The sequence below is a fragment of the Arthrobacter sp. M4 genome (assembly GCF_020251205.1).
Taxonomy (GTDB): Bacteria; Actinomycetota; Actinomycetes; order Actinomycetales; family Micrococcaceae; genus Arthrobacter.
The window spans coordinates 1-56,699 of the sequence record NZ_JAIWYX010000004.1; the positions used below are offsets into that span (position 1 = coordinate 1).

Annotated in this window: 58 protein-coding genes, 1 tRNA gene and 1 pseudogene (1 of these 60 running past the window's edge); 18 read left to right on the forward strand and 42 right to left on the reverse strand. The window is 63.3% G+C overall.

Annotated elements, in window-relative coordinates; genetic code table 11:
* Window positions 1–183: 183 nt before the first annotated feature.
* From rpsQ to rpsJ, 11 genes are read right to left on the reverse strand one after another with little or no spacing between them, the layout of a single operon-like run.
* Window positions 184–492, reverse strand: coding sequence for a 30S ribosomal protein S17 (rpsQ, locus tag LD110_RS08415; protein WP_225498166.1), 309 nt, complete (start codon window positions 490–492; stop codon window positions 184–186).
* Complete coding sequence (rpmC, locus tag LD110_RS08420) at window positions 489–812, reverse strand: 50S ribosomal protein L29 (protein ID WP_308012420.1); 324 nt, start codon at window positions 810–812, stop codon at window positions 489–491. Before rpmC ends, rpsQ begins: the two co-directional genes overlap by 4 nt.
* Window positions 813–814: 2 nt before the next feature.
* Complete coding sequence (rplP, locus tag LD110_RS08425; protein ID WP_021472412.1) at window positions 815–1,231, reverse strand: 50S ribosomal protein L16; 417 nt, start codon at window positions 1,229–1,231, stop codon at window positions 815–817.
* Window positions 1,232–2,053 carry a 30S ribosomal protein S3 gene (gene rpsC / locus LD110_RS08430; protein ID WP_225498168.1) on the reverse strand — a complete coding sequence of 274 codons (822 nt, stop codon included), beginning with the start codon at window positions 2,051–2,053 and terminating at the stop codon, window positions 1,232–1,234.
* The gene (gene rplV, locus LD110_RS08435; protein WP_225498176.1) at window positions 2,054–2,419 is read right to left on the reverse strand and encodes a 50S ribosomal protein L22; all 366 of its coding nucleotides are present in this window, start codon (window positions 2,417–2,419) and stop codon (window positions 2,054–2,056) included.
* Between the two features lie 38 nt (window positions 2,420–2,457).
* On the reverse strand, window positions 2,458–2,739 hold the full coding sequence (rpsS, locus tag LD110_RS08440) for a 30S ribosomal protein S19 (protein ID WP_003803803.1): 282 nt from the start codon (window positions 2,737–2,739) through the stop codon (window positions 2,458–2,460).
* Window positions 2,740–2,751: 12 nt separating this feature from the next.
* Window positions 2,752–3,591, reverse strand: coding sequence for a 50S ribosomal protein L2 (gene rplB, locus LD110_RS08445; protein ID WP_225498178.1), 840 nt, complete (start codon window positions 3,589–3,591; stop codon window positions 2,752–2,754).
* A 28-nt stretch (window positions 3,592–3,619) separates the two neighbouring features.
* Window positions 3,620–3,925: a 50S ribosomal protein L23 gene (gene rplW / locus LD110_RS08450; protein WP_225498179.1), complete on the reverse strand. Its 306-nt coding sequence runs from the start codon at window positions 3,923–3,925 to the stop codon at window positions 3,620–3,622.
* Complete coding sequence (rplD, locus tag LD110_RS08455; RefSeq protein WP_225498181.1) at window positions 3,922–4,539, reverse strand: 50S ribosomal protein L4; 618 nt, start codon at window positions 4,537–4,539, stop codon at window positions 3,922–3,924. The genes rplW and rplD overlap by 4 nt, the downstream gene beginning before the upstream one ends.
* A 4-nt stretch (window positions 4,540–4,543) precedes the next feature.
* Window positions 4,544–5,194: a 50S ribosomal protein L3 gene (rplC, locus tag LD110_RS08460; RefSeq protein WP_225498188.1), complete on the reverse strand. Its 651-nt coding sequence runs from the start codon at window positions 5,192–5,194 to the stop codon at window positions 4,544–4,546.
* A 17-nt stretch (window positions 5,195–5,211) separates the two neighbouring features.
* Entirely contained in the window at window positions 5,212–5,520 is a 309-nt protein-coding gene (gene rpsJ, locus LD110_RS08465) for a 30S ribosomal protein S10 (RefSeq protein WP_003803825.1), read from the reverse strand.
* A gap of 396 nt (window positions 5,521–5,916) precedes the next feature.
* Here rpsJ and LD110_RS08470 point away from each other — a divergent pair, with 396 nt between their 5' ends.
* Window positions 5,917–7,344 carry a GH1 family beta-glucosidase gene (locus tag LD110_RS08470; RefSeq protein ID WP_225498189.1) on the forward strand — a complete coding sequence of 476 codons (1,428 nt, stop codon included), beginning with the start codon at window positions 5,917–5,919 and terminating at the stop codon, window positions 7,342–7,344.
* Window positions 7,345–7,353: 9 nt separating this feature from the next.
* On the opposite strand, the gene LD110_RS23595 is transcribed toward LD110_RS08470, so the two are convergent.
* From LD110_RS23595 to rpoB, 7 genes are all read right to left on the reverse strand, one after another.
* Entirely contained in the window at window positions 7,354–7,479 is a 126-nt protein-coding gene (locus tag LD110_RS23595; RefSeq protein ID WP_263855064.1) for a hypothetical protein, read from the reverse strand.
* Window positions 7,480–7,602: 123 nt separating this feature from the next.
* Entirely contained in the window at window positions 7,603–8,793 is a 1,191-nt protein-coding gene (gene tuf, locus LD110_RS08475; protein ID WP_225498190.1) for an elongation factor Tu, read from the reverse strand.
* A gap of 235 nt (window positions 8,794–9,028) precedes the next feature.
* Complete coding sequence (gene fusA, locus LD110_RS08480) at window positions 9,029–11,143, reverse strand: elongation factor G (RefSeq protein WP_225498196.1); 2,115 nt, start codon at window positions 11,141–11,143, stop codon at window positions 9,029–9,031.
* A gap of 68 nt (window positions 11,144–11,211) precedes the next feature.
* Window positions 11,212–11,682, reverse strand: coding sequence for a 30S ribosomal protein S7 (gene rpsG / locus LD110_RS08485; protein WP_214863269.1), 471 nt, complete (start codon window positions 11,680–11,682; stop codon window positions 11,212–11,214).
* A 1-nt stretch (window position 11,683) separates the two neighbouring features.
* Window positions 11,684–12,058, reverse strand: coding sequence for a 30S ribosomal protein S12 (gene rpsL, locus LD110_RS08490; RefSeq protein WP_225498197.1), 375 nt, complete (start codon window positions 12,056–12,058; stop codon window positions 11,684–11,686).
* 459 nt (window positions 12,059–12,517) lie between these two features.
* Window positions 12,518–16,417, reverse strand: coding sequence for a DNA-directed RNA polymerase subunit beta' (locus LD110_RS08495; protein WP_225498201.1), 3,900 nt, complete (start codon window positions 16,415–16,417; stop codon window positions 12,518–12,520).
* A 108-nt stretch (window positions 16,418–16,525) separates the two neighbouring features.
* Window positions 16,526–20,044, reverse strand: coding sequence for a DNA-directed RNA polymerase subunit beta (gene rpoB / locus LD110_RS08500; protein WP_225498203.1), 3,519 nt, complete (start codon window positions 20,042–20,044; stop codon window positions 16,526–16,528).
* A gap of 436 nt (window positions 20,045–20,480) precedes the next feature.
* On the opposite strand from rpoB, the gene LD110_RS08505 reads away from it, so the two are divergent.
* Complete coding sequence (locus tag LD110_RS08505) at window positions 20,481–21,680, forward strand: acetyl-CoA C-acetyltransferase (protein WP_225498205.1); 1,200 nt, start codon at window positions 20,481–20,483, stop codon at window positions 21,678–21,680.
* Between the two features lie 30 nt (window positions 21,681–21,710).
* On the forward strand, window positions 21,711–22,202 hold the full coding sequence (locus LD110_RS08510; protein ID WP_225498207.1) for an aminoacyl-tRNA deacylase: 492 nt from the start codon (window positions 21,711–21,713) through the stop codon (window positions 22,200–22,202).
* An 83-nt stretch (window positions 22,203–22,285) separates the two neighbouring features.
* Here LD110_RS08510 and rplL read toward each other — a convergent pair whose 3' ends face one another.
* From rplL to LD110_RS08555, 9 genes are all read right to left on the reverse strand, one after another.
* Window positions 22,286–22,666 (reverse strand): 50S ribosomal protein L7/L12, encoded by a 381-nt coding sequence (gene rplL, locus LD110_RS08515; protein ID WP_225498208.1) that lies wholly within the window; start codon window positions 22,664–22,666, stop codon window positions 22,286–22,288.
* Window positions 22,667–22,738: 72 nt separating this feature from the next.
* Entirely contained in the window at window positions 22,739–23,326 is a 588-nt protein-coding gene (gene rplJ / locus LD110_RS08520; RefSeq protein ID WP_225498210.1) for a 50S ribosomal protein L10, read from the reverse strand.
* Window positions 23,327–23,643: 317 nt separating this feature from the next.
* A complete protein-coding gene (locus tag LD110_RS08525; RefSeq protein ID WP_374200317.1) occupies window positions 23,644–24,795 on the reverse strand; it encodes a GNAT family N-acetyltransferase in 1,152 nt (383 codons plus the stop codon).
* Window positions 24,774–25,862, reverse strand: coding sequence for a GNAT family N-acetyltransferase (locus tag LD110_RS08530; protein ID WP_225498211.1), 1,089 nt, complete (start codon window positions 25,860–25,862; stop codon window positions 24,774–24,776). The genes LD110_RS08525 and LD110_RS08530 overlap by 22 nt, the downstream gene beginning before the upstream one ends.
* Window positions 25,863–25,967: 105 nt before the next feature.
* Window positions 25,968–26,675, reverse strand: a complete 708-nt coding sequence (gene rplA / locus LD110_RS08535) for a 50S ribosomal protein L1 (protein ID WP_225498213.1) — start codon at window positions 26,673–26,675, stop codon at window positions 25,968–25,970.
* 331 nt (window positions 26,676–27,006) lie between these two features.
* Complete coding sequence (gene rplK / locus LD110_RS08540; RefSeq protein WP_225498215.1) at window positions 27,007–27,435, reverse strand: 50S ribosomal protein L11; 429 nt, start codon at window positions 27,433–27,435, stop codon at window positions 27,007–27,009.
* A 130-nt stretch (window positions 27,436–27,565) separates the two neighbouring features.
* Window positions 27,566–28,372: a transcription termination/antitermination protein NusG gene (nusG, locus tag LD110_RS08545; protein WP_225498229.1), complete on the reverse strand. Its 807-nt coding sequence runs from the start codon at window positions 28,370–28,372 to the stop codon at window positions 27,566–27,568.
* Between the two features lie 116 nt (window positions 28,373–28,488).
* Window positions 28,489–28,770, reverse strand: coding sequence for a preprotein translocase subunit SecE (gene secE, locus LD110_RS08550; protein ID WP_225498231.1), 282 nt, complete (start codon window positions 28,768–28,770; stop codon window positions 28,489–28,491).
* Between the two features lie 81 nt (window positions 28,771–28,851).
* A tRNA-Trp gene (locus tag LD110_RS08555) sits at window positions 28,852–28,924 on the reverse strand.
* A 307-nt stretch (window positions 28,925–29,231) separates the two neighbouring features.
* On the opposite strand from LD110_RS08555, the gene LD110_RS08560 reads away from it, so the two are divergent.
* Window positions 29,232–30,461 carry a pyridoxal phosphate-dependent aminotransferase gene (locus LD110_RS08560; protein WP_225498232.1) on the forward strand — a complete coding sequence of 410 codons (1,230 nt, stop codon included), beginning with the start codon at window positions 29,232–29,234 and terminating at the stop codon, window positions 30,459–30,461.
* A 126-nt stretch (window positions 30,462–30,587) separates the two neighbouring features.
* Here LD110_RS08560 and LD110_RS08565 read toward each other — a convergent pair whose 3' ends face one another.
* From LD110_RS08565 to LD110_RS08575, 3 genes and pseudogenes are all read right to left on the reverse strand, one after another.
* Window positions 30,588–31,220: a response regulator transcription factor gene (locus LD110_RS08565; protein ID WP_225498659.1), complete on the reverse strand. Its 633-nt coding sequence runs from the start codon at window positions 31,218–31,220 to the stop codon at window positions 30,588–30,590.
* 110 nt (window positions 31,221–31,330) lie between these two features.
* Window positions 31,331–32,611, reverse strand: a complete 1,281-nt coding sequence (locus LD110_RS08570) for a sensor histidine kinase (RefSeq protein ID WP_225498660.1) — start codon at window positions 32,609–32,611, stop codon at window positions 31,331–31,333.
* Between the two features lie 459 nt (window positions 32,612–33,070).
* Window positions 33,071–33,247 (reverse strand): annotated as a pseudogene (locus LD110_RS08575) (PspC domain-containing protein); the annotation flags it as partial.
* Between the two features lie 125 nt (window positions 33,248–33,372).
* Between LD110_RS08575 and LD110_RS08580 the strand changes: the two are divergent.
* The 5 genes from LD110_RS08580 (at window position 33,373) to LD110_RS08600 (ending at window position 37,643) form a co-directional block, all read left to right on the forward strand.
* On the forward strand, window positions 33,373–34,968 hold the full coding sequence (locus LD110_RS08580; RefSeq protein WP_225498234.1) for a PspC domain-containing protein: 1,596 nt from the start codon (window positions 33,373–33,375) through the stop codon (window positions 34,966–34,968).
* A 1-nt stretch (window position 34,969) separates the two neighbouring features.
* Entirely contained in the window at window positions 34,970–35,269 is a 300-nt protein-coding gene (locus LD110_RS23860) for a hypothetical protein (protein ID WP_225498240.1), read from the forward strand.
* A gap of 169 nt (window positions 35,270–35,438) precedes the next feature.
* On the forward strand, window positions 35,439–35,696 hold the full coding sequence (locus LD110_RS08590) for a PspC domain-containing protein (RefSeq protein WP_225498242.1): 258 nt from the start codon (window positions 35,439–35,441) through the stop codon (window positions 35,694–35,696).
* A 142-nt stretch (window positions 35,697–35,838) separates the two neighbouring features.
* Window positions 35,839–36,864, forward strand: coding sequence for an ATP-dependent 6-phosphofructokinase (locus LD110_RS08595; protein WP_225498244.1), 1,026 nt, complete (start codon window positions 35,839–35,841; stop codon window positions 36,862–36,864).
* A gap of 29 nt (window positions 36,865–36,893) precedes the next feature.
* Window positions 36,894–37,643: a GNAT family N-acetyltransferase gene (locus LD110_RS08600; RefSeq protein ID WP_225498245.1), complete on the forward strand. Its 750-nt coding sequence runs from the start codon at window positions 36,894–36,896 to the stop codon at window positions 37,641–37,643.
* On the opposite strand, the gene LD110_RS08605 is transcribed toward LD110_RS08600, so the two are convergent.
* The 5 genes from LD110_RS08605 to LD110_RS08625 form a co-directional block, all read right to left on the reverse strand.
* A complete protein-coding gene (locus tag LD110_RS08605) occupies window positions 37,630–39,138 on the reverse strand; it encodes a DHA2 family efflux MFS transporter permease subunit (RefSeq protein ID WP_225498247.1) in 1,509 nt (502 codons plus the stop codon). The genes LD110_RS08600 and LD110_RS08605 overlap by 14 nt on opposite strands.
* 54 nt (window positions 39,139–39,192) lie before the next feature.
* Window positions 39,193–39,606 (reverse strand): ankyrin repeat domain-containing protein, encoded by a 414-nt coding sequence (locus LD110_RS08610; protein ID WP_225498249.1) that lies wholly within the window; start codon window positions 39,604–39,606, stop codon window positions 39,193–39,195.
* Window positions 39,603–40,688, reverse strand: coding sequence for a folate-binding protein YgfZ (locus LD110_RS08615; RefSeq protein WP_225498251.1), 1,086 nt, complete (start codon window positions 40,686–40,688; stop codon window positions 39,603–39,605). Before LD110_RS08615 ends, LD110_RS08610 begins: the two co-directional genes overlap by 4 nt.
* 126 nt (window positions 40,689–40,814) lie before the next feature.
* The gene (locus LD110_RS08620; RefSeq protein WP_225498253.1) at window positions 40,815–41,414 is read right to left on the reverse strand and encodes an FABP family protein; all 600 of its coding nucleotides are present in this window, start codon (window positions 41,412–41,414) and stop codon (window positions 40,815–40,817) included.
* 167 nt (window positions 41,415–41,581) lie between these two features.
* A complete protein-coding gene (locus tag LD110_RS08625) occupies window positions 41,582–42,316 on the reverse strand; it encodes a permease (protein ID WP_225498255.1) in 735 nt (244 codons plus the stop codon).
* A 297-nt stretch (window positions 42,317–42,613) separates the two neighbouring features.
* On the opposite strand from LD110_RS08625, the gene LD110_RS08630 reads away from it, so the two are divergent.
* From LD110_RS08630 to asd, 8 genes are all read left to right on the forward strand, one after another.
* Window positions 42,614–43,312: a response regulator transcription factor gene (locus tag LD110_RS08630; RefSeq protein ID WP_225498260.1), complete on the forward strand. Its 699-nt coding sequence runs from the start codon at window positions 42,614–42,616 to the stop codon at window positions 43,310–43,312.
* Between the two features lie 251 nt (window positions 43,313–43,563).
* Window positions 43,564–44,532: a mycothiol synthase gene (gene mshD / locus LD110_RS08635; protein WP_225498266.1), complete on the forward strand. Its 969-nt coding sequence runs from the start codon at window positions 43,564–43,566 to the stop codon at window positions 44,530–44,532.
* 81 nt (window positions 44,533–44,613) lie between these two features.
* Entirely contained in the window at window positions 44,614–46,860 is a 2,247-nt protein-coding gene (locus tag LD110_RS08640; protein ID WP_225498268.1) for an RNA degradosome polyphosphate kinase, read from the forward strand.
* Window positions 46,861–46,869: 9 nt separating this feature from the next.
* Window positions 46,870–47,841, forward strand: coding sequence for an NUDIX hydrolase (locus LD110_RS08645; RefSeq protein ID WP_225498270.1), 972 nt, complete (start codon window positions 46,870–46,872; stop codon window positions 47,839–47,841).
* A gap of 102 nt (window positions 47,842–47,943) precedes the next feature.
* A complete protein-coding gene (locus LD110_RS08650; protein WP_225498272.1) occupies window positions 47,944–48,747 on the forward strand; it encodes a thymidylate synthase in 804 nt (267 codons plus the stop codon).
* Window positions 48,744–49,343, forward strand: coding sequence for a dihydrofolate reductase (locus LD110_RS08655; protein WP_225498273.1), 600 nt, complete (start codon window positions 48,744–48,746; stop codon window positions 49,341–49,343). Before LD110_RS08650 ends, LD110_RS08655 begins: the two co-directional genes overlap by 4 nt.
* Window positions 49,343–49,567, forward strand: coding sequence for an NF038396 family protein (locus LD110_RS08660; RefSeq protein WP_225498275.1), 225 nt, complete (start codon window positions 49,343–49,345; stop codon window positions 49,565–49,567). Before LD110_RS08655 ends, LD110_RS08660 begins: the two co-directional genes overlap by 1 nt.
* A gap of 134 nt (window positions 49,568–49,701) precedes the next feature.
* Window positions 49,702–50,832, forward strand: coding sequence for an aspartate-semialdehyde dehydrogenase (gene asd, locus LD110_RS08665; protein ID WP_225498277.1), 1,131 nt, complete (start codon window positions 49,702–49,704; stop codon window positions 50,830–50,832).
* Between the two features lie 90 nt (window positions 50,833–50,922).
* On the opposite strand, the gene LD110_RS08670 is transcribed toward asd, so the two are convergent.
* Window positions 50,923–52,059: a winged helix DNA-binding domain-containing protein gene (locus tag LD110_RS08670; RefSeq protein ID WP_225498279.1), complete on the reverse strand. Its 1,137-nt coding sequence runs from the start codon at window positions 52,057–52,059 to the stop codon at window positions 50,923–50,925.
* 69 nt (window positions 52,060–52,128) lie between these two features.
* On the opposite strand from LD110_RS08670, the gene LD110_RS08675 reads away from it, so the two are divergent.
* The gene (locus tag LD110_RS08675; protein ID WP_225498289.1) at window positions 52,129–52,647 is read left to right on the forward strand and encodes a hypothetical protein; all 519 of its coding nucleotides are present in this window, start codon (window positions 52,129–52,131) and stop codon (window positions 52,645–52,647) included.
* A gap of 129 nt (window positions 52,648–52,776) precedes the next feature.
* Here LD110_RS08675 and LD110_RS08680 read toward each other — a convergent pair whose 3' ends face one another.
* The 6 genes from LD110_RS08680 to LD110_RS08705 form a co-directional block, all read right to left on the reverse strand.
* A complete protein-coding gene (locus LD110_RS08680; protein WP_308012421.1) occupies window positions 52,777–53,844 on the reverse strand; it encodes a UDP-N-acetylmuramate dehydrogenase in 1,068 nt (355 codons plus the stop codon).
* A 62-nt stretch (window positions 53,845–53,906) separates the two neighbouring features.
* Window positions 53,907–55,202, reverse strand: coding sequence for a sugar MFS transporter (locus tag LD110_RS08685; RefSeq protein WP_225498291.1), 1,296 nt, complete (start codon window positions 55,200–55,202; stop codon window positions 53,907–53,909).
* The gene (locus tag LD110_RS08690) at window positions 55,199–55,636 is read right to left on the reverse strand and encodes a MaoC family dehydratase (RefSeq protein ID WP_225498293.1); all 438 of its coding nucleotides are present in this window, start codon (window positions 55,634–55,636) and stop codon (window positions 55,199–55,201) included. Before LD110_RS08690 ends, LD110_RS08685 begins: the two co-directional genes overlap by 4 nt.
* Window positions 55,637–55,640: 4 nt before the next feature.
* A complete protein-coding gene (locus LD110_RS08695) occupies window positions 55,641–56,102 on the reverse strand; it encodes a MaoC family dehydratase N-terminal domain-containing protein (RefSeq protein WP_225498295.1) in 462 nt (153 codons plus the stop codon).
* 73 nt (window positions 56,103–56,175) lie between these two features.
* The gene (locus tag LD110_RS08700) at window positions 56,176–56,400 is read right to left on the reverse strand and encodes a DUF3188 domain-containing protein (RefSeq protein ID WP_225498302.1); all 225 of its coding nucleotides are present in this window, start codon (window positions 56,398–56,400) and stop codon (window positions 56,176–56,178) included.
* Between the two features lie 95 nt (window positions 56,401–56,495).
* Window positions 56,496–56,699 carry the end of a DUF2797 domain-containing protein gene (locus LD110_RS08705; protein ID WP_374200323.1) on the reverse strand. 750 nt of this gene lie beyond the right edge of the window, so the window shows 204 of its 954 coding nt (coding positions 751–954); the start codon falls outside the window, past its right edge; its stop codon occupies window positions 56,496–56,498.

A 56,699-nucleotide genomic window follows, 5' to 3' on the forward strand; every position in this document is an offset into this window, starting at 1 on the left:
AAAACGCCGACGGCGTCACCAGGGGCAAACTTTGGGCCCGCCTTCGGTGACACAACCCTCGGAAAACCGGACCGCCGTCGTCGGGCGCTGCCCAAAACCTGCTTTGCATGACAGCACAATGTCCGCCACAAAACGGAAGCCCCCGTTCCGGAGGGAACAGGGGCTTCCGAACAGCAATCCTGTTTACTTGGCCTTTTCGAGGATCTCAACCAGGCGCCACCGCTTGGTAGCGGACAGCGGGCGGGTCTCAGAGATCAGAACCAGGTCGCCGATGCCGGCGGTGTTCTGCTCGTCGTGAGCCTTGATCTTCGAGGTGCGGCGAATGACCTTGCCGTACAGCGAGTGCTTAACACGGTCCTCGACCTGGACAACGATGGTCTTCTCCATCTTGTCCGACACGACGTAACCACGGCGCGTCTTGCGGTAACCGCGCTGCTTGACGGCGCCAGCGGTCTCGGTGTTCTCAGCCACCTTGTTCTCCTGCTCGCTCACTTGGCGTCCTCTCCAGCCTCAGCCTCGGCCGTTTCAGCCTTGGCCTCTGCCTTCTTGGACTTCTTGTCTTCCTTGGCTTCCACAACCGGTGCGGCAACCTCGGCACGAATGCCCAGCTCGCGCTCACGGAGCACGGTGTAGATGCGAGCGATGTCACGCTTGACCGCACGCAGACGACCGTGGTTCTCCAGCTGACCGGTGGCGGACTGGAAACGCAGGTTGAACAGCTCTTCCTTGGACTTGCGGAGTTCCTCAACGAGACGCTCGTTGTCGAAACCGTCCAGCTGTGCGGGTGCGAGATCCTTCGACCCTACTGCCATTTCTATTCACCACCTTCGCGACGCACAATGCGTGCCTTCAACGGCAGCTTGTGGATTGCAAGGCGCAGGGCCTCGCGAGCTACCTCTTCATTGACACCGGAGAGTTCGAACAGAACCCGGCCCGGCTTGACGTTTGCGACCCACCATTCCGGCGAACCCTTACCGGAACCCATACGGGTTTCGGCAGGCTTCTTGGTCAGGGGACGGTCCGGGTAGATGTTGATCCAGACCTTACCGCCACGCTTGATGTGGCGGGTCATGGCAATACGGGCGGATTCGATCTGACGGTTAGTGACGTATGCCGGGCTCAGGGCCTGGATACCGTACTCACCGAACGTGACCTTGGTGCCGCCCGTAGCAGCGCCGGAACGACCCGGGTGGTGCTGCTTACGGTGCTTGACTCGGCGTGGGATAAGCATTTAAGCCTCTCCTCCTTCTGCTGCGGGAGCAGCAGCTTCAGCGGCCGGCGCTTCAGCGGCAGCAGGAGCTGCCTCAGCGGCCGGACGGTCAGTACGACGGCGGCGCTCGCCACCGGGACGGCCGGGGCGGTCCCCGCCACGGCCGCGGGACGGAGCAGCAGCAGCCTGCTGAGCCAGTTCCTTGGCGGTGACGTCGCCCTTGTAGATCCAAACCTTCACGCCGATGCGGCCGAAGGTGGTCTTGGCCTCGTAGAACCCGTAGTCGATGTTCGCGCGCAGGGTGTGCAGCGGCACACGGCCTTCACGGTAGAACTCGGAGCGGGACATTTCGGCGCCACCCAGGCGGCCGGAGCAAGCAACACGGATACCCTTGGCACCGGCGCGCTGTGCGGACTGCATGGCCTTCTTCATGGCGCGGCGGAAGGCCACACGGGAAGTCAGCTGCTCAGCGATGCCTTGGGCAACCAGTTGGGCTTCGATCTCCGGGTTCTTGACCTCGAGGATGTTCAGCTGGACCTGCTTGCCGGTGAGCTTCTCGAGCTCGCCGCGGATGCGGTCGGCTTCGGCGCCGCGGCGGCCGATTACGATGCCTGGACGTGCCGTGTGGATGTCCACGCGGACACGGTCACGGGTGCGCTCGATCTCGACGCGGGCGATGCCTGCGCGCTCCATACCGGTGGACATGAGCTGACGGATCTTGACGTCCTCGCGAACGAAGTCCTTGTAGCGCTGTCCGGCCTTGTTGCTGTCAGCGAACCAGTGCGAAACGTGGTCGGTTGTGATGCCGAGACGGAACCCGTGCGGGTTTACTTTCTGTCCCACTTAGCGAGCCTCCTCTTTCTCCGGGGTAGCGACTACCACGGTGATGTGGCTGGTCCGCTTCTTGATGCGGTATGCGCGGCCCTGGGCACGCGGCTGGAACCGCTTCATGGTCGGGCCTTCATCAACGAATGCTTCGCTGATGATGAGGTCTCCTTCGTCAAAGGCAACGCCGTCGCGGTCTGCGAGAACGCGGGCGTTGGCCACTGCCGACTGAACTACCTTGAATACCGGCTCGGAAGCTGCCTGCTGGGCAAACTTCAGAATTGCCAGAGCCTCATTCGCTTGCTTCCCACGAACAAGGTTGACGACGCGCCGGGCCTTCATAGGCGTTACGCGGATGTGGCGCGCAATTGCCTTGGCTTCCATTGCTTTCCTTCTCTCGTCTATTTCCGTAGAACGAGCGCCTAGCGGCGCTTGCCCTTACGGTCGTCCTTGACATGGCCGCGGAAAGTCCGCGTGGGAGCGAATTCGCCGAGCTTGTGCCCGACCATCGACTCGGTGACAAACACCGGGATGTGCTTGCGTCCGTCGTGAACGGCGATCGTGTGACCCAGCATGTCCGGGATGATCATCGAACGGCGGGACCAGGTCTTGATGACGTTCTTGGTGCCCTTTTCGTTTTCCCTGGCGACCTTCACAAAGAGGTGCTGGTCAACGAAAGGACCTTTTTTCAGGCTGCGTGGCATGTTTCCAGGCTCCTATCGCTTGTTCTTGCCAGTACGACGGCGACGAACAATAAGCTTGTCGCTCTCTTTGTTGGGACGACGGGTGCGGCCCTCGGGCTTGCCGTTGGGGTTGACCGGGTGACGACCACCGGAGGTCTTACCCTCACCACCACCGTGCGGGTGGTCAACCGGGTTCATGGCGACACCGCGAACGGTCGGGCGAACACCCTTCCAACGCATACGGCCGGCCTTGCCCCAGTTGATGTTCGACTGCTCGGCGTTGCCGACCTCGCCGACGGTTGCACGGCAGCGCACGTCAACGTTGCGAACTTCACCGGAAGGCAGGCGAAGCTGGGCCATGCGGCCTTCCTTGGCGACGAGCTGAACGGAAGCACCAGCGGAACGGGCCATCTTGGCACCGCCACCCGGGCGCAGTTCAACAGCGTGGATCACGGTACCAACCGGGATGTTGCGCAGCGGCAGGTTGTTGCCCGGCTTGATGTCAGCGTCGGGGCCAGCCTCGACGAAGTCACCCTGGTTCAGCTTGTTAGGGGCAATGATGTAACGCTTGGTGCCATCAACGTAGTGCAGGAGGGCGATGCGAGCCGTACGGTTCGGATCGTACTCGATTTCAGCAACGCGGGCGTTGACGCCGTCCTTGTCGTGGCGACGGAAGTCGATCAGACGGTACTGGCGCTTGTGGCCACCACCCTTGTGGCGGGTGGTGATCTTACCGGTGTTGTTGCGGCCGCCAGTCTTGGTCAGCGGGCGAAGCAGCGACTTTTCCGGGGTCGATCGCGTGATTTCGGAGAAGTCGGCCACGCTGGAGCCGCGACGGCCCGGCGTAGTCGGCTTGTAATTACGGATTCCCATTATTTATTCCTCGTTAAAGTGGTCTCCGCTACGCGAGCGGACCGCCGAAGATGTCGATTGTGCCTTCCTTCAGGGTGACAATCGCACGCTTGGTGCTCTTGCGCTGTCCCCATCCGAACTTGGTGCGCTTACGCTTACCGGCACGGTTGATGGTGTTGATCGAAGCGACCTTGACGGAGAAGATCTTCTCCACGGCCAGCTTGATCTCGGTCTTGTTCGAGCGGGGGTCCACCAGGAAGGTGTACTTGCCCTCGTCGATCAGGCCGTAGCTCTTTTCCGAGACGACGGGTGCAAGCACTACGTCGCGCGGGTCTTTGATGGTGGCTGCGCTCACTTGGCATCCTCCTCGTTCTTTGCCTTGTTGGCGACGAACGCCTCATAGGCTGCCTTGGTAAAGACCACGTCGTCGGAGATGAGCACGTCGTAGGTGTTCAGCTGGTCTACGTAGAGAACGTGAACTTCCTCGAGGTTGCGCACGGACAGTGCGGCAACGTCGTTGGCGCGCTCGATCACAACGAGCAGGTTCTTGCGCTCGGAAACGGTGCGCAGAGCGGCCAGAGCTTCCTTGGTGGACGGCTTGGTGCCGGCGACCAGTTCGTCAATGACGTGGATGCGGCCGTTGCGGGCGCGGTCGGACAGGGCGCCGCGGAGAGCAGCAGCCTTCATCTTCTTGGGGGTGCGCTGGCTGTAGTCGCGCGGCGTCGGGCCGTGGACGATGCCACCACCGGTCATGTGCGGTGCACGGATGGAACCCTGGCGGGCGCGGCCGGTGCCCTTCTGCTTGAACGGCTTGCGGCCAGCACCGGAAACCTCAGCGCGGGTCTTGGTCTTGTGGGTACCCTGGCGCGCAGCAGCGAGCTGTGCGACGACGACCTGGTGCAGCAGCGGCACGTTGGTCTGGACGTCGAAGATCTCTGCGGGCAGGTCAACCTTCACAGTGTTTGCCATTGGATTAGGCTCCCTTCACAGCGGAACGGACGAGCACGACCGAGCCGCGGGCACCGGGGACGGCACCCTTGATCAGGAGCAGCGACTTCTCCGCGTCAATTGCGTGAACGGTGAGGTTCAGCGTGGTGTGACGCACAGCGCCCATGCGGCCGGCCATTTTCAGGCCCTTGAAGACGCGGCTCGGGGTGGATGCGCCACCGATGGAACCGGGCTTGCGGTGGTTCTTGTGCGCACCGTGGGAGGCACCGACACCGGCGAAGCCGTGACGCTTCATAACACCGGCGAAGCCTTTACCCTTGGTGGTACCGACGACGTCGATCTTCTGGCCGGCCTCGAAGAGCTCAACAGAAAGCTCCTGGCCCAGCTCGTAGGACGCGGCGTCAGCGGTGCGCAGTTCGACGACGTGGCGGCGCGGGGTAACGCCGGCCTTCTCAAAGTGGCCAGCCAGCGGCTTGGTCACCTTGCGGGGGTCGATCTGGCCAAAGCCGATCTGGATGGCGGCGTAGCCGTCGTTGTCAGCGTTGCGCAGCTGGGTGATGACGTTGGAGTCAGCCTGGACGACGGTCACGGGGATGAGCTTGTTGTTCTCGTCCCAAACCTGGGTCATGCCGAGCTTCGTGCCCAGCAGGCCCTTAACGTTGCGGGTTGCGGTCATAGTCTCTCAGCACCTCCCTAAAGCTTGATTTCGATGTTCACGTCGGCGGGCAGGTCGAGACGCATGAGCGAGTCGACGGCCTTCGGCGTGGGGTCGATGATGTCGATCAGACGCTTGTGAGTACGCATTTCAAAGTGCTCACGGCTGTCCTTGTACTTGTGGGGAGAGCGGATAACGCAGTACACGTTCTTCTCCGTCGGCAGCGGCACCGGGCCGACTACCGTTGCGCCTGCGCGCGTGACCGTCTCAACGATCTTCCGGGCTGAAACATCAATGACCTCGTGGTCATATGACTTCAGCCGGATGCGGATTTTTTGTCCCGCCATGTCGCCTGACTCTCTTTCGATAAGTGCTGCACTGTTTACTTGCCTATTGCATGTGGCTGCCGAAGCATTTGAAGTAGTACTACCACCAGCCGCACAAGCTGAATCCGGACAATTCCGGGTTCCTCAACCTGCCGGCCCGCCGACCCCCGCGGTCGGGCGTGTCGCGGTCAAAATGACACACGCGCGCCCTTATTCCTTTGAGGGACTGGGTTATGTTTGGGCTTCAGCTTGGACCCTGACACCCGGCATTATCCGGATCGGGACGCGAAGAAGCGCTTGAACAACTCATCTAGTATGCCGGAGATCGAGCCAAGAAGCCAATCGGAGCGGGACGGCACGGTGAGGCCACCGGGGCTGGCATTGCGAATTGCCAGACGGCGACATGAAGATAGGGGCATGACTGCCCGGGACACGCCTGCGGTGGAGGACCTGGCGCAACGCCTCAGGCCCGGCTTCGTGCTTGGTGTGGCCGCGGCGGCCTTCCAAATCGAAGGGGCTGTGGCAGCCGACGGCAAAGGTCCGTCCACCTGGGACGCCTTCGCCGAGCAGCCAGGCAGCATTGTGGGTGGTGACTCCCCCGCAATAGCGTGCGACCACTATAACCGTTCAGATGAGGACGTCGCCCTCCTGCGCGAACTCGGCGTGGACTCCTACCGCTTCTCCCTGTCTTGGCCGCGTATCCAGCCAGATGGCCGGGGTAGCATCAACCAGCGCGGCCTGGACTTCTACGACCGCCTCATCGACAAACTGCTGGCTGCTGGCATATCACCCATGGTGACGCTGTTCCATTGGGACACTCCCCTGCCGTTGGAGCGCGACGGCGGCTGGCTGGCACGTTCGACGGCGGAACGTTTCGCCTCGTACGTGGCCGCAGTGGCGGCTCGCTTCGGTGACCGCGTGGCACAGTGGGTGACCCTTAACGAACCGGTGTCGGTTGCCCTCCAGGGATACGGCCTTGGCGTCCATGCCCCTGGCCGGAAACTCTTGTTCGGCGCACTGCCTGCCGCCCACCACCAGCTGCTTGGCCACGGACTGGCCGTACAGGCACTCCGGGCTGCCGGCGTCGTAGGGAAGGTTGGAGTGTCCAATATGCACTCCCCCGTTCGCCCTGCGAGCAACACGCTCCTCGACCGGATCATGGCTAGGGCCTTCGATGTGCTCATCAACAGGATCTACGCCGATCCCATCCTGCTTGGCAGATACCCCAATCCGCCCATACAGGTCCGCCCCTGGTTCAGGGCATTGCGCAGGGTGCCGGCTGCCGATCTCAGGACGATCAACCAGCCCCTGGATTTCTATGGCGTCAACTACTATTACCCGGTCCGGGTAGCTGCCGGCGTTGGACCGGGCGGGACGCCAGAGGGCAACGCAGCAGCGCAGGCTCGCTTGCCCTTCCATCTCAAGGACTTTCCCGAGTACGAGACAACGGGCTTCGGCTGGCCCGTTGCGCCCGAACACCTCGGCATCCTCTTGCGTGAAATCAAGGACCGCTACGGCAAGGCGCTCCCGCCCGTGTACATCACGGAAAGTGGTGCAAGCTTTCCCGAACCCGGGCATGTCTCCGGGCCCGTGCGCGACGTCCGGCGGATCCGTTATCTGGCAGAGCATCTGGGGCACGCGCTCAAGGCCACCGGCCCGGGCGGGCTGGCACACGACGTCGAACTTCTGGGTTATTACGTCTGGACGCTGCTGGACAACTTTGAGTGGGCCGCCGGTTACTCCCAGCGTTTCGGGCTGGTGCACGTGGATTTCGACACACTCAAGCGGACGCCCAAGGATTCCTACTACTGGTACCGTTCGCTGAGCAAGGCCCGCCTGGCCTGACGGTCCCGCTCATTGATTGCGGTTGGCCCGCCTAATCTTCTTGGCGCGCTCGATTTCGTGCTTGAAGTACTTACGCCCCCAAAGCACGCCGGCGCCTACGGCCACCACAATGACCAGGAAAATGAGCCATTCCATGGCTGCTCCTTTCTCTCATCAGCAACGCTACAAAAGAAAACCCCGCCGCACGAAGCGACGGGGTTTTCTAAGGTCACGGCTGGCTGCGGGGCAGCCCTCCGATCACCGATCTACAAGCAATGACTACTTGAGGATCTTGGTGACACGACCCGAACCAACGGTGCGGCCACCCTCACGGATAGCGAAGCCGAGGCCCTCTTCCATAGCGATCGGCTGGATGAGCTCAACGGTCATCTCAGTGTTGTCGCCCGGCATGACCATTTCGGTGCCCTCGGGGAGGGTGATAACGCCGGTCACGTCCGTGGTACGGAAGTAGAACTGCGGGCGGTAGTTCGAGTAGAACGGGTTGTGGCGGCCGCCTTCGTCCTTGGAAAGGATGTAGACGTTAGCCTCGAAGTCGGTGTGCGGGGTGATGGAGCCCGGCTTGACAACAACCTGGCCACGCTCGACGTCGTCGCGCTTCAGACCACGAAGCAGCAGACCACAGTTCTCGCCAGCCCAAGCTTCGTCGAGCTGCTTGTGGAACATCTCGATACCGGTGACGGTGGTCTTCTGGATCGGGCGGATACCAACGATCTCAACTTCGGAGTTGATGGCGAGGGTGCCACGCTCGGCGCGGCCCGTCACCACGGTGCCACGACCGGTGATGGTGAAGACGTCTTCGATCGGCATCAGGAACGGCTTGTCACGGTCACGAACCGGGTCCGGAACAGACTCGTCAACAGCAGCCATCAGGTCCTCAACGGACTTGACCCAAACCGGGTCGCCTTCGAGTGCCTTGAGGCCGGAAACGCGGATAACCGGAGCGTCGTCACCGTCGAAGCCCTGGGAGCTCAGGAGCTCACGAACTTCCATCTCAACGAGGTCGAGCAGTTCCTCGTCCTCAACCATGTCAGCCTTGTTCAGGGCGACCAGCAGGTAGGGAACGCCAACCTGGCGGGCGAGCAGAACGTGCTCGCGGGTCTGGGCCATGGGACCGTCGGTTGCGGCAACCACCAGGATAGCGCCGTCCATCTGGGCAGCACCGGTGATCATGTTCTTGATGTAGTCAGCGTGACCCGGAGCGTCCACGTGGGCGTAGTGGCGCTTCTCGGTCTGGTACTCAACGTGGGAGATGTTGATGGTAATACCGCGCTGGCGCTCTTCCGGAGCAGAGTCGATCGACGCGAAGTCGCGCTGCTCGTTGAGAGTCGGGTACTTGTCGTACAGCACCTTGGAAATGGCGGCAGTCAGCGTCGTCTTACCGTGGTCAACGTGACCGATGGTGCCGATGTTGACGTGCGGCTTAGTCCGCTCGAACTTTGCCTTTGCCACAGGTTCCTCCTAGAACGATTTCAAGTGACTTGCTTCTCGGCCACGCTTTTCGCGGCAGAAACTCCAGCAAGTCTACTTGGGGGCTTTGTTTTGATGAAATTGCAGATTCAGGAACCACTGGTAGTTCCCAGACCCTGTTCGTACGGGGGACGGGGCCGCGGCGTCATCCGCCGCCCCGCCGCCCGTACCGGATGCTTTTCCCCTAGAGGAAGCGCACCCAGGTTGCACCGGGTGATTACTCGCCGCGGGTCTTCTGGATGATCTCGTCGGCAACAGCCTTCGGGACCTCGGCGTAGCTGTCGAAAGTCATCGAGTACACAGCGCGGCCCTGCGTCTTGGAACGCAGGTCGCCGATGTAGCCGAACATCTCGGACAGCGGAACGTTGGCCCGAACGACCTTCACGCCTGCTGCATCTTCCATGGACTGGATCATGCCGCGACGGGAGTTCAGGTCACCGATCACGTCACCCATGTATTCCTCAGGGGTACGGACCTCGACGGCCATCAGCGGCTCGAGGAGAACAGGGTTGGCCTTGCGGGCACCTTCCTTGAACACCTGGGAGCCGGCGATCTTGAACGCCATTTCAGAAGAGTCAACATCGTGGTAGGCGCCATCGAGCAGGATTGCCTTGACGCCGACCATCGGGTAGCCGGCCAGGATACCGAACTGCATGGCGTCTTGGATACCGGCGTCAACGGAGGGGATGTATTCACGAGGAATACGGCCACCGGTGACCTTGTTTTCGAATTCGTAGAACGTGCCGTCCGTAGTTTCCAGCGGCTCGAAGGAGACCTGGACCTTTGCGAACTGGCCGGAACCACCGGTCTGCTTCTTGTGGGTGAAGTCGACCTTCTCCACGGCGCGCTTGATGGTTTCGCGGTACGCAACCTGCGGCTTGCCGACGTTTGCCTCGACCTTGAATTCACGGCGCATGCGGTCAACCAGGATGTCCAGGTGGAGTTCACCCATACCTGCGATAACCGTCTGGCCGGTCTCCTCGTTGAGGGACACCTGGAAGGTGGGGTCCTCAGCGGAGAGCTTCTGGATGGCGGTGGAGAGCTTCTCCTGGTCACCCTTGGTCTTCGGCTCGATCGCCACGGAGATCACGGGCTCCGGGAAGCTCATGGATTCCAGGACGATCTGGTTGGAGGGATCGCACAGGGTGTCGCCCGTGGTGGTGTCCTTCAAACCGATGGCTGCGTAGATGTGGCCAGCGGTGGCTGCGTCGACCGGCATTTCCTTGTTGGCGTGCATCTGGAACAGCTTGCCGATGCGCTCCTTCTTGCCCTTGGTGGAGTTGACCACCTGGGCACCGGACTCGACGTGGCCGGAGTACACGCGGATGAAGGTCAGCGTGCCGAAGAACGGGTGGGCGGCGATCTTGAAGGCCAGGGCGGAGAACGGCTCCTCAGCGCTCGGCTTACGGGTCAGCTCGGTCTCTGCGTCGCGGGGGTCGTGGCCGATCATGGCCGGGACGTCCAGCGGGTTCGGCAGGTAGTCGACGACGGCGTCCAGCATCGGCTGCACACCGCGGTTCTTGAACGCGGAACCACAGAAGACCGGGTACAACTCGGAGTTGATGGTCATCTTGCGGATGCCGGCCTTGAGCTCGTCAATGGTGAGCTCTTCGCCTTCGAGGTACTTCTCCATGAGTTCCTCGGAAGCTTCGGCAACCGTCTCCACCAGCTGGGCACGGTATTCCTCGGCCTTGGCCTGCAGGTCGGCCGGGATCTCCTGGACCTCGTAGGAGGCACCCATGGTCACGTCACCCTTGGCATCGCCAGGCCAGACAAAGGCCTTCATGCTCAGCAGGTCGACAACGCCAACGAAGTCGTTCTCGGCACCGATCGGCAGCTGCATGACCAGCGGCTTGGCACCGAGGCGGCTGATGATGGTGTCGACGGTGAAGTAGAAGTCGGCACCGAGCTTGTCCATCTTGTTGACGAAACAGATGCGGGGGACGTTGTACTTGTCAGCCTGGCGCCACACAGTCTCGGACTGCGGCTCCACACCTTCCTTGCCGTCGAATACGGCTACAGCGCCGTCGAGGACGCGCAGGGAGCGCTCAACCTCAACGGTGAAGTCCACGTGGCCAGGGGTGTCGATGATGTTGATCTGGTTCTTGTTCCAGAAACAGGTCACGGCCGCGGACGTGATGGTGATGCCGCGTTCCTTTTCCTGCTCCATCCAGTCCGTCGTCGAAGCACCATCGTGCGTTTCGCCGATCTTGTGGTTCACACCTGTGTAGAACAGGATGCGCTCGGTGGTAGTGGTCTTTCCGGCATCAATGTGTGCCATGATGCCGATGTTGCGGACCTTGTTGAGGTCTGTAAGCACGTCCTGTGCCACGGGGTCTCCCTTTCGGATGAACTACACGTTCGCCGCCGGCCCGGCGGGCCGGCGGCGACCGGGAAGTATTACCAGCGGTAGTGGGCGAAGGCCTTGTTGGACTCGGCCATCTTGTGGGTGTCTTCGCGGCGCTTCACAGCGGCACCGAGACCGTTGGAGGCGTCCAGAATCTCGTTCTGGAGACGCTCGGTCATGGTCTTCTCACGGCGGGCCTTGGAGTAGCCCACCAGCCAGCGCAGAGCCAAGGCCGTGGAGCGGCCCGGCTTGACCTCGACCGGAACCTGGTAGGTGGCGCCACCAACGCGGCGGGAGCGGACCTCAAGGGAAGGCTTGACATTGTCCATGGCCTTCTTGAGGGCTGCAACGGGGTCGCCGCCGGTCTTGGCACGGGCACCTTCGAGGGCACCGTAGACGATGCGCTCAGCGGTGGACTTCTTGCCGTCGACCAGGACCTTGTTGATCAGCTGGGTGACCAACGGGGAACCGTAGACGGGATCGGAAACGAGCGGCCGCTTGGGGGCCGGACCCTTGCGAGGCATATTACTTCTTCTCCATCTTTGCGCCGTAACGGCTGCGGGCCTGCTTGCGGTTCTTGACACCCTGCGTGTCCAGGGCGCCACGGACGATCTTGTAGCGGACACCCGGGAGGTCCTTCACACGACCGCCACGGACGAGCACAATCGAGTGCTCCTGCAGGTTGTGGCCAACACCCGGGATGTACGCGGTGACCTCGATGCCACCGGTGAGGCGGACACGGGCAACCTTGCGGAGGGCCGAGTTCGGCTTCTTCGGGGTGGTCGTGTATACACGCGTGCAAACACCGCGGCGCATGGGGTTGCTCTTGAGGGCGGGTGCCTTGGTCTTGGAGACCTTCGGCGTGCGGCCCTTGCGGACCAGCTGGTTAATCGTAGGCACTTTCGTGTTCTCCGTTATATCTGGAGCAGGCGTTTCCGACCGCTCACTTATTGCCATGCCTCGCCGCCCGAGCTTTGAAGTTGTCTCCAGAGCAGCCGAGGCGAAGCCTTCAATAGTCGCATTGCACGCTCATGGCCGTCCCGCTGTCGGAACGTCTCCTAGGCATGCAAAAATGTGGCATCCGTTGCACAGGAACCCTGCAACCCGGAAACGTCGCTCGGACCCTGCCTCTCGGCTGAATCGGCGCACTCATCCACTGCCACAAATAACAATCGCAGACCAGTCTAGCACGGCGGGGAGCCGCCCCCTAAACGGCGGCGGCCGCCGTCATACATGGCACCACCGAAGCCGCCGGACGGTGCTCAAGAGGCGTGCTGAAGAGGCGTGCTGCGGAGCCGCAGTCCCAGTGAAAGCGGAAGGGCCCCGCACTTGCCAGTGCGGGGCCCTTCGCGGTCAATCTCAGCGGAAGTCGTTGCCGAGGTCGTAGTCGTCCAGCGGGATGGCGTGGAACTCGGGAGTTCCGTCGCCGCCCAGGGAGTCGTAGGAGAAGTCGGTGAAAGCGCTGGGGCCTGTGAACAGGCTTGCCTTGGCTTCCTCCGTCGGCTCCACGGTGACCTGGGTGTACCGCGGCAGACCCGTACCAGCCGGGATGAGCTTACCGATGATGACGTTCTCCTTGAGGCCGAGCAGCGGGTCGCTCTTGCCTTCCATGGCCGCCTGCGTGAGGACGCGGGTGGTCTCCTGGAAGGAAGCAGCGGACAGCCAGGACTCGGTGGCGAGGGACGCCTTGGTGATACCCATGAGCTCCGGACGGCCGGATGCCGGCGTCTTGCCCTCGGACACCACGCGGCGGTTCTCGTCCTCGAAGCGGCTGCGCTCGGCCAGTTCACCCGGGAGCAGCTCGGAGTCGCCGGACTCGATCACGGTGACGCGGCGCAGCATCTGGCGGACGATGACTTCCACGTGCTTGTCGTGGATGCCAATACCCTGGCTGCGGTACACGCCCTGGACTTCGTCCACCAGGAACTTCTGCGCGGCACGCGGCCCCATGATGCGCAGAACCTGCTTCGGGTCCACCGGACCGTTGATCAGTTTCTGGCCGACGCTGACGTGGTCGCCGTCCTCGATGAGGAGGCGCGAACGGCGCAGCACCGGGTAGGCGATCTCTTCCGAACCGTCGTCCGGAGTGATCACCAGGCGCATCTGGCGTTCGTTCTCCTCGATGGAGATGCGGCCCGCAGCCTCTGCAATCGGGGCAACACCCTTCGGGGTACGCGCCTCGAAGAGCTCCTGGATACGAGGCAGACCCTGGGTGATGTCGTCGCCACCGCTGGCGGAGACAGCACCACCCGTGTGGAAGGTACGCATGGTCAGCTGCGTGCCCGGCTCACCAATCGACTGCGCGGCGATGATGCCGACCGCCTCACCGATGTCCACGGTCTTGCCTGTAGCCAGGGAACGGCCGTAGCAGAGCGCACACGTGCCAACCTTGGACTCACAGGTGAGGACCGAACGAACTTTGACGTTGGTGATGCCTGCGGACAGCAGCTTCTCGATGACGACGTCACCAAGGTCGGTGCCGGCCGGAGCCAGGACGTTGCCCTCAGAGTCGACGGCGTCCACCGCGAGGGTGCGTGCGTAGGCGCTGTTCTCGACGTTCTCGTCCAGGATCAGCTCACCATTGGAGTCCGGTACGGCGATCGCGACGTTCAGGCCGCGCTCAGTGCCACAGTCCTGCTCGCGGACGATGACGTCCTGCGAGACGTCCACCAGACGACGGGTCAAGTAACCCGAGTTGGCGGTACGCAGAGCCGTGTCAGCCAGACCCTTACGGGCACCGTGCGTGGCGATGAAGTACTCCAGGACCGAGAGGCCTTCACGGTAGGAGGACTTGATCGGACGCGGGATGATCTCACCCTTCGGGTTGGCCACCAGGCCACGGATACCCGCGATCTGGCGAACCTGCATCCAGTTACCACGTGCACCGGAGGACACCATGCGGTTGATGGTGTTCATCGGCGACAGGCTGTCGCGCATGGCCTGTGCGATCTCGTTGGTTGCCTTGTTCCAGATTTCGATCAGTTCCTGTCGACGCTCGTCGTCGTCGATCAGACCCTTGTCGTACTGTCCCTGGATCTTGGACGCCATGGTCTCGTAGCCGGCAAGGATGCCAGGCTTGGAGTCAGGCACCTCGATGTCGGAGATAGCCACGGTGACACCGGAACGGGTTGCCCAGTAGAAGCCCGCGTCCTTCAGGTTGTCCAGCGTTGCCGCGGTGACAACCTTCGGGTAGCGCTCCGCGAGGTCGTTGACGATGCGGGACAGCTGGCCCTTGTCGGCAACAGCCTCAACCCACGGGTAGTCCTCCGGCAGGGTTTCGTTGAAGATAACCTGGCCGAGGGAGGTCTCCACGAGGGCCGGCTGACCCGGCTCCCAGCCTTCCGGTGCTTCCCAGCCCGCGTAAGGCACGAAGTTGTCCAGGCGGATCTTGACCTGCGAGTTCAGGTGCAGTTCCCGAGCATCGAACGCCATGATGGCCTCAGCCACGGAGGAGAACACCCGTCCCTCGCCGGCGGAGCCGACGCGCTTGGTGGTCAGGTGGTACAGACCGATGATCATGTCCTGGGAAGGCAGGGTCACCGGACGTCCGTCGGACGGCTTCAGGATGTTGTTGGAAGACAGCATCAGGATGCGGGCTTCGGCCTGGGCCTCCGGGCTCAGCGGCAGGTGGACAGCCATCTGGTCGCCATCGAAGTCGGCGTTGAAGGCGCCACAAACCAGCGGGTGAAGCTGGATGGCCTTACCTTCAACAAGCTGCGGCTCGAACGCCTGGATACCGAGGCGGTGCAGGGTAGGTGCACGGTTGAGCAGCACCGGGTGTTCGGTGATGATCTCTTCCAGCACGTCCCAAACCTGCGGACGGTAGCGCTCAACCATACGCTTGGCCGACTTGATGTTCTGGGCGTGGTTGAGGTCAACCAGGCGCTTCATCACGAACGGCTTGAAGAGCTCCAGCGCCATCTGCTTGGGCAGACCGCACTGGTGCAGCTTCAGCTGCGGGCCAACCACGATGACCGAACGGCCGGAGTAGTCAACGCGCTTACCGAGCAGGTTCTGGCGGAAACGGCCCTGCTTACCCTTGAGCATGTCGCTCAGGGACTTCAGCGGACGGTTGCCGGGGCCCGTGACCGGACGGCCGCGGCGGCCATTGTCGAACAGGCTGTCAACAGCTTCCTGAAGCATGCGCTTCTCGTTGTTGACGATGATTTCCGGCGCGCCAAGGTCCAGCAGTCGCTTCAGGCGGTTGTTGCGGTTGATCACGCGGCGGTACAGGTCGTTCAGGTCGGAGGTCGCGAAGCGGCCACCGTCCAGCTGGACCATCGGGCGCAGTTCCGGCGGGATCACCGGGACGGCGTCGAGCACCATGCCGAGCGGGCTGTTGTTGGTGGTGAGGAATGCGTTGACCACCTTGAGGCGCTTCAGCGCACGGGTCTTGCGCTGGCCCTTGCCGTTCTGGATCACGTCACGCAGGGCCTCGGCCTCAGCCTGCAGGTCGAAGTTCTCCAGGCGCTTCTTGATAGCTTCGGCGCCCATTGACCCTTCGAAGTACATGCCGTAGCGGTCACGCAGCTCGCGGTAAAGGCCTTCGTCACCTTCGAGGTCTGCGACCTTGAGGTTCTTGAAGCGGTCCCAGACCTGCTCCAGGCGCTCGATGTCGGCGTCCGCGCGCTTGCGGACGTTTGCCATCTGGCGGTCCGCGGAATCGCGGGCCTTCTTCTTGTCAGCGGCCTTGGCGCCTTCACCTTCGAGGCGGGCAAGCTCGTCCTCGAGGTCGCGGGCAATCGCGGCGATGTCGCTGTCGCGGTTGTCAACCATCTGCTTCTTCTCGAGGTCGTGCTCGACCTGGAGGTTGGGCAGTTCGGCGTGGCGGTTCTCGGTGTCCACGCTGGTGATCATGTAGGCGGCGAAGTAGATGACCTTTTCGAGGTCTTTCGGAGCCAGGTCAAGGAGGTAGCCCAGGCGGGAGGGAACGCCCTTGAAGTACCAGATGTGGGTAACCGGTGCGGCCAGCTCGATGTGGCCCATGCGCTCGCGACGCACCTTGGCGCGCGTGACTTCAACGCCACAACGCTCACAAACGATGCCCTTGAAGCGCACGCGCTTGTACTTGCCGCAGTAGCATTCCCAGTCACGGGAAGGACCGAAGATCTTCTCGCAGAAGAGGCCGTCCTTCTCGGGCTTGAGGGTGCGGTAGTTGATGGTTTCCGGCTTCTTGACCTCGCCGTAGGACCAGTTGCGGATGTCATCCGCGGTGGCCAGGCCGATCTGCATGAGGCCGAAGGAGGATTCGCTGGACATAGGGTCCCTGTTCTCTCTTATCTCTAAATTCTCAAGTCTTGGTTGCGGGATGAGGCGGAATCCCGGGGAAGGCCTTGGTGCGCCAAGGAACCTTCCCCGCGGGAACCCTTAGACCTCTTCTACGGAGCTGGGCTCTGCGCGAGACAGATCGATACCCAGTTCCTCCGCAGCCGTGAAGACTGCGTCATCAGAGTCACGCATTTCGATGGCGGTGCCGTCCGTGGAGAGGACCTCCACGTTCAGGCAGAGCGACTGCATTTCCTTGATCAAGACCTTGAAGGACTCGGGAACACCCGGCTCAGGGATGTTCTCGCCCTTGACGATGGCCTCGTACACCTTGACGCGTCCGTGGATGTCGTCAGACTTGATGGTCAGCAGTTCCTGCAGCGTGTACGCCGCGCCGTAGGCCTCGAGGGCCCACACTTCCATTTCACCGAAGCGCTGGCCACCGAACTGTGCCTTACCACCCAGCGGCTGCTGCGTGATCATGGAGTACGGACCGGTGGAGCGGGCGTGGATCTTGTCGTCCACCAGGTGGTGGAGCTTCAGGATGTACATATAGCCGACGGAGATCGGGTCCGGGAACGGCTCGCCGGAGCGGCCATCGAACAGACGGGTCTTGCCGGAGGAGTCGATCAGGCGGTCGCCGTCACGGGTCACGTTGGTGGAATCCAGCAGGCCGGAGATTTCCTCTTCGCGGGCACCGTCGAACACCGGGGTGGCAACCGTCGTCTGGCCGGTTTCACGCGGCAGGTTCGGCAGGTTCTTGACCCACTCGGGCTCGCCTTCGATCTTCCAACCAGTCTTGGCGACCCAACCGAGGTGGGTTTCCAAAACCTGGCCGACGTTCATACGTCCCGGAACACCAAGCGGGTTCAGGACGATGTCCACCGGAGTACCGTCGGCGAGGAACGGCATGTCCTCCACCGGCAGGATCTTTGAAATAACACCCTTGTTGCCGTGGCGGCCTGCGAGCTTGTCACCGTCGGTGATCTTGCGCTTGGCGGCGACGTAGACGCGGACCAACTGGTTCACGCCCGGGGGAAGTTCGTCGTCGTTGTCGCGGTCGAAGACGCGGACGCCGATGACGGTACCGGACTCACCGTGCGGCACCTTCAGGGACGTGTCACGAACCTCACGGGACTTCTCGCCGAAGATGGCGCGCAGCAGGCGCTCTTCCGGAGTCAGTTCGGTTTCACCCTTCGGGGTGACCTTACCGACCAGGATGTCGCCGGCCTCAACTTCGGCACCGATGTGGATGATGCCGCGCTCGTCCAGGCCAGCCAGGACCTCTTCGGACACGTTGGGGATGTCACGCGTGATTTCCTCGGCACCGAGCTTGGTGTCGCGGGCGTCAATCTCGTGCTCCTCGATGTGGATAGAGGACAGAACGTCCTCCGACACCAGGCGCTGGGACAGGATGATGGCGTCCTCGAAGTTGTGGCCTTCCCACGACATGAATGCCACCAGGAGGTTCTTGCCGAGGGCGAGCTCACCCTGGTCCGTTGCCGGACCGTCGGCGATGATGCCGCCAACTTCCAGGCGCTGGCCTTCGTTGACCAGGACGCGGTGGTTGTAGCAGTTGCCCTGGTTGGAGCGGGCGAACTTGCTGATGCGGTAGCTCGTCTCCGTGCCGTCGTCGTTCAGCATGACCACGAGGTCAGCGGAAACTTCGGTGACAACACCGGCCTTCTTCGCGATGACAACGTCACCGGCGTCGACGGCGGCAGCGCGCTCCATGCCGGTACCCACCAGCGGGGCTTCGGACTGGACCAGCGGCACAGCCTGGCGCTGCATGTTGGCACCCATGAGGGCTCGGTTGGCGTCGTCGTGTTCGAGGAACGGGATCAGGGCCGTAGCCACGGACACCATCTGGCGCGGGGAAACGTCCATGAACTGGACGTCATCTGCCGGAACCAGAACGGGCTCGCCGCCGCCACCACGCTGACGGACCAGGACGGTCTCCTCAGCGAAACGGTTGTCGGCATCCAGCGGTGCGTTGGCCTGGGCGATCAGCACCTCGGCCTCGTCGTCGGCCGTCAGGTACTCGACGTCGTCGGACACAACGCCGCCCTTGACCTTGCGGTAAGGGGTCTCAATGAAACCAAACGGGTTGATGCGTCCGTAGGACGCCAGCGAACCGATCAGACCAATGTTCGGGCCTTCAGGGGTTTCGATGGGACACATACGGCCGTAGTGCGACGGGTGGACGTCACGGACTTCCATGCCCGCGCGGTCACGGGACAGACCACCGGGGCCAAGGGCCGACAGGCGGCGCTTGTGGGTCAGGCCGGACAGCGGGTTGTTCTGGTCCATGAACTGCGACAGCTGCGAAGTTCCGAAGAACTCCTTGATGGCTGCCACAACCGGACGGATGTTAATCAGGGTCTGCGGCGTAATGGCCTCGACGTCCTGCGTGGTCATACGCTCGCGCACGACGCGCTCCATGCGGGACAGACCGGTACGGACCTGGTTTTCGATCAGCTCGCCGACGGCGCGGATGCGGCGGTTGCCGAAGTGGTCGATGTCGTCGATCTCGACGCGCAGCTCCACTTCCTGGCCGTCGCGGACACCCGGGATGGTCTTTTCGCCGGCGTGCAGCGCAACCAGGAACTTGATCATCGCAACGATGTCTTCAACGTGCAGGACCGAGGCATCCTTGTCGCCCAGCGAACGGTCGATGCCCAGCTTGCGGTTGATCTTGTAGCGGCCAACCTTGGCCAGGTCGTAGCGCTTCGGCTCGAAGTAGAGGTTCTTCAGCAGGGCCTCTGCAGCCTCAACCGTGGGCGGCTCGCCCGGACGCAGCTTGCGGTAGATGTCCAGGAGCGCGTCTTCGCGGGTTTCCGTGGCGTCCTTCTCCAGGGTGGCGCGCATGGAGTCGTACTGGCCGAACTCTTCGAGGATCTGGCCCTCGGTCCAGCCGAGCGCCTTCAGCAGTACCGTGACGGACTGCTTGCGCTTGCGGTCGAGCCGCACGCCAACCTGGTCGCGCTTGTCGATTTCAAGCTCGAACCAGGCACCGCGGGACGGGATGATCTTGGCAGTGAAGATGTCCTTGTCACTGGTCTTGTCCGCGGCGCGCTCGAAGTAGGCACCGGGGGAACGGACCAGCTGGGAGACGACAACACGCTCGGTGCCGTTGACGACGAAGGTACCTTTCTCCGTCATCAGCGGGAAGTCACCCATGAACACGGTCTGCTGCTTGATTTCGCCCGTGTTGTTGTTCATGAACTCGGCCTTGACATACAGCGGAGCCGAGTACGTGGCGTCACGGTCCTTGCATTCGGCCATGGTGTACTTCGGGTCGGCGAACTCCGGCTCGGAGAAGCTCAAGGACATGGTGCCCTGGAAGTCCTCGATCGGGGAGATCTCTTCGAAGATGTCGGCCAAGCCGGAGGTGGTGGCGACGCTCAGGTCACCTTCCTCGACAGCCTTTGCTACCCTGGCCTGCCAGCGCTCATTGCCGACGAGCCAGTCGAAGCTGTCCGTCTGCAGGGCAAGGAGATTCGGAACATCCAGGGGTTCGTGAATCTTGGCGAAAGAGAGCCGGCGGGTTGCACCATCGGTGCTGGCGGCGTTGATAGCGGTTCCTGCGTTATTTACATTAGAGGTGCTCGAGGCGACCAAGAGGGATCCTTCCACAGACCTTCAGGCGTTTTCCGATCTCCCCCGTCTGCTTCCCACGAGGTGAATCGCAAGAAACACGTCCGGTTCCGCTATATGACCCGGGTCCCATCTGTCCCTCCCCATGGACCGGTGAAACGGCATGGAAATGGAGCAGCTGAGAGGCAAAGCCCACCGCTATATGAAGGCTGAAGGTTAACAGGGAAGACGCAAATATCCACAATACGGCAAGTCAGCCTATCTGTCTACCCCACTTCGTTCCCGATTGCAAGCACTGTTGCCACAGGCACCTAACACCTGATCTGGAATTAAATGGAATTCCGCGCTCTGCCACTGCGTTGGAATGGATAGGGCTGCCGCTGTGGCCCTGGCGTTTGAATGGCTGGGCCGAGGTGCAGCCTGTACCCTAGGCCCACAATCCCCGGATGGAAGAAGGATCATGAGCAACTCCCCCGGCAACAACGATGTTGTCATCCTTTCCGCGGCCCGCACCCCGCAGGGCAGGCTGAACGGACAGCTCGCCGGCTTCACCGCCGTCGAACTTGGTGCCCATGCAATCCGTGCCGCTTTGGTGGCCAGCGGCGTCTCTGCCGACAAGGTGGACGCCGTCATCATGGGTCAGGTCCTCCAGGCTGGCGCTGGCCAGAATCCCGCGCGGCAGAGCGCGATCGGCGCGGGGATCGGCTGGAACATCCCAGCCGTAACGATCAACAAGGTCTGCCTCTCAGGGCTGACGGCCGTCATCGACGCAGCACGGCTGATCCGGACCGGCGAGGCCACCGTAGTGGTGGCCGGAGGCCAGGAGTCCATGACCCGGGCGCCGCACCTGCTGCCCGGTTCGCGGCAGGGATGGACCTACGGTGCTGTCCAGGCATTGGATGTTGCGGCACACGATGGCCTGACCGACGCCTTCGACGGACATTCCATGGGCTTGTCCACGGAGAGCAAGAACCTCACGCTTGGTATCGACCGGCTGTCCCAGGACGAGGTGGCCGTCGCGTCGCACCGACGGGCGGCAGCCGCCGTCGAGTCCGGCGTGTTCGACGGCGAGATCGCACCAATCACTGTCAAGCAGCGGAAGGGCGAACCCCTGGTTCTCAGCAACGATGAGGGCATTCGGCCGCAGACCACGCTGGACACCCTGGCCCCGCTTCGCCCGGCGTTCGCAACGGACGGCACCATCACGGCGGGGAACTCCTCTCCCCTGTCCGACGGTGCCTCCGCGCTGGTCCTGACGTCCCGCGCCTACGCGGAGGAACACGGCCTGGATTACCTCGCCCTGGTAGGCACGCCAGGCCAGGTGGCGGGGCCGGACAACTCCCTGCACTCCCAGCCTGCCAATGCCATCAAGCGTGCCGTCGAACGGGCCGGATGGCGCATGACTGACTTGGACTTCATCGAAATCAACGAGGCCTTCGGCTCAGTTGCCGTCCAGTCGCTCAAGGAACTCGGCTACCCGCTGGAGCAGTGCAACATCCACGGCGGTGCCATCGCCCTGGGCCATCCCATCGGGGCCTCCGGCGCTCGGCTCGCCGGGCACGCTGCCCACGAACTCAAGCGCCGCGGCACGGGCAAAGCAGCCGTTTCGCTCTGTGGCGGCGGTGGACAGGGCGAAGCCCTGCTGCTCTACCGGGACTAGCTATAACCACCAGATGCACAGGATTGGCGCATGACACAAGACGCAAATAGGTCCGGGCGCGAACGTTTCCTCGCAGACGCCGAGGCACGTGGGCTGGCCGTCGACGTCGTCGAACGGGCGGCGGCAAAGTCGCTCGAAGAGGCGGCGGCAATCCTGGGCATCCGGCCCGCCGACATCGTCAAGTCGCTTGTGGTGAAACACAAGGACGGCAGCTTCTTTTTTGCACTGGTCCCCGGCGACCGGCAAATCTCGTGGCCAAAGCTTCGGGCCCTGTTGGGAGTCAACAAGCTCTCCCTACCCACAGCGGAAACCGCCTTCGAAGCGACGGGCTATGAGCGCGGAACCATTACGCCCCTGGGCAGTTTGACTCCGTGGCCTGTCTACGCCGACCAGTCGATCGCGGGACGCAGGATTTCCATGGGCGCAGGCGAGCACGGCTATAGCGCGTTTGTGGAAGCGGACGACCTTGCCCACGCACTCAATGCGGTTTTGGCCGACATCAGTGACCCATTGCAGCAGTAGCTCCCCGCACGGGGTTAATGGGGTTTAAACGCAGGATCCCCGCCCGGATGAACCGGACGGGGATCCCGTCGAAACAGCAAGAGTTACTTGAGGGTAACCGTTGCGCCAGCTTCTTCGAGCTGAGCCTTGGCCTTCTCGGCAGCTTCCTTGGTGGCGCCTTCGAGAACAGCCTTCGGAGCACCGTCAACCAGGTCCTTGGCTTCCTTCAGGCCGAGGGAGGTGATAGCGCGGACTTCCTTGATCACTGCGATCTTCTTGTCGCCAGCAGCCTCGAGGATGACGTCGAATTCGGTCTTCTCTTCAGCTTCTTCAGCAGCAGCGCCGCCGCCAGCCGGACCAGCAACTGCAACAGCAGCAGCGGTAACTTCGAAGGTCTCTTCGAAGAGCTTGACGAACTCGGAGAGCTCGATGATGGTCAGTTCCTTGAAAGCTTCGATGAGCTCTTCGTTGCTGAGCTTCGCCATGGTTGGCGTCCTTCCTTTATGGGTGCCGCCGCAGTTCTAGCCGCGCGCACCTGAGTTTGTTAGTGGGAGAACCTAGTTCTCTTCAGTTGCGGCTTCGGCAGCAGCTTCAGCGGCCGGGGCCTCTTCTGCAGCGGGAGCTTCGGCAGCAGGAGCTTCAGCAGCAGCCGGGGCGCCGCCTTCTTCCTCCAGCTTGATACGCAGGGCGTCGATGATACGTGCAGCAGCGGCGGCAGGTGCCTTGAGGACACCGGCGACCTTGGCCAGCTGCAGTTCACGCGACTCGAGAGCTGCCAGGGCAGCAACCTCGCTGGCGTTCAGAGCCTTGCCCTCGAAGTAGCCGGTCTTGATGATCAGCTGCTTGTTGGCCTTGGCAAAGTCCGTCAGGCTCTTTGCGGCTGCAACTGCGTCGCCCTTGATGAAGGCGATCGCGGTGGGGCCAGAGAGCTGGCCCTCGAATGCGTCAACGCCTGCTTCCTTGGCGGCAATTGCCGTCAGGGTGTTCTTGACGACGGAGAACTTGGTCTCCTGGCCGAGAGAAACACGAAGCGCCTTAAGCTGTGCAACAGAGAGCCCGCGGTATTCGGTCAGGACAGCGGCGGTCGATTCCTTGAAATCGGTGGTGATCTCAGCTACTGCAGAGATCTTGTTGGGCGTTGCCATAACCCTCCTTCCGGGGAATAGTGCCGGTCTTCCGGGTCCCCGCTCACAAGAGAGCTGCAACTAAAAACGCCCCGCGCAGATGCACGGGGCCATGCTCAACACAGCTATGCTGCGGAACCTTGCTTCGTTCACCTGCGTTGGCCGCCCTAATATCAGGGTCCTTCGTCTGGAACTCCCCTTTGCCTTCCGTGCACCACTGCAGTGTTGAGCAGCGCCCGGGAGAGAGGATTTCCATCAACCGACGGTCTTTGGTGGTTCAAGCTTACGCGAGACGCCTATCGGCTTACAAATCGGGCATGGGCCGGCCAGCCGGTGCCCTACTCCGACGTCTGCGCCTTGGGTCCCCTGTCCGGAAGTTCCTTCTGCCAAATCCCGGTGACGCCCGCCGTCGTAAAGCCCAGCTTCCGGTTGACCGTCAGGAGGTAACGGTTCTCCGGGGCGTTCCAGGTATAGATCACCCTGGCATCGGGGAACTGCTCGCTCAGCCGCTGCATATTGGCCACCTTGATGAGCAGTCCGAGCTTGTTGCCGCGGTGGTGCTGGAGGACCAGTGTGTCGTCCTGGAAGACGACGTCCTGCCGTTGGGCCAGCACGCTGATGGTGGTCAGGCCCACCAACCGCCCGCTAGCAACATGTTCGACGGCGGTGACCACCGTCCGCCGGCCCTGGGCTATGGCGACCTCCTCCGCTTCGCGGAGGATACCGGCGTCGAACACCATGTCACGGTCTGCCGGAACGGCGAGTCCCTCGTCGTCGTCGGATGTCTCGCCGGCTGCGTTCTCCAAAGCTGCAACTGCCTCCAACCACTGCGCCGGGCAGCGGTCCGTCCAGTGGTGCAGGCGGTAGCGGCCGCCGTTCGCTTCCTCCGCTTCCGCCTGCAGGTCGGCAACGAGTTTCGAGTCCAGCGGCAGGGCGCAGGAACTGAATTGCTCGATGTGCTGGAGCGTGTAGCCGGTGCGACGGGCAAAGTCGACCTCACGGCTGGCCAAAGGGACAAAGCCCTGGCCACTGTCCGGGACCAACTGGTTCGCTTCGGTGCCACTGAGTGACGACGCCGGATGGTTCGTATCAATCAGGATCATGGTGCGTCGTTCGCTGCGGGCCAGTTGCTCCGCGGCCTCCAGCAACTGCCGGCCGACGCCCTGGCGCTGATATTCCGGAAGTATGTCCAGCGTGAACTCGGCGATGTCTGTGTTGTCCACGAGCGGCAGCGCGATGTCCACAGTGCCGACGATATTGCCTTCCACCCGGGCAACCAGGATGACCTGGCGCTCATAAGGATCGGAGAGCTCAAGGAATTTCTCCAATGGCGTGTAGGCAAGGTCGTCACTGCCCCACACCTGCATACGGACCTTCCGGCTCACTTCCACGGCGTCCAGGAAGTCCTTGGCATCAGGGGCGTCCAACGAATCGGGAATCCAGAGCTGGCCGATCTCCACGGGAGTCGTCATATGGTCCTCTTCTGCCATTCACCGTCATATCCTGCCGGGCGGAATCCCAGCGTCACGTTGATCGCCAGCATATGTTCGTTTTCCTCGGCGTTGAAAGTCATGACACGCTCCACTGCCGGAAACCTTTCACGAAGCCTGCGAAGGTTAGCGATTTTGATGAGCATGCCGAGTCGATGACCGCGGTGGCGACGCATCACCAGGGTGTCATCCTGGTCTGCAACCCAGGGCTTTTCCGGGTCCACATAGATCGTGGTGTAGGCGGCCAATTCCCCGCTTCGCCGGTGCCGGGCAACTGCCGTCAGCCCTATCTGGCCTTGCTCCCGGGCCGTAGCTTCAACTTCCCTAACCCGTGCTGCGTCCCAACGCTCGGCCTCTATTTCCAAACCCCCGGCCGGGGAATCGGTGCTCATGCGTCCCATGATCGCCGCCATTTGGTCCAGGAGCTCCGCGGGACACTGGTCGGTCCAAGTGAGTACCTCATAATCCGAACCAGCTATTCGCTGTGCTTCCGCCTCCGCATCCGACCAGTCCTGGTTCTCCTTGAGGTCCAGCACGCTGAACCGCGTGGTCTGCTCCAACCGGTAGCCATGCCGCAGCGCGAATGCCGCGCCGGGAGCACTTTCCGGAACTCCACCGGCACCAGTGACCGGGAACAGCAGTTTGGAACTCGCGAAGCCCTCCGGGTGCTCAGTGGACGACTGAAAAATGTGGCGGCCATAGCCGGCGGCGCACTCCTCCACCCGAGCCAGGAGCGCACTGCCGATACCCCGTCGCCTTCGCTGGGGCGGCACTTCAACCCTGAGCCAGGCCGAGTCCAGGTTGTCCCGCAACGCGGCATAACAGAACGCCACGCCCGCAACGCCCGCCCGATCCCTCGCCACAAAGACGGAGAGCGTGGAGTTGTCTGTCGGGCGCCAGTCTCCAAGCCTTGAGCGTGGTGTGGGTGCGCGGTCCAAATTGCCCCAAGTGTCGAGAACCACGGCGTCAAGTGCCTGGCAAACCTCACGAAATTCGGAGGCGTCGTCCCCATCAGGCGTGGCGGGCAGACGCAGTTCCTGGATCTCGATTTCAGCAATGTCCCCCATCACACGCACAGAATATCTAGGCGTGTGCCCGGGGCGATAGGACCCAAAAGCGCAACAGGACCGCCCGGCGATGCCGGACGGTCCTGCTGGTGATGCTAGTGGGCTTTACGCCTCGGTGAGCACCTTGGTGACGTTGGGGTCAACGGTGATGCCCGGGCCAAACGTGGTGGTGACGGTGGCCTTCTGGATGTAACGGCCCTTCGAAGCGGACGGCTTCAGGCGGAGGACCTCATCAAGGGCTGCGGCGTAGTTCTCGGCCAGCTTGACGGCGTCGAAGGAAACCTTGCCGATGATGAAGTGCAGGTTCGAGTGCTTGTCCACGCGGAAGTCGATCTTGCCGCCCTTGATGTCGTTGACAGCCTTGGTGACGTCCGGGGTCACGGTACCGGTCTTCGGGTTCGGCATGAGGTTGCGCGGGCCGAGGACCTTACCGAGGCGGCCAACCTTGCCCATGAGGTCAGGGGTGGCAACCGCGGCGTCGAAGTCGGTCCAGCCGCCGGCGATCCTTTCGATCAGGTCGTCGGAACCAACGAAGTCGGCACCGGCTGCGATTGCGGCCTCCGCCTTGTCGCCCGTTGCGAAAACCAGGACACGGGCCGTCTTGCCGGTGCCGTGCGGGAGGTTGACCGTACCGCGGACCATCTGGTCAGCCTTGCGGGGGTCAACGCCGAGGCGGAATGCAACCTCTACCGTGGCGTCGAACTTGGAAGGGTTGATGTCCTTGGCCAGGCTGACTGCCTCGAACGGGGAGTAGACCTTACCCGCCTCGATCTTGGCCGCGGCTGCCTCATATGCTTTGCTGCGCTTTGCCATGCTGCTTGTTCTCCTTGTGCAGTTGTGGTCTCCGGACCGCGCTCGGCCCTGCCACTACGACGCCGGTCCCAGCGCTACGCGGGAATCGTCGTCGTTCTCTAATTTTTCATTGGTGCGGAACCGGGGTTCCGCGGGTTTGTCGAAGACTATTCGACGGCATCAAATGGTCGAAAGTCTCCGGGACTTACTTCCGGCGAGTGCTTCGTTCCTCAGCCCTCACCGTCCGTTCATTCCTCGACTATTCGACGGTATCGAATTTGTCGAAAGTCTCCGGGACTCACTTCCGGCGAGTGCTTCGTTCCTCAGCCCTCACCGTCCGTTCATTCCTCGACTATTCGACGGTGATGCCCATGGAGCGGGCGGTGCCGGCGATGATCTTCTTCGCGGCTTCAACGTCGTTGGCGTTGAGGTCCTCGAGCTTGGTCTTGGCGATTTCCTCGACCTGGGCGTCGGTGAGCTTGGCAACCTTGACCGTGTGCGGGGTGGCGGAGCCCTTCTGGACACCCGCTGCCTTCTTGATCAGTTCCGCAGCCGGCGGGGTCTTGGTGATGAAGGTGAAGGAGCGGTCTTCGTAGACCGTGATCTCCACCGGGATAACGTTTCCACGCTGGGATTCCGTAGCGGCGTTGTACGCCTTGCAGAATTCCATGATGTTGACACCGTGCTGACCAAGCGCAGGGCCGATCGGCGGGGCCGGGTTGGCGGCACCTGCCTGAATCTGCAGCTTGATGAGGCCGGTGACCTTCTTCTTGGGAGCCAATGTAGGGTCCTTCTCTCAATAGCGTCCTAAGGCACAGGAGCGTGCTTCAGGTTCTTGGCCGCCATGGCAAGGCGACCGTCCGCGTTGATGCTGCTAAGCGGGCAGCTCCAGCGCGAAAACTGCGGGTCAACTAGATCTTGGAGACCTGGTTGAAGGCGAGGGTGACGGGGGTCTCGCGTTCGAAGATCGACACCAGGACCACCAGGGTCTGGGATTCCGGCTTGATCTCGGAGATGGTTGCCGGGAGGGTCTCGAACGGGCCCTCCTTGACGATGACGGACTCGCCGACCTCGAAGTCGACGGCGACCGGTGCGGCCTGCTGCCTGGCCGGCTTGCCCTTCTCCGCGTGCTGTTCCTCGAAAACAGGCGCGAGCATGGACACAACTTCATCCAGACGCAACGGAACCGGGTTGTGTGCGTTGCCGACGAAGCCGGTGACACCCGGGGTGTGGCGGACCGCACCCCACGAAGCGTCAGTCAAGTCCATGCGGACCAGCACGTAGCCCGGGATGCGCACACGGTTGATGACCTTGCGCTGGGCGTTCTTGATCTCGACGACCTCTTCCATAGGCACCTGGATCTCGAAGATGTAATCTTCCATGTCCAGGGTCTGGATGCGGGTCTCAAGGTTGGCCTTCACGCGGTTCTCGTAACCGGCGTAGGAGTGGATGACGTACCAGTCGCCTTCCTGGCGTCGCAGCTTGGCCTTGAACTCCTCAAGCGGGTCGGCTGCGGCGGAAGCGGCAGCAGCAGCGAAGGCATCGCCTTCCTCAGCAGCCGGGTGGTCGGTGTCCGAATCGGCATCGTCGGACACGTCGGCAGCGTCGTCGCCGTCGGCGAATTCGGGCGCAGCGAACTCGGCCGCGTCCGCGTTCTCCGCGGCGTCCGTGGCCTCGTTCAGCTCAGTCTCAGTTACCTCGAGCTCGTGCTCAGACACTTGGTCTCCTGCTTCCTCATTGCCTAACATGCCTATTTAAATGGCTCAATTCCGCAAGCCTTACGAAATCCCCGAATTCTCGGGAATCTCCGCTCGGCTTGCGGAGTGCTCCGCTGTTAGCGGTCGGTGGGCCCGGTGCCGCCGAAGATCCACCCAACCGCGGTACCAAAAGCCAGGTCCAGCACAGTCACGATGAGCATCATGATGGCTACGAACACCAGCACGACGGCCGTGTAGTTGACCAGCTCCCTGCGGGTCGGCGCCACGACTTTCTTGAGCTCACCAATAACCTGGCGGACGAAAAGGGCTATGCGCGCAAAAATTCCGGCGTTGGACTGCCTGACGGGACGGCCCTTTGAGCTGCTGGCAGCTGTTTCGGTCACCCGGTCCTCACTCATCTATGCAACGTCGTCGACCATGGCTCTGATCAGAGCCATGGTTGCTGCGCTGGTTCCGGCATCCCGCCGGAACCGCCTGCGCAGGGCAGACAGGACTCGAACCTGCAACCTGCGGTTTTGGAGACCGCTGCGCTACCAATTGCGCCACTACCCTATGGCCCGCAGCGCGGGCCTGGCCGACCTGGACCGTCCGGAAATCATACTCATGAAAAGCGTTTCCGCACCAATCTGCAGGCGCTGGCCATTGTGGTGTTTTTTCGACACCGGTGAACCAGTTTACGCAAGAACTGCGTGTTAGTCGAACCGGGGCTCCGCTGGCTGATTCAGCCGCATGCACCCTGATCTGACATCCCAGTGACGCATTCTGTGCGCTTCCCCGAAGAGGTCCGCAGAACAGCATAGAGTAGATCACGTCGATTCCCACCATCCAGCCACGTGCTGCCGCGAAGAATGGTTCACTCATGTCAGCCGCATTGCCTGCCGCCCGCATCTCACAGCGAATCTCCGCCATCGCCGAATCAGCCACCCTTGCGGTGGACGCAAAGGCCAAGGCGCTGAAGGCAGCGGGCAGGCCGGTGATTGGATTCGGGGCAGGTGAACCCGATTTCCCGACTCCCGACTACATCGTCGAGGCCGCCGTCAAGGCCGCTGGCCAGCCGAAGTACCACCGTTACTCCCCCGCCGCGGGCCTCCCGGAACTCCGCCAGGCAATCGCCGACAAGACGCTCCGCGACTCCGGTTACGCCGTCGACGCCTCCCAGGTGCTGGTCACCAATGGCGGCAAGCAGGCTGTTTACAACACCTTTGCCACCTTGCTGGATCCGGGCGACGAGGTCATCATGCCCACGCCGTTCTGGACGACTTACCCGGAGGCGATCCGCCTGGCAGGCGGTGTCCCCGTGGAGGTTTTCGCAGGTCCGGAGCAGGGTTACCTGGTCACCGTGGAACAGCTTGAGGCGGCCCTGACCGAGCGCACCAAGATACTGCTTTTCGTCTCACCGTCCAATCCCACCGGAGCTGTGTACAGCCCGGAACAGGTTGCCGAGATCGGAAAGTGGGCGGCATCCAAGGGACTCTGGGTTGTCACTGACGAAATCTACGAGCACCTGACCTACGACGGAGTCCCGTTCACTTCTATCGCCACGGCAGCGCCGGAGCTCGGCGACAAGGTGGTCATCCTCAACGGTGTGGCGAAGACCTACGCCATGACCGGCTGGCGCGTTGGCTGGATGATCGGCCCCAACGACGTGATCAAGGCCGCCACCAACCTGCAATCGCACGCAACCTCCAATGTGTCCAACATCCCGCAGATCGCAGCCCTCGCCGCAGTGTCTGGCCCGCTGACCGCTGTGGAAGAGATGAAGGTGGCGTTCGACCGCCGTCGCAAGGCGATCGTCGCCGGCCTGAACGCCATTGAGGGCGTGGAATGCCCGACGCCGACCGGCGCCTTCTACGTATATGCCGACGTCCGCGGGCTGCTGGGCAAGGAGTTTGAAACGGCCAGCGGCCCGGTCCGCCCGTCGACGTCGGCAGAGCTCGCATCGCTGATCCTGGACGAAGTCGAGGTGGCCATTGTTCCCGGCGAGGCCTTCGGCCCCTCTGGGTTCGTCCGACTGTCCTATGCCTTGGGCGACGACGACCTTGCCGAGGGCGTCTCCCGCCTGCAGAAGTTCCTGGGCGGCGCAAAGTAGCCAACCGAACGCGCAACGCTCCCGCACCGAAGTTCGGTGCGGGAGCGTTGTTTCTTAATCCGCAGGGGTTTGTTACTTAACGCGCTGGGGGGTTGAGGGCGTTCAATACCGGGGAATAAGGAGCCGTCAGAGCAGGCGCCGCTCGGCTGCCCACTTGGTCAGCTCGTGGCGGCTGGACAGCTGGAGCTTGCGCAGCACCGCGGAGACGTGGGTTTCCACTGTCTTGATGGAGATGAAGAGTTCCTTGGCCACTTCCTTGTAGCTGTACCCTCGGGCGATGAGGCGCATCACTTCCAGTTCGCGGGCCGAGAGTTTGTCCAGCTCGTCGTCTGCGATGTCCGCGGGCGCCGTGCCGAAGGCGTCCAGCACGAAGCCCGCCAGCCTTGGCGAGAACACAGCGTCACCGCCGGCAACCCGTACCACGGCATCGGAGATTTCGGTGCCGGAGATCGTTTTGGTCACATAGCCCCTGGCCCCGGCCCGGATGACGGCCACCACATCTTCGGCGGCATCCGAGACACTGAGGGCCAGGAATCGGGTTTGGCCCAATAGCGCGGCCGAGCCTGCGATAACCTCACGGCCCCCGCCGCCCAGGCCACCGGGAAGGTGGACGTCCAACAGCACAACATCGGGGCGCACGGCTGCGATCACGGCAACCGCCTGCTCCACCGTGCCAGCCTCCCCCACTACGTGGATACGCTCGTCAAGATCCGCTTTGAGGCCGGAGCGGAAGATCGTGTGATCGTCCACGATCACCACCCGTACGCGGCCGTCGCTGGAGCCGTTGGCCTTAGCCTGGTTGTCTGGCTGGCTGCCCGACGTCGGTATGCCGGTGCTTGGCATGGTCTTCCCTTCAAATAGATTCCCGGTCACTGTCCGTCGCCGTTCGCCGCCGCATCCGCAGGGAGGACCAGACGGATTTCGGTACCTTCCGAGCTGCTGGAGATAGTTGCAGTGCCGCCATGGCGTTTCATGCGGCCCACCATCGATTCGCGGACGCCCAGGCGGTCTTCCGGCACCGAGTCGAGATCGAAGCCCGGGCCGCGGTCCTTGATGAAAATTTCACTGCCGGCATCGTTGCTTTCAAGGTAAACGGACACAGATCCGCCGCCATGCCGGGCCGCGTTCAGCATCGCTTCACGGGCCGCCTGGACAAGGGCTTCATGCTTCGGGGTCATGGCGACGTCGCCCACGCTGACCACGTCGATGGCATATCCAATGTGGTCTTCAACTTCCGCCGCGGCAGCCTTGATGCGGTCTGCCAGGCGCCCTGAGTCCCGGGAATCGTCCCGGTACAACCAGCTCCGAAGCTCCCTCTCCTGGGCCCTTGCCAGCCGAACAACATCCTGCTCGTTGCCGGCCCGCCGCTGAATGAGCGCCAGCGTCTGGAGGACGGAATCGTGGAGGTGCGCAGCTATTTCTGCCCGTTCGGTTTCGCGAACCCTGCCTGCGCGCTCCGCCTCAAGGTCGCGCCAGAACTTCAGCCCCCAGGGAAGGAGTACAAGCGCAACGCCGCCGAGCACCGCCACGGAGGCCAGCAGGGCAAGCCAGGTCTGTTCCCACGATCCGGAACCCGACACCATCACCAGGACACCGGCGACAACCAGGGCCAGGCCCGCACCCAGGCGCATCCAACCGCCGGCCTGGTCCGCCTTGGCTTTGTCCACCAGGCCGGCCCGTCGGGTTTCATCCAGTTGCATCCATGCGATGGCCGCGCCACTCAGGATCGCGGCGGCCGGAATGAGCGTGCCCAAGGGCACGTCCACTCCGAACTGCCTAGCCAGCAGCAGCCCGGCGACCAGCAGCAAGCCCGCGCCGAGCAGGATTTCCTTGGCGTACGGAATGGGCCGATACCGGAACCAGGCTGCAGAGCCCTGAGCTGCGGACTCTGCTGTGTACGCTGCCGCACCAGCACCAGTACCAGCACCAGTACGTGCACCGGCAAGGCCTGCGGTGGCCGGCCACGCTTCCGGGGTCGACGGCGGTTGGCCGGGTGGCAAGTCCGCCGCGCCAGTCCGGGGCGGAGCCCCAATCCAACCCGTGACCCCGGCCGAACCCGGAGCCCCAGACCAACCCGGGGCCTCAGCCCAATGCGGAGCACCGCCCGCCGGCGGGGACGGAGCAGGAAATTGCGGAGCGGCAACCGGCATCGTCACCGCGGTGCCACTTTCCGACGTCGGAACTGCCGCCGTCGGGGTCTGATCCGCACTTGGCGAAACGGCAACTTGAGGCGTACCCGCCGGAGATCGCGGCACTGCAGCGTCCGGCGGGAACGCGACTGCAGAGGGGAAATCAGGGCCGGGCGGAACTGGGGCATTGGGAGAAGTCGTGGGCGCCACAGCGCCCTGGTCGGGGTATGGCTGCTGCACTCCGTACGGCAGACCGGTATTTGGTTGCTGCCCAACGTATGGTTGCTGCACCAGGTACGGCTGACCGGTATTTGGTTGCTGCCCAACGTATGGCTGCTGCCCAACGTATGGTTGCTGCCCCAGGTACGGCTGACCGCCATATGGTTGCTGCCCCATGGGCAACTGGCTGACGGCGGGGGCGATGGGAGACGCGGGGCGGCGAGCGGCTCTGCGGGACCGTTCGTCCGCCGTCGGGACCATGATCCACAGCCACGCGTAGAAGACCAGGCCAGCTCCCCCCGCGAAAGCAGCAATCAGCATTCCAATGCGGACATTCCGCACCGGCCAGCCCAAATGGTTGGCCAGTCCGGAACACACGCCGGCGATGATCCGGTCGCCGCTGCGGACCAGCGGCGGCCGGACGGGAATGCTTGTCATGGATCCATCCAAGCACGGATCAGGGTCTCCCGGACCGGGTTCGCCGCATCTTCAGGGGACGCTCAGGGACGTCTCAGGGGATCCCCCAATAGAGCGGACAAGGTCTCGGGCGGCAGGATCGAAGTATGAACCCGAACAGTGTGAACAGCAACGACGACAAGGGCGAGGAACCCGTCGGAGCCGAAGCAGCCGCAGGCGCCGGAACACGCGCCGGAGCCGAAGCAGCCGCAGGCGCCGGAACACCCGCCGGAGCCGAAGCGGGCTCCAGCTACGCGGGAGCCCCATCTGACGCAGGCGCGTCCGGTTACGCGCCATCCGATTCGGCGCAGCGCGGCCCCGCGCCGTCCGAGGCGAGGCAGAACTTCTTCGATTGGATCCGAAGTCACGGCGTTTACCGCGGACCGGACCGATGGGTGGGCGGCGTCGCAAGCGGTATCGCGCACCGCGTCGGAATAGATCCGCTGATCGTCCGGGGCATCTTTATTGTCCTGGCCCTCTTCGCCGGCATTGGCGTCCTGCTCTACGGCGTGGCCTGGGCATTCCTCCCCGAACCGGACGGCAGGATCCACGTCCAGGAGGCCGGTGCCGGGCGGTGGACGGCAGGCATGACCGGTGCAGTCATCACTTCGATCATCGGACTTCCCGGTCTGGGCCGTGGCTTCTGGGGCTGGGGCTGGAACGACGGAGCCGCCGGCATCTTCTGGGCCCTGGTCTGGACCTCGCTGATCGCCTTCTTCATCTACTACCTCATCCAGCGCAGTCGGAATCGAAATGGAGCGCCACGAATGAACCCCCCTTACCCCGGCGGCCCGTACGCCGGCGGCCCCGCCTACGCGGGAGAGGCTGACACATCACACGCCTACGGTGCTACCGCCTATGGCGCGCCTGATGCGTCAACCGGTTCCGCCGGCGAGAATCCAACGTCGCCGAACACCTCAGCGTTTTCCTCCACCGGAACCATCCCGAGCGGCAGCGGCACCGGGCGTGGCCCAAGGATGAATGCACCTGTTCCGCCCTATCTGCCTCCGGGACCCGTGCCACCCTCCGGCGGCTTCCCCGGCGCCGGAGTTCCAAGCCACCCGCATCCCAGAAGGACCGGACCCGGCGCGGCAATCGTGGCCGTAGCTGCGGGCGCCGCACTGGTTACCGGCGGAACCATTAAGGCGCTCGACGCCGGAAATGTCATCCAACTCGGTGATGCAACCAATGCAGTGGTTTGGGCATCCGGTGCGGCGGTGCTGGGGCTTGGCATTGTCATCGCAGGGCTTCGCGGCCGGTCGTCCGGCTTCATGAGCTTCCTGGCGATCGTGGCATTGCTGGTAGGTACGTTCTTCAACTTCGTACCCCGTGGCGACCGATTTGCCTTCCACGACGCAGACTGGGCACCTGTGAGCATCCAGCAAGCGCAGTCCGGATTCGAGGTCACCGGAGGGCGCAGCACCGTGGATTTGCGCTCCATGGGCCTGGCAACCCCGTTGTCCTCCGACGTGGTGGTTCCAGTGGACGTCACGGCAAGCAATGTGACGGTGATCATCCCCAACACGGTGCCCGTCGAGATCCGGGCAGACATGGCCTTCGGCAACCTCAACCAGGGCAGTGACCGCCGAGGCGGGCAATTCAGCGACGCGCGGACCCAGTACAACACTGACAAAAGCGGCGCCAAGCTCGTCGTCAAGATCAACGGCGCTTTCAGCAACGTGACAATCCAGGAAGGAAACTAACGTGAGCACTTTTGACTCCTCCTCCCAATGGCAGGACCCACAAGCGAACGACGCCAGCCATCAGCCCGGCACAGTCCACAACGAACCCGAAACACAAGATCGGGAACCGCGCGTCGGGACCATCGTGTGGGGACTCGTCATCATCGCCCTGGCCGCCCTGATCGTTATCTCGAAGCTCGGGCTGGTGGTCCTCAACGGAACCTATGTGCTCATCGGACTCATGATCGGCGCGGGCGCCGCACTCGTTGTCGGCGGACTGCTGTCTATTCGCGGAAAGCAAGGCAAGCGCGGCGGCAACTGACCGGCGCGCGGCGCTCAGACGCCCAAGCCTCAACGGAACCACACTCAAGAGAAGATACCCGGAAACCAGTCCTCTTCAACGGGCTGGTTTCCGCGCAGCTGGCGGGTATCCACAGCAAGCCCGCCATTCTTGACATGACAAAGCGAAGCCAGCAAGGAAGGCTAGGAACATGGAGAAGTTTTTCAGCATCGTACGGGGCCTCGGCCTGAAGCGCGGACCGGAACGCTGGATTGGTGGCGTGTGTGGCGGCATAGCGGCGAAGCTCAACGTGGACGTGGCCTACGTCCGCATCGCCTACCTGCTGTTCTGTTTGCTCCCCGGTCCGGCGTTTGTGCTGTACATCATCGCCTGGCTGGTGTTGCCTGACCAGAACGGAGCCATCCGCCTGGAGTCTTTCCTCAACACAAGGTCCGGTAACCGCCCCTAGGGCTGTTTCTGGCCTGTTACGTGGCTCTCACCCGCTGTGGGATGAATTTTTGTGTCGCACCCCACATTCGCGCTTACAATCGTTGAGAGCTCAGCGTGGCGCTCTGCCCGTATTCCCACAAACCAGGATTAGAGCGCAAAGTATGAAAATCGGAATTCTCACCAGTGGTGGCGACTGCCCCGGCCTGAACGCAGTGATCCGTGGAGCCGTCCTTAAGGGCATCGCCATCCACGGTCAGGAATTCGTCGGGTTCCGGGACGGTTGGCGCGGCGTCGTTGAAGGCGACGTCATCGACATTCCCCGCACCATGGTCCGCGGTATCGCCAAGCAGGGCGGCACCATCCTTGGCACCTCCCGTACCAACCCGTTCGAAAACGGCGGTGGTCCGGAGGTCATCAAGGGCCACATGAAGCGCCTTGGAATTGACGCGATGATCGCCATCGGCGGAGAAGGCACCCTGGCTGCGGCCAAACGGCTTACTGACGCCGGCCTGAGAATCGTGGGCGTTCCGAAGACGGTGGACAACGACCTCGACGCCACCGACTACACCTTCGGCTTCGACACCGCAGTACAGATCGCCACGGAAGCGATCGATCGCCTGCGCACCACTGGCGAATCCCACCACCGCTGCATGATCGCCGAAGTCATGGGCCGCCATGTGGGCTGGATCGCCCTGCACGCAGGCATGGCCGCCGGAGCGCACGCCATCCTCATCCCGGAGCAAAAAGTCACCATCGAGCAGATCACGGAGTGGGTGCAAGAAGCCCACGACCGTGGCCGTGCTCCGCTGGTTGTGGTCGCAGAAGGCTTTGTCCCGGCCCACCTTGAGTCGCCGCACTCGGAGCGTGGACTGGACACCTTTGGCCGTCCGCGCCTGGGCGGCATCGCAGACCAGCTGGCGCCGGAAATCGAAGCCCGCACCGGCATTGAAACCCGCGCCACGATCCTTGGACACATCCAGCGCGGCGGCGTCCCCTCGGCATTCGACCGTGTCCTCGCCACGCGCCTGGGCATGGCAGCCATCGACTCCGTGGTGGAGGGTCGTTGGGGAACCATGGTCTCCCTCAATGGCACTGACATCGACCACGTGGGATTCGATGCTGCGCTGGGCAAGCTCAAGACGGTTCCGCAGCACCGCTACGACGAAGCCGCAGTGCTTTTCGGCTAGCCAATCCGCTTCGGCTGTACGCTGAATCCATGAGCCTGGAGCCCACGTCCGCTGACATCATCCAGCTGGCGTGGGCCAGGCATCTGGGCCTCGCGGACACGGCCTTCGCTGAATCCGTCGCCAAAATTGCCGCGGGCGGGAACGGCGGCGGAATCGCCACACGCATCCTGCGAATTGACCCTTCAGCCCGCGAGGTGACGTTCATCCGCCTCTTTGGCTGCTCGGCCCTGGTGGGACCGGACTGGGTGATCGACGCAGCCGCCGGCCTTCCGGATGAAGAACTCGCCCAACACGTCACCCTGCTGAGCCTGACCCGAAGCTACGGGGGCCACGGCGGGGGCTCCGCCGCGCTGTTTTTTGCCGACGACCTGCCCCTCATTCAAGCGGCCGAAGAGCTCACAGTGTCCCACGGCAACCCTGAGGCCATAGAACTCGAAGGCTTATGCCCACCCGACGATGTGCACGAGGCCGGCATATCCGAACTGGAGCACCGCTTCACCATCATGCACTCGGAGGACAACGGACCACGTTATCCCGTGGCCTGCGGCGCCTATGGCGAGTGGGAGGGGTTCCTGGCCCACATGGGAGTCCTGGTCCCGCCACAATTGCGGCGCAATGGTCTGGGCACCCTGGCCGCATCCATCGCCGCGCACGAGGCGCTGGCAGCGGGTTACACCCTCCAGTGGCGCGCCGACGTCAGCAACAAGGGCTCCCTGGCCCTGGCCCGAAGCCTTGGCTTCGTTACCGGCGGGCTTGAGGCCACCGTCATGCTCGGGTGACGTCCGCCTCCGCGGGTCGCGTGGCCGCACCCCAGCCGTCCACCGGCTTGGGCTTCGCGAAAAAGACAGCGACGGCGGCACCCGCCACCACTATGGCAGCCGGCAGCAGTACTGACTGGGCCATCGCCGTCGAAAATCCCGCGTGCAGCACTTCAGGCAACTGTCCGGAGACCGGCCGCTCACCCGACGTCGCGCCGGTCATTGCCGGAAGTTCAGCGGCGAGCCTTGCCTGAATAAGGGCAGAGACGGCGGCAGAACCGAGCACGGCACCAACCTGGCGTGTTGTGTTGAAAACGCCCGACCCGGCACCGGCCTGTCGTGGCGGGAGGTTGCGGACGGTCGCGTTGGAGACCGGTCCCCAGATGCAGCTATTCGCGAGTCCCTGCAGGGCACTGGGAAGTAGGAACAGCCAAATGGGCGTCTCCGGCCTCAGCAGGGCTGAACTCCAGCCGATGGCAGTCGCCAGGAACAACAGCCCCGCGGCCGCGAACCATCGTGGATTGATGCGGTCGATCAACTTGCCTACCACCGGCGCCAACGCTCCGGAAAGTACGGCCATAGGGATCATTAGCAATGCAGACTGCGTGGGCGTCAGTCCCCGCACCACCTGGTAGTAGAAGATCATCGGCAGCGGGAACGAAGTGATAGTGAACCCTACGGTCATGATTGCCGAGTTCCCGAGCGAGAAATTGCGGTCCCGGAAGAGTCCGAGGGGCAGCAGCGGTTCCCCGCCCCGCCGCGTCAGGACCCACTGCCACACCACGAAGGCCGCCAGCACCACCAGTCCGCCTGTGATCAATCCCCAGACCGTGACGGGGCCGGCGACAGTTCCCCAGTTGAAGCTCTGGCCTTCCTGAATTCCGAATACAAGGAGAAACATGCCGGCAGCGGACAACAGGACGCCCGGGATATCAAAACTGTGGCTGTGCGTGGTCAGGGCCGGTACGAACCGCTGCACCAGGAGGAAACCAACCACGCCAATCGGGACGTTGACGAAGAAGATCCACTGCCAGCCGAGCCCGTCCACAAGGATGCCGCCGAGTATCGGCCCGATGAGGACAGCGGCACCAGCCGTAGCTCCCCAGAGGCCCATGGCGGCGCCGCGGCGATCCGGCGGGAAGATGCGGGTGATGACGGCCATGGTCTGGGGTGTCATCATGGCCGCGCCGAAGCCCTGGACAGCCCGGGCAGCAATCAAGGTGCCGACGTCCCCGGAGAGACCGCACCACAGCGAGGCGAGCGTAAAGACCACCAGGCCGGACAGGTAGAGCTTCTTGGGGCCGAATCGGTCGCCAAGCCGCCCCGTGATGAGCAGCGGCACCGCGTAGGAGAGCAGATAGGCGCTGGTCACCCAGATCACGGAGTTGATGTCAGTCCGGAGCCCCTCCATGATCCGTGGGTTCGCCACTGACACGATGGTGGTGTCGATGAGGATCATAAAGAACCCCACCACGAGGGACCACAGGGCGGGCCACGGCTTTGCGACGTTTTCCATCAGCTTTCCTTCCGTCTTTGAAGCCGACCGGTTGCTTGGCCGCCCGGCGGGACGTCAGCCCAGGAGCTCTAGGATCTCGGTCCGAGCGAACATCTGCGCGGCCTCGCGCGCCGATGGCTGTCCGGCGTCGGGGTCTGCACCGGCGTCGATAAGCACCCGGGCAACGTCGACGTAGCCCTTGAACGCCGCGCCGGCGAGGGGTGTTTGTCCCCGGTCGTTTGCCGCGTTGGCATCTCCACCGTGGTGGAGAACCAGCTGCACGGTGTCGGCGTGCCCATGGTAGGCGGCGAGCATGACGAGCGAGTCTCCTGCTGCGTTTGTGAGCGTAGCGGGGGCGCCGGCGTTAAGGTATCCGCGGAGGAGTTCCGTGTTGCCTTCCCGGGCCGCGTCGAACAGCGTGTGGGCCAACTCCACCGCTTCCTGGTCTACTGCCTGCTCTCCTGCGGCTTCGGCGCCACTTTCGCTCATCGATGGGGTCCTTTCAGGAATCCGGTTTGCCGGCCCACCACCTGTCCGGCATCAGGGGCGACAATCAGCTCTTGGGCGGCAGCGTACTCTTCGTCGCCGTCCATAACAGTCAGCCCGTCATCCGGCGACACCGACCGCTTGATGACCGCCAGCGCAACCGGACCCATTTCGTAGTGCTGGGCCACGGACGTCACTGTACCCACCTTGCGCTCACCGGCCAACACGTCGCTGCCGGCGGCGGGGAGGGTGTGCTGCGATCCATCGAGCTGCAGGAAAACCAGCCTCCGCGGCGGGTGCCCCAGGTTGTGTACACGCGCGATGGTTTCCTGGCCCTTGTAGCAGCCCTTAGCGAGATGAACTGCCGTGCGCAGGAGGTCCAGCTCATGCGGGATGGTCCTGTCGTCAGTCTCGGCGCCGAGCCGGGGCCGCCACGCTGCAATCCTCAGCGCCTCGGACGCCATGGCGCCCGCCAGTTGCCGGCCTTCCACGGCCGCCTCCAGTTCCGCTGCCGGAATGAGGTACTCAAACCAGGGGCGTTCCTTGCCGGGGTGGCTGCTTTCCTCCACAGTGCTGTACGCAAATCCACCGGGACCAACATTCGGCCAGGGGTCCTGCCAGACCAGCCGTCCATCCCACTCCGGGACGGCCTTTGTTGACCCCATGACGGCCCAGTCAGCGGACACGTCTGCCACCTCGACGCGAAGCATGAACTTCATCTTCTCCAGCCATGCGGCCAAAGGTGCGGCCTCCTCGGCTTCCACGATGAGCCATGTGGTCTGCCCGTCGTCCACCACGCGCGCGTCAAACTCGATCCGGCCCTGGATGGTGAGCAGGAGCAATTCGCTCGCCACACGAGGCTGGAGGTTTGTCACCTGCTGCGAGGAGAGGGTGTTGAGCCAGCTGAGCCGGTCCGGTCCGCTAACCGTTACCACTCCGCGGTGGGAGAGGTCGACGACGGCGGTTCCGTTCGCCAGGGCGCGTTGTTCCCGCAGGGGCTCACCGTAGTGGGCGGCAACTCCGGCGTCCAGCCCGCCGGCCATAACCGCTCCGGGGCGCGACAATAGGGGGCTCTTGTAGCTCATATGTAGTAGAAGTCCTTGGTGCTCAGCGGTATTCCGGATTCTCGAAATCGAGTAATCGCCATCCATTTTTCCGGGAGGTCGACGTAGGCGAGGAACGCCGGGTTGCGGAAAAGCCGTTGCGCGTGGCTAGGAGACCTTCTTGAGGAAGGCTGAGGCGTGAGCTTCCAGCGACTTGCCTTCGGAAGCCACATCCCAGCGCCACAGCAGGTTTCCATCCACCAGGCCGAAGATGCGTGTGGCCGCGGTGTATTCCTTGGAGTGGCTTCCGCGCATCACCATGTCCGTACTCAGGTGGACCTGTGGGCCCTTGATCTGGCCGTAGTAAAGTTCCGTAATCCCGCCGGGGTGCGTGATGGAGACGGAGATGTCGAATCCGCCGTCCTTGTTGCGACGGGCCTCCACATCATCGGCGCTTTTGAGGACCGGAACGATGTCCGGCGGTACCAGCCCGGGGCCGCCGTCGGCCTCCTGCAGTTCCCGCTCAAGGGCCCAAAAGCCCAGCTCAACACTGAGGGGGCGAAGCTTGGTATTGTCCTCGTCGCTCAGCCAACTTTCCGCCCTGTACTGCAGGTACGGAAGTCCGTTATGCGTAAAGGACACACGTTGGACGAAGTGCTCGGAATCTTCGTCACCGGCTCCGAGCCTGCCCGTTCCTTCCCACTCGCCAATGAGCCAGGAAAGAGGAACCAGTTCGGGTGTCAGATCCGTCGGAATTTCGATTGGCACTGCAATTTACCTCGGGCCGAAAGTCTAAGGCAGGCGCTTACTTCTGGCCCTTGAACAGGCGGTAGACCACAAATCCGGCAAACCAGGCCATGGACAGGCCGGCGATGCCAAGCAGGACGAGGAAGAAGATTTCAAATGCAAGTACGGACATGATGCCATCCTAACCGCTAGTAGATGAGTAGTTTGTCTATGAAGTAAGCCAAGGAACCCACCGCCCAAACCGGGGCCACACCCATGCCGAGCACCGCAGGAAAATTCAGCGTCCCGCGCCGCAGCGTCACCATGCGCCGGAAGCTGACCAGCATGGAGCCCATGACGACGCCGACTACGGCGGCGGGGATCACGGCGATATCGGACCAGACCAAGCCCGCCAACGGCGCCACAAGTCCGGCGGCGATGATGCCTACCGGAGCAACGATGCGGTCCGGCCACCGGATCAGTCCTGCAGCAACGGCGACTCCTGCGCTCAGGCCCGCCACCAGGACCATTTCCTTAACTCCGTTGAACCGCGCGCCCGCGATCCAGCCCGAGCCCAGGCACGCCAGCAGTACACCTGCGCAGCAGCCAAGCGTCGATTCGAGCCGCTGGACCTGTCCAGTGCCTCGAATCAACTGGATGACAAAAACGGCGATCACGCCGAGAGCAATGAATCCCGGAGTCCAATCCAGGAATCCAGGCGGCTGGGTCAAGGCCGCGGCTACGGCTGCGCCGATGCCAGGGAGGGCGATTGCGGCGGCAAGGGTCTTCTTGGCGGGGACCGCCAGGAAATGGGGCCAGCCGATTCCGACGGCGGCCGCCGCGAGGATGCCGATAGCCAGAAGGACATCCTGGGAGCGGAACGTGCCGGCGATAATGACGGCAAGCGCCACCAGGCCGACCACTCCGATGCTCCACGACTTCATTCCGCCCCCGATATTCGCACCCTCAACACCCTCTTCTCCGGACTGCGCTGTGACCGGACGCCTGCCTCAATCCTGCCTCATGTGTCGTAGTTAAGTCGCAATCGGGACGCGGCGGCATTGTGAATCAGTGCCCGCGACGGGCCCCTTAGGTATACTCAGATTCCAACCACGCTACCCGCGGCGGATATGTTTCCCGGTGCCAGCCGGGAGCAGGCCACGCCGTGAACAGTTTGGTACCGGCCGGTGAAAGCCCGGTTCAGTCGCCCGATGATGCGCGGAGAGCCCCTTGGAGGAACCATGTCGCACATCCTGCTCCTGACGAACAGCACCGGTTCATCAGTGGACATTCTGCCTGCCTTGGAGTTGCTGAATCATAGGGTTCACATCCTCCCCGCCGAGCCGACTGCCCTGCTGGAAACCGACCCCACAGACATCGTGTTCCTTGACGCGCGCAAGGACCTGGTGGGGGCCCGTTCCCTGACGCAGCTCCTGAAAGCCACCGGCCTCAGCGCCCCGCTGATGCTTATTCTGACTGAGGGCGGCATGGCCGCTGTCTCTTCTGCCTGGTCCGTTGACGACATCGTGCTGGATTCCGCCGGCCCGGCCGAAGTCGAAGCCCGCATCCGACTTGCCGTGGCACGCGCGGTACCGGAGCAGGAGGACTCGCAGACCGAGATCCGGGCTGCCGGCGTCGTGATTGATGAGGCGAGCTACACCGCACGCGTGAACGGGCAACCGCTCAACCTGACATTCAAGGAATTCGAGCTCCTCAAGTACCTTGCGCAGCACCCTGGCAGGGTCTTCACGAGGCAGCAACTGCTGACTGAAGTCTGGGGCTACGACTATTACGGCGGCACGCGCACGGTGGACGTCCACGTCCGGCGCCTCCGCGCCAAGCTTGGTGCCGACCACGAGAACCTGATCAGCACGGTCCGCAACGTCGGCTATCGGCTCACGCTGGTCCGGCTGCCGGAGGACGAACTCTCCGAGGCCTAGGCGGCCAGCCATGCTACAACAAGCAGGGCCCGAACTCAGTGAGTCCGGGCCCTGCTTGTTTGAAAGTGGAGGACATACGGGTCGAACGTATCGAGGCCACCCCACTGGTGGATCCCCCTCGCATTCCGCCCCTGCGGGCCGAACGGACTTATGACTCTACACGCCTTCTCCCACAGACCCAAATCTGCTCCGGGCAAGGGCAGAACGCCGTTCGGGGTGCAAAGTCCGCGCCTGCGTATAGCCTTTACACCATGAGCCCTGCGCACCCGGAGAACTGGCCAGTCATCGTCGTCAAAGGTCCCGTTGACCAGGAATTGTTGAGGGACTTCACCGCCCTCACCGCAGCGTCCGAGGAGTCGGACGGCAACCCGCCGCTGTCGGAGCAGACGTTCGTGATGCTCCGCGGAGCGGACTCCGGCGACCATTCAGTATCGTCCTTCGCCCTCTATGCCCCCGATGAAAAGTCCGATCCTTCAACCGGCGAGGATCTGGCGGGCTTTGCCGTCGTCGTTGACGCCCCGGACGGCTCCGGCGTGCTGGAAATCGCCGTCCACCCCAGCTACCGCAACCAGGGCGTTGGTGACCGGCTGGTGGGCGCCGTCAAGGAGACCCGTGGCTTCGAAGGGCTGAAGGCCTGGTCGCATGGCAACCACGAGGCCGCCGCGGACCTCGCGGCGCGCTACGGATTCGGCCCGGTCAGGAAACTTTGGAAAATGCGGCTTATGACCACGTCGTCCCAGCAGCTTCCCGACGCCGGGCTGCCGGACGGTGTCGCGCTGCGCACCTTCGTGCCGGGCCAGGATGAGGCCGCCTGGCTGGCCGCCAACCGGGCAGCCTTTGCCCACCATCCAGAGCAGGGGGCCCTGACACGCGAAGACCTCGAAGCGAGGATGGACGAAAGCTGGTTTGACCCCGAGGGATTCTTCCTCGCGGAAAATACCGACGGTGAGCTCCTGGGATTCCATTGGACCAAAATCCATCCGCGGCACGGCGACCACCCCGCGATCGGTGAGGTGTACGTCGTCGGGGTTACTCCGGCGGCCCAGGGAATGGGGCTCGGAGAGGCCCTTACCGTTGCCGGAATCAAGTACATGCAGGACAAGGGCTTGCACGCCGTGATGCTCTACACGGATGCCGACAACACAGCGGCTGTTTCGCTCTACCACAAACTCGGCTTCGTCCGCTGGGACGTTGATGTGATGTACGGCCCAATCGCCTGAGCCGTGCGAAGTAATCCCTGATTCGTGCGGCCCAACCCTTGTAGTGTTGAAGGGAACCCGTCCTAACGAAGGAGAACCTCAATGCAATCGGATTCGGCCACTGCCACGGCTGACACGAAGGGTGCCACACTGCCCGTCCGTTTCGGTTCCTCCGAGGCGCCGCCCGCCCGCGCCACCCAGGACCGGATTGACATCCCGGAGTTCGCGCCGAACCTCGAACCGGAAGGCGACATCAGCCCGGATCGGTTCCTGGACCGCGAACTGAGCTGGCTCGCCTTTAACGCCCGCGTCCTTGAGCTGGCTGAGGACCCGGACCTGTTCCTGCTGGAGCGAGTCAACTTCCTCTCAATTTTCGCGTCCAACCTGGATGAATTCTTTATGGTGCGCGTGGCTGGCCTGAAGCGCCGCATCGCCACCGGACTGGCGGTTCCCTCCCCTGCGGGCCTGAGCCCCATACAGGTCCTGGAACAGATCGGCGAGGCAGCCCACACGCTGCAGGAACGCCACGCCCGGGTCTTCGCCGAGCAGATCAGGCCAGCACTCGCCTACGAGCACATCCACATCATGCGTTGGGATGAACTGGATGACGAGGCGAAGCACCAACTGAGCGCCATGTTCGACGAGAAGGTTTTCCCGATCCTCACGCCGCTCGCCGTGGATCCGGCGCACCCCTTCCCGTATATTTCCGGCCTTTCCCTGAACCTCGCCGTTGTTGTCCGCAACCCGGTCAGCGAGAAGGAACTCTTCGCCCGCGTGAAGGTTCCGGACCAGTTGCCGCGGCTGGTCTCAATCGATGGCCCCCGAGCCGGCGCCATACCCGGCCGCGTGGCACGTTTTATCCCCCTCGAAGACGTCATCGCCGTGCACCTGGACAAGCTGTTCCCCGGCATGGAGGTCCTGGAACACCACTCCTTCCGTGTCACCCGCAACGAGGACGTCGAGGTTGAAGAGGACGACGCCGAGAACCTCCTCCAGGCTCTGGAGAAGGAACTCCTGCGCCGCCGGTTCGGCCCGCCCGTGCGCCTCGAGGTGACCACGGACATCAACCCCAACATCCGGGCGTTGCTGGTGCGCGAACTGGGCGTGGAGGAGTCCGAGGTGTATTCCGTTCCCGCTCCGCTGGACCTTCGCGGCCTCAGCGTCATCGGCGGAATCGACCGTGCCGACCTGCACTACCCCAAGCACGTGCCACACACCTCGCGCTTCCTCAAGGAATCGGAAACATCCAAGGCCGCCAACGTGTTCGCTGCCATGCGTCGCCGCGACATCCTGCTCCACCACCCTTATGACTCGTTCTCGACGTCGGTCCAGGCCTTCCTGGAGCAGGCTGCGGCGGACCCGAAGGTCCAGGCCATCAAGCAGACGCTGTACCGCACGTCCGGTGACTCGCCGATCGTCGATGCCCTCATCGACGCTGCAGAGGCCGGAAAGCAGGTCCTGGCGCTTGTTGAGATCAAGGCCCGTTTCGATGAGCAGGCCAACATCTCCTGGGCGCGGAAGCTGGAGCAGGCCGGCGTGCACGTTGTGTACGGCATCGTGGGCCTGAAGACGCACTGCAAGCTATCGCTGGTAGTCCGGCAGGAAGTGGACGGATTGCGCCGCTACTGCCACATCGGCACGGGCAACTACCACCCTCGCACCGCGCGGTACTACGAGGACATGGGCCTGCTGACGTCCAACGACCAGGTAGGCGAAGACCTTTCCAAGCTCTTCAACCAGTTGTCCGGTTACGCCCCGAAGTCCACGTTCCAGCGGCTCCTGGTGGCCCCGCGCTCGGTCCGCTCCGGCCTGATCGACCGGATTGAGCACGAGATCAAGAACGCCCGCGAGGGCATCCCTGCCCGGGTACAGATCAAGGTCAATTCCATGGTGGACGAGGCCATCATCGACTCGCTGTACCGTGCATCCCAGGCCGGCGTGAAGGTTGACGTGATTGTGCGCGGAATCTGCTCGCTGCGTCCGGGGGTGCCCGGCCTCAGCGAGAACGTGACCGTCCGGTCCGTCCTTGGCCGGTTCCTGGAGCACTCCCGCGTCTTCTCTTTTGCCAACGGGGGAAATCCGGTGGTGTACATCGGTTCGGCCGACATGATGCACCGCAACCTTGACCGCCGCGTCGAGGCACTGGTGCAGCTGTCCAACCGAGAAGACATCCACGACGTCATTGAGCTGTTGGAACGCTACCTCGACTCCGAAACCTCCAGCTGGCATCTTGACAACGAGGGCATGTGGACGCGGCACCACCTGGATGAGGACGGGAGCCCATTGCTGGACGTGCAGTCGTGGCTGCTCGCCTCCCGCTCCCGTCAGCGCGCGGCTTCCCGCCGATAGGGCCCGCCGTTGAAAAACGACGATGCCTTGGTGGCCGACCAGACTGACCACCCCGGTGAGCAAATCGCCGTCACGGCTGCCGGTGCCATCCCCTGGCGCATCCACCACGGCGCGTTGGAAGTCCTGCTCATCCACCGGCCCCGATATGACGATTGGTCCTGGCCAAAGGGCAAGATCGACGACGGTGAGACCATCCCCGAGTGCGGCATGCGCGAGGTTGAGGAGGAAATCGGCCTCAAGGGTTCCCTGGGCATTCCCTTGCCGCCCATCCACTATCACGTGGAGGCAGGGCTCAAAGTGGTGCACTATTGGGCTGTCCAGGTCACGGATCACCGCATCCGGCCTGACGGCAAGGAAGTCGACAGCGTCATGTGGGCCGCTCCGGACCGGGCCGCATCCTTCCTCAGCAACCCCACCGACGTCGACCCACTCCGTGCCCTGGAGAAGGCCCACTTGCGGGGAGAGCTGGACACCTGGCCCCTCATTGTTGTCCGCCATGCCAAGGCCAAACCCAGAAGTTCCTGGACAAAAGCCGAAGGGGACCGTCCTTTGGCCGCGACCGGACAGCGCCAAGCATTGGCCGTGCAGCGGCTGCTCCGTGTCTGGAATCCGGAGCGGATAGTCACCAGCCCCTGGAAACGCTGCATCGCCACCATCGCCCCCTACGCCAAGGTGGCAGGCGCCAAGGTCAAACTCGTGGACGCCCTGACGGAACACCACCATCAGCGCAACCCGAAGAAAACCGCAGCGGCCATCGAGGCACTTTTCGACAAGCAGGTGTCTGTGGCGGCCTGCACGCATCGTCCGGCGCTTCCTACCGTCTTTAGGGCGTTGGGCGGCCATATGGGGGCTGAGCTCCGGTCCCAATTGCCGACGTCGGATCCGTACCTGACCCCGGGAGAAGTCCTGGTGTTCCACGTCGCCAAGGGACCCGGAAAGCGGATCGTGGCAATCGAACAAATCAAGCCCTTCGACGACTGAGGCGTTCCGGCTGGCGGGTCCCTTCTGAGGTTTCCGCCAGCCGCGCCCGGTGGTGACGCCGCGCCTTCCAGTGGGAGGACCCGCCTCCAGTAAGCTGTAGGCGTGAGCATCGCAACGCCCTATGAGGATCTCCTTCGCGACGTCATGGCCAACGGAACGCACAAAGCGGACCGCACCGGGACAGGCACACGGAGCGTCTTTGGCCGCCAACTCCGATTCGACCTGAGCAAGGGTTTCCCGCTCATTACCACCAAGCGCGTCCACTTCAAGTCCGTTGCCGTGGAACTGCTGTGGTTCCTCCGTGGAGAATCCAACGTCAAGTGGATGCAGGACCAGGGCGTCACCATCTGGGACGAATGGGCAGACGCCGATGGCGAACTGGGCCCGGTTTACGGCGTCCAGTGGCGCAGTTGGCCCACCCCCGACGGCGGCCACATCGACCAGATTTCCGCCCTCATGGAAAGCCTGCGGACCAACCCTGATTCCCGCCGGCACATCGTTTCCGCGTGGAACGTCGCCGAGCTTGGATCCATGGCCCTGCCGCCCTGCCACGCGTTCTTCCAGTTCTATGTGGCTGACGGCCGGCTGTCCTGCCAGCTGTACCAGCGCTCGGCCGACATGTTCCTGGGTGTTCCCTTCAACATCGCCTCCTACGCCCTGCTGACGCACATGATTGCCCAGCAGCTCGGCCTCGAACCCGGTGAATTCGTTTGGACTGGCGGTGACGTCCACGTCTACGACAACCACGTGGACCAGGTCAACCAGCAGCTCAGCCGTGAACCGTTCGAGTACCCCCAGCTGAAGATCCGCCGGACGCCGGCATCAATCTTTGAGTACAACGTGGAAGACTTCGAGGTGGTTGGCTACCAGCACCACCCGGCAATCAAGGGGGCGGTGGCTGTATGAGCGAGGAGACAACCCCGGAGACTGGCAGCATCCCCCAGGAGTTCACCACGGAGGTAGCCGCATCCGTTACGGGCGTAGGGCTTATTTGGGCCCAAACCAGCGGTGGAGTCATCGGCAAGGGAGGCACCATGCCATGGCATTTGCCCGAGGACCTCAAGCACTTCGCCCGGATAACCACCGGCCATCCGGTGATTATGGGGCGTAAAACCTGGCAGTCTTTCCCTGATCGGTACCGTCCCCTTCCTGGCCGCACCAACATCGTGGTGAGCCGGCAGAAGGGCTGGGGCCAGTCCCCTGAGGCGGAAGGCGCGATTGTGGTCTCGTCGCTGGACGAGGCGCTCCTGGAGTCCCAGTTCGCCCCTGGCTTCGAGACCGTATGGATCATTGGCGGCGGCGAGGTCTTCCGCCAGGCTGTCGACCTTGCCGACGCCGCGGTCATCACCGTCATCGACTCCGAGGCTTCGGGCGACACATATGCCCCCGAACTCAGCGAACATTGGACATCTACGTCCAGTTCCCCCGCCAAAGGCTGGCAGACCGCCGCCAACGGCACCAACTACCGGTTCACGCTGTGGCGCCGGACGGAAGAATCCTGATGCTCACCAAATCCGAAACCCTGTTCGTCCTCGGCTACATGCTGCTGCCACTGCTGGCGCTGCTGTCGGCAGTTGTTGGCCTTTTGATGATCCTGGGCGGCGACAAGATCCTGGGAGCCATCGTCCTGGTGGTCGTCACGCAGGCTTTCGCGTTTGGCGCATACTTCGCGCTCAAGCGGCGCAAGGCAGCGGTCCTTGAGGAGCAGGCAACTCCCGAGCAGTAGGGCCTGCCCACCCCGCCACACGTGCCCGACGGCGGCAACCTGGGGTCCGGCGTCGAACGTTCGGTTAACTTTCCTGCCGCCGAGGTGACGTAACCGACACCCTGTCAAGGGCCGGCGAAATATACACTGGACCAATGACTACAGCAGCTAATCCGTCCGTTGGACTGGTTGGTTGGCGTGGAATGGTCGGCTCCGTCCTCATGCACCGCATGGAGGAGGAAGGCGACTTCGCCAACATCAACCCCGTCTTCTTCTCCACCTCGAACGCCGGAGGTGCCGCACCATCATTCGCTGAGGGTGCCGGCAAGCTCCAGGATGCCTTCGACATTGAGACGCTGGCGAAGCTGCCGATTATTGTCACTGCCCAGGGCGGCGACTACACCAAGCAAGTCCATGGTGAGCTGCGCAGCCGCGGCTGGGACGGCCTGTGGATCGACGCGGCCTCCACCCTGCGCATGAACGACGACTCCATCATCGTCCTGGACCCGATCAACCGCGACGTCATCGACGCCGGGCTGGAAAACGGCGTGAAGGACTACATCGGCGGCAACTGTACAGTGTCGTGCATGCTGATGGGCCTCGGCGGGCTGTTCAAGAACGGCCTCGTCGAATGGGGTACGTCCATGACCTACCAGGCTGCATCCGGCGGCGGTGCACGCCACATGCGGGAGCTCCTCAGCCAGTTCGGTACCCTCAACAACGAGGTCAAGAGCGAACTGGAAGACCCCGCTTCGGCCATCTTGGAGATCGACCGGAAGGTGTTGGCCCACCAGCGCACCGATATCGACGCCACGCAGTTCGGCGTTCCCCTGGCCGGCTCGCTGATTCCGTGGATCGACGCCGACCTCGGCAACGGCCAGTCCAAGGAAGAGTGGAAGGCCGGCGTGGAGACCAACAAGATCCTCGGCACAGATGCTGAAAACCGCGTGGTGATGGATGGCCTCTGCGTTCGCATCGGAGCCATGCGCTCACACTCCCAGGCCCTGACCCTCAAGCTCCGCGAGGACCTCAGCGTCGGCGAGATCGAGAAACTGATCGATGCCGACAATGAATGGGCCAAGGTGATCCCCAACACCAAGGAAGACTCCATGCGGGACCTCACGCCAGTTTCGGCCTCCGGCACACTGAACATCCCCGTTGGCCGTATCCGCAAGATGGAAATGGGCCCCGAGTACATCAGCGCCTTCACCGTGGGAGACCAACTCCTGTGGGGTGCAGCCGAGCCGCTGCGCCGCATGCTGAAGATCGCCAACGGCACTCTCTAAGGATTACGCGGCAATTTCGTCCCTGGCCCGCTGTTTCGTTGTGGCAAAGCTACGAAACAGCGGGCCATGGACGTGTTCAGCGGGAGTGCCTTATCTGGACAGGAAGTCCAAGTACTTTGCGGCCTGGACCTCGAATGAGCGCTTTGCTGCTGGGCTGAGTCCATCGTTGTCGAAGGGGACGGGCTCCACGCGGATGTTCCTGCCGCTTCCGCTCCGGACCCACGTGCCAACGATCTTTCCGCCCTGCACGATCATTCGTTTGAAGACCCCATTTCCACCGGGGACTATTTGCTGCGCGAACTCAGGGGGCAGGACGAGGTCCCGATCCGTGTAACCCAGCAGGAATTCGTCGAACCCGGGCAGTGCCAGCACCGCTCGGGAGCCGGGGACCCCGTCGTCCAGCAGCGCCGCGACGTCCGGCGAGAGCCAATACGTTGTCTCCCCCAGCGTCAACTGCTCCAATTTGTCCCTGACATGCTTCATGGCCGCACGAACCTCGGTGAGCGGAGTGAAGCTCCACCACGCGAAATCGCGCTCCGTCGCGGGACCGTGGCTTTGCAGATAGCGCAGCAGCAGTTCGGCCACCCCTTCTTCGCGGTCAACATTCCGGGACTTGGGGATCCACTCGTCGAACGCGACGAATAACTGCTGCCCTGCGGCTTTCCCCGATGTGCCCGCCGTCGGACCCTGCACCAAATGGGCTTCCTGGCAGAGGATCCATAGCAGATGCACGCCTCTTTGCGCTTTGGTGGCCTGGCCCGCGGCTTCGAAAGCCGCAAAAAGCTCCTCCCTGGTAGCACCCTTTCCGGAGGAGACCAGCTCCTGTGCGATATCCCGGCATTTGGCAACGTCGTTGGCGTCGATCCCCAACTGGCGGTGACGGGTGGCCGTGTTGGCCTTCATCCGCCCCGACGTGACGCCGAGGATCCACTTCAGGTCTTCCGGCGCGAGGAAATGCAAAGTCCCGCGGAACGGCCAGGAACGGACCATGGTCCCGGTGTCCAAGGCAGCCCTCACATCTGATTCCCCCGCCCCGCGAACGCGCTGGCCAACCGCCCACAGCGCAGAGGGCAGGTCCTGCGCCTGCATGGCCAGCATCCTCCTGGCGGCAGTGGCAACATCCTGAAACCCATCCCCCACCAGGCCTTGGCTGGCAAGGCGGAGGCGTCCCATGATCCCGGGTGTGAGGCGCGGTGTTGGCGCGGATCGGCTTCCGTGGCTGGGCATGCCTTCATCCTAAGCAGACTCTGAACTGCCTCCCAGCCCACTTTCAGTGAGGTTTCCTAGAGTGGAGTAATGCTTTTCGGTGGGCTTGGACCGCTCCTGCGGCCGCTAAGCCGACGGCTCGCAGCCGCCGGCTGGTGTTGTGCTGCGGTAGGTTTGGCTGCCGGCCTGATGGTGGCCGTCGGAAGCGGCGTGCGGGTATCAGCTGCAATGGCGGCTATCCAGTCGTTGGGGATCGGTGCAACCGCTGCGGCGAGCATCCTGCTCACGTTGGCCGCGCTGAGCCAACCCGCCACGGACAACAATTCCACGGCAGCGGGCAGTCCCGGGGAATTCCAAGACGATCATGTGGACGCCGAGTGGCAATCTGCCACAGCCGCTGCCCATGTGCGCAGCTTCCTCCTGGCCGCCGTTGCAATGCTGGTAGCCGTGGTGGGCTTCGCGGTCGCGGGCTGGATGCAGCCGAACGGACCGTCACCGCAAAGCATGGCCTTCAGCCAGATCTTCCTGCTGGGCGCGGCCACCTGCGGGCTGACCTTCATGATGCTGCACAAGGTGGCACCCTCGCACCGCGGGCGGACTGACTCCTAGGGACCACAGCTCAGCTAGTGACTGCGCGGTCCCACGCCCCGTGTACTCCTAGCCCATACGCTCCTGTTCGTAATGCGCCCACAACTGCCTGGCAGGGTGCCGGCGGACTGACGTCCGCCAACAGCCTGGCTAAAGCGACAGGCCGATCAGTAGGGGTTCCGGGTGCAGCAGGATGCCAAAACGGTCAACGACGCCGGCACGCACCTCGCGCGCGATCGCCACGACGTCCGCCGCGCTGGCTCCCCCTCGGTTGGTGATCGCCAAAGTGTGCTTGGTGGACAGGGAAGCCCTGCCTCCTGAGACGCTGGACGGTTCCAGTCCGTAGCCTTTGGAGAAGCCTGAGCGGTCGATGAGCCAGGCAGCGGAAAGCTTGACCTGCCCGTCCTTGCCTGCAGGGTACCGCGGCGCGTCGTCGGGCAATTCGGCGGCGTCAGCCTCGGACACCACCGGGTTGGTGAAGAACGAACCCGTGGAATAGGTGTCGCGGTCTGACGCATCCAGCACCATGCCCTTCGAAGCGCGAAGGCGCAGCACCTCCCGGCGGACATCATTGGCGTACGCGCGCTGGCCGACGTCGACCCCTAAGGCCCGGGCGAGTTCCGCGTAACGGATGGGCGCGCTCATCCGTCCCAGCGGGAGCTGGAACTCGACAGTCAGGACCACGTAGCGCGGGGAGCCCTCAACAGTGGTTTGCTTCAGGATGGAATCACGGTAGCCGAAGCGAAGTTCAGAGTTGGTAAAGGTCTGGACGGCGTTGCGTTCCCGGTCCCACGTCCGCACGGCCGCGATGGTCTGCGAAACGTCCGCACCATAGGCTCCAACGTTCTGCACTGGGGTTGCGCCCGTGGCGCCGGGGATCCCGGACAGCGCTTCCAGTCCGGACCAGGCGTGGAGTACGGCGTGCTCCACGAGCGCGTCCCAGTTGTGGCCGGCCTGGACTACCACTGAAACCCCGCCGCAGGTGTCCTCGCTGGTTACTGTGAAGCCCTCCGAGGCGATCTTCAGCACGGTCCCCGGGAAGCCGTCGTCGGACACCACCAAGTTGGATCCACCACCGACGATGAGCAGCTTCTCCCCCACCGCGTCCGCCGTCCGAACGGCGTCGATGATCTCTGCTTCGGTGGCCGCCTGGCGATAATTGGCGGCGGGACCGCCTACTTCGGCGGTGGTCAGCTGGGAAAGAAGTGTGGTGCTCACCCGATTAAGCCTATGTGAATTGCTGAGGGAGATTTGACGCCTTCGACCTCCCTGACAAGTCCCTACGCGCTTTTCCGCAAGACCGGGGCCAAAGCAAGGCTCAATGCCTGCAGCACCAGGACAGCCAGGAGGGCGTGCAGGATGCCCCAGTGTTCGGCCAGGGAGCCAAGCAGCAGCGGTCCACCCAGGAACGCGCCAAAGGCGATGGTGGACACTACGGAAACCCGGGCGGCGGCACGGATGGGGTCGTCGGCTGCCGCGGACATGCCCACGGGGAAGCCGAGGGATGTTCCGAGTCCCCACAGAGCCAGACCGCAAAATGCCAGCCATGGCGCAGGGGCGAGGACAAACAGGCCAAGCCCGGTAAAGGCCGTGGCAGCGCAGCAACGCATCACAGCTACCCGGCCGAAGCGGTCCAGCAGCATCGTCCCCGCGAAACGCCCTACCGTCATAAAGGTCACGAATACGCCGTACCCGGCTGCGCCCGCGGCTTCGGATTGTCCGTGGCCATCCGCGAGAGCCAGCGCGGCCCAGTCCCCCGCTGCCCCCTCGGACAATGCAAGGCCCAGCACCAGCACGCCCAGGGTGAGCGTCCGCGGTTCGCGCCAGGCCCGGGCTATCATCCGTTTGCTGTCGAGCCGGGGCGGCTTGCCGTCTTCGATGGCTGATGCGGCAATGATGGGGATCGGCCCCGTGGAGGGGTCCTCAAACGTGTCAGGTTTCCGCTGGGCAACGGGCTTGCCCTGGACGGGCCTGCTGTCCGCCTGGAAGGATCGCCCGGCACTCAAAACGATCGCCGCGACGACAACTCCGGCGATGCCAAGGTGCCAGGCGACCGGCAACTGGCTTGCTGCCGCCCATGCCCCCAGACCGGCACCGGCAACAGTGCCGAGGCTGAACCCGCCGTGAAGCCGCGGCAGGATCTGCCGACCGATGGCACGCTCGACGGCGGCACCCTCCACATTCAAGGCGGTGTTCCATGTGCCTGTCGCCAGGCCGATCAGGGCGAGTCCCGCCGCTGCCACCGGGAAGCTGGACAGCACACTGGTGCCCAGGCCCAGGCAAAGCAGACCACCCGCAACGAAGACGCTGGCAACCCGGGCAGCCAACGCGGAGCCGAGTCTTAGGACCACCAATCCGGACAAGGACACAGCAGTGAACGAAGCCGCGGTGAGGCAGACAAGGAGCAGGCCAACCGTCGACGGCGTGAGGTCCAAGCTGTTGCGGATGGCCGGCATCCGTGACACCCAGGAACTGGCTGTCAAGCCGCTGGCAACGTAGGCGGCCAGGACAGCAAAACGCCACCGGGCTGTATCAGCCTCGGTGGCGCCTATGCCGGTTTTGACTATGAGACTCAAGGTAACTTCACTACCGCTTGCGATTTCATCAGGACTCTCTGGCCGTCGTACGTGACGGTGAGGTCGACGCGGGCTGTCCGCGCGTCAGCATCGATGGCGCCGACGGCGCCGGAAACCTCAATCACCGCGCCGGGTTCCCCGGTCCCGGTGGTGTCGGCAACGATGACGGGCTTTGTGAAACGGGTCTGGTAGTCGACGACGGCGCCCGGGTCGCCCGCCCAGTCGCTGACCAGCTGGACGGCGGAACCCATGGTGAACATGCCATGGGCGATCACGCCAGGGAGTTCCACACCGGTGGCGAAGGCCTCGTTCCAATGGATCGGGTTGAAGTCGCCGGACGCGCCGGCGTACTTGACGAGGTCCTGCCGCGTCACGGCGATGCTGCGGGTCCCGATTTCCTGTCCGACGCTCAACTCTTCAAGCTTGGGTGCCATGGGATTACTGCCCCTCTCCGCGGACAAGGATGGATGACGTGGTGGTAGCCACCTTTTCGCGCTGTGTGCCGTCGCCGACGGCGAAGATTTCCGCCCGAGTTGTGATCATGGCGCCGCCGCCCATTGCCCGGACGCCGTCGACGTGCAGTTCGGCGATGAGCTGGTCCCCAGCGACGATAGGCCTGTGATGGGTGAAGCGCTGGTCTGCGTGGACCACGCGGGAGAAGTCGATGCCGGAATCCGGATCTTCGATCAGCTGGGCGTCGGCTCGCTGCGCGACAATGATCGCAAATGTCGGCGGCGCCACCAGGTCACCGTGTCCCAGGGCTTGGGCTGCCTGCACGTCGAAGTGCGCAGGGTTGGTGGCTTTCACGGCGCGGGCAAACTCACGGATCTTTTCGCGGCCGACGTCGTACACCTCAACGGCAGGGTAGCTGCGGCCCTGCAGGTCCGGATTAATGGTCATGGTCAAAACCCTATCGGCCCATGGTTGGGCGACTCGAAGTGGTTACGTCAGGAGTGCTTGTTTCTTGGTGCTGTTACTTCTTGATCCGGCGGCGCATTTCCTGGCCGCGAACCACCAGACCGACAATGTGCAGGACCAGCCCCAGACCGATGACAGGGAGGGACAACGTGGCCAAAACCTGGTTGTGGGTCGCGTTGCCGACGATCGTCATGATGATACCGACGGCGATGAGGGACATCGCACTAAAGACCAGCGCTTTATAGGTGGTGGAGGCGGTGGACCAGAATTCGTTCAACACCAGTCAAGTTTACCGGCTGCGGGATGCCCGGAAGAGCACGCGCAGATGGGTACCTGCCAGGGGCGGGCGGACCTTTGAGGGCCGGCAGACATTTGTCAGAACAGCGCGTCCTGCAGGGCCGGTAGTTCGGTGGTGTGCGGACCGAACTCGATCCGCCTTCCCTTGAGCTCTCCGAGGTCTGCCACAAACTGTCCATCAACGGATCCGCCACCCGCGTCGGGCAGTCTGGCCAAGGCGACCGCCCCCGACAGTGATTCAATCAGCAATCCGTGGCCGCCGCCGTCGAACCCTTGGGGATA

What these genes read in the sequence shown, in the direction of transcription:
- LD110_RS08695 (WP_225498295.1), bottom strand. Translation starts at nt 56,102, where the DNA reads ATGACCATTAATCCGGACCTGCAGGGCCGCAGCTACCCTGCCGTTGAG.
- LD110_RS08640 (WP_225498268.1), top strand. Translation starts at nt 44,614, where the DNA reads ATGCAATCGGATTCGGCCACTGCCACGGCTGACACGAAGGGTGCCACA.
- LD110_RS08570 (WP_225498660.1), bottom strand. Translation starts at nt 32,611, where the DNA reads ATGCCGGTTGCCGCTCCGCAATTTCCTGCTCCGTCCCCGCCGGCGGGC.
- LD110_RS08525 (WP_374200317.1), bottom strand. Translation starts at nt 24,795, where the DNA reads ATGGCAGAAGAGGACCATATGACGACTCCCGTGGAGATCGGCCAGCTC.
- rplV (WP_225498176.1), bottom strand. Translation starts at nt 2,419, where the DNA reads ATGGAAGCCAAGGCAATTGCGCGCCACATCCGCGTAACGCCTATGAAG.
- LD110_RS08510 (WP_225498207.1), top strand. Translation starts at nt 21,711, where the DNA reads ATGACACAAGACGCAAATAGGTCCGGGCGCGAACGTTTCCTCGCAGAC.
- LD110_RS08610 (WP_225498249.1), bottom strand. Translation starts at nt 39,606, where the DNA reads ATGAGCGAAAGTGGCGCCGAAGCCGCAGGAGAGCAGGCAGTAGACCAG.
- rpmC (WP_308012420.1), bottom strand. Translation starts at nt 812, where the DNA reads ATGGCAGTAGGGTCGAAGGATCTCGCACCCGCACAGCTGGACGGTTTC.
- LD110_RS08595 (WP_225498244.1), top strand. Translation starts at nt 35,839, where the DNA reads ATGAAAATCGGAATTCTCACCAGTGGTGGCGACTGCCCCGGCCTGAAC.
- rplC (WP_225498188.1), bottom strand. Translation starts at nt 5,194, where the DNA reads ATGACCGCAACCCGCAACGTTAAGGGCCTGCTGGGCACGAAGCTCGGC.
- LD110_RS08580 (WP_225498234.1), top strand. Translation starts at nt 33,373, where the DNA reads ATGAACCCGAACAGTGTGAACAGCAACGACGACAAGGGCGAGGAACCC.
- LD110_RS08615 (WP_225498251.1), bottom strand. Translation starts at nt 40,688, where the DNA reads ATGAGCTACAAGAGCCCCCTATTGTCGCGCCCCGGAGCGGTTATGGCC.
- LD110_RS08690 (WP_225498293.1), bottom strand. Translation starts at nt 55,636, where the DNA reads ATGGCACCCAAGCTTGAAGAGTTGAGCGTCGGACAGGAAATCGGGACC.
- LD110_RS08605 (WP_225498247.1), bottom strand. Translation starts at nt 39,138, where the DNA reads ATGGAAAACGTCGCAAAGCCGTGGCCCGCCCTGTGGTCCCTCGTGGTG.
- LD110_RS08625 (WP_225498255.1), bottom strand. Translation starts at nt 42,316, where the DNA reads ATGAAGTCGTGGAGCATCGGAGTGGTCGGCCTGGTGGCGCTTGCCGTC.
- LD110_RS08630 (WP_225498260.1), top strand. Translation starts at nt 42,614, where the DNA reads ATGTCGCACATCCTGCTCCTGACGAACAGCACCGGTTCATCAGTGGAC.
- LD110_RS08670 (WP_225498279.1), bottom strand. Translation starts at nt 52,059, where the DNA reads ATGCCCAGCCACGGAAGCCGATCCGCGCCAACACCGCGCCTCACACCC.
- rplL (WP_225498208.1), bottom strand. Translation starts at nt 22,666, where the DNA reads ATGGCGAAGCTCAGCAACGAAGAGCTCATCGAAGCTTTCAAGGAACTG.
- LD110_RS08675 (WP_225498289.1), top strand. Translation starts at nt 52,129, where the DNA reads ATGCTTTTCGGTGGGCTTGGACCGCTCCTGCGGCCGCTAAGCCGACGG.
- LD110_RS08660 (WP_225498275.1), top strand. Translation starts at nt 49,343, where the DNA reads ATGCTCACCAAATCCGAAACCCTGTTCGTCCTCGGCTACATGCTGCTG.
- LD110_RS08600 (WP_225498245.1), top strand. Translation starts at nt 36,894, where the DNA reads ATGAGCCTGGAGCCCACGTCCGCTGACATCATCCAGCTGGCGTGGGCC.
- rplJ (WP_225498210.1), bottom strand. Translation starts at nt 23,326, where the DNA reads ATGGCAACGCCCAACAAGATCTCTGCAGTAGCTGAGATCACCACCGAT.
- LD110_RS08470 (WP_225498189.1), top strand. Translation starts at nt 5,917, where the DNA reads ATGACTGCCCGGGACACGCCTGCGGTGGAGGACCTGGCGCAACGCCTC.
- rpsJ (WP_003803825.1), bottom strand. Translation starts at nt 5,520, where the DNA reads ATGGCGGGACAAAAAATCCGCATCCGGCTGAAGTCATATGACCACGAG.
- secE (WP_225498231.1), bottom strand. Translation starts at nt 28,770, where the DNA reads ATGAGTGAGGACCGGGTGACCGAAACAGCTGCCAGCAGCTCAAAGGGC.
- LD110_RS08560 (WP_225498232.1), top strand. Translation starts at nt 29,232, where the DNA reads ATGTCAGCCGCATTGCCTGCCGCCCGCATCTCACAGCGAATCTCCGCC.
- asd (WP_225498277.1), top strand. Translation starts at nt 49,702, where the DNA reads ATGACTACAGCAGCTAATCCGTCCGTTGGACTGGTTGGTTGGCGTGGA.
- rplD (WP_225498181.1), bottom strand. Translation starts at nt 4,539, where the DNA reads ATGGCAAACACTGTGAAGGTTGACCTGCCCGCAGAGATCTTCGACGTC.
- rpsG (WP_214863269.1), bottom strand. Translation starts at nt 11,682, where the DNA reads ATGCCTCGCAAGGGTCCGGCCCCCAAGCGGCCGCTCGTTTCCGATCCC.
- LD110_RS08655 (WP_225498273.1), top strand. Translation starts at nt 48,744, where the DNA reads ATGAGCGAGGAGACAACCCCGGAGACTGGCAGCATCCCCCAGGAGTTC.
- rplB (WP_225498178.1), bottom strand. Translation starts at nt 3,591, where the DNA reads ATGGGAATCCGTAATTACAAGCCGACTACGCCGGGCCGTCGCGGCTCC.
- rplP (WP_021472412.1), bottom strand. Translation starts at nt 1,231, where the DNA reads ATGCTTATCCCACGCCGAGTCAAGCACCGTAAGCAGCACCACCCGGGT.
- LD110_RS08530 (WP_225498211.1), bottom strand. Translation starts at nt 25,862, where the DNA reads ATGGGGGACATTGCTGAAATCGAGATCCAGGAACTGCGTCTGCCCGCC.
- LD110_RS08505 (WP_225498205.1), top strand. Translation starts at nt 20,481, where the DNA reads ATGAGCAACTCCCCCGGCAACAACGATGTTGTCATCCTTTCCGCGGCC.
- LD110_RS23595 (WP_263855064.1), bottom strand. Translation starts at nt 7,479, where the DNA reads ATGGAATGGCTCATTTTCCTGGTCATTGTGGTGGCCGTAGGCGCCGGC.
- LD110_RS08495 (WP_225498201.1), bottom strand. Translation starts at nt 16,417, where the DNA reads ATGTCCAGCGAATCCTCCTTCGGCCTCATGCAGATCGGCCTGGCCACC.
- LD110_RS08590 (WP_225498242.1), top strand. Translation starts at nt 35,439, where the DNA reads ATGGAGAAGTTTTTCAGCATCGTACGGGGCCTCGGCCTGAAGCGCGGA.
- rpsS (WP_003803803.1), bottom strand. Translation starts at nt 2,739, where the DNA reads ATGCCACGCAGCCTGAAAAAAGGTCCTTTCGTTGACCAGCACCTCTTT.
- rplA (WP_225498213.1), bottom strand. Translation starts at nt 26,675, where the DNA reads ATGGCAAAGCGCAGCAAAGCATATGAGGCAGCCGCGGCCAAGATCGAG.
- mshD (WP_225498266.1), top strand. Translation starts at nt 43,564, where the DNA reads ATGAGCCCTGCGCACCCGGAGAACTGGCCAGTCATCGTCGTCAAAGGT.